The following is a 53,081-nucleotide window of genomic DNA, read 5'->3' on the forward strand; positions in this document are numbered from 1 at the left end:
CGCCACGGTCGACGGCACCGACAAACTGCTGCCATTCCACTTCTTCTTCATTCGCAAACTGTTCTTCGTCAAGGAGGCGGACGCGCTGGTGCTGTGCCCTGGCGGCTTCGGAACCTTGGACGAGGCCCTTGAAGTGCTGACCTTGATCCAGACTGGCAAAAGCCCGCTGGTGCCAGTGGTGCTGCTCGACTCGCCCGGTGGCAGCTTCTGGCAGGACGCCCTGGACTTCATCAGTCGCCAGCTCGAAGAGAATCGCTACATCCTTCCCAGCGATCTCAAGCTGGTGCGCCTGGTACATAGTGCCGACGAGGCGGTGGAGGAAATCAACCAGTTCTACAGCAACTACCACTCCAGCCGCTGGCTGAAGAACCAGTTCGTGATCCGCATGCATCACCCGCTAAGCGACGCGGCACTGCATGACGTGGAGGAAGGTTTCGCCGACTTGCGCCTGAGCGGCAGGTACCACCAGCAAGCCGACAGCGGCAACGAGCGCGAGGAAGGCAACTTCAGCCACCTGACACGCCTGACCTTCGCCTTCAATGGTCGCGATCAGGGTCGCTTGCGCGAGCTGGTGGACTTCATCAACTTGCCGGAGAACTGGGCCAAACCGCAGCCGATGCACACCACCCAGCGAGCACGGGAAGCCCTCAGGGTGAACTGAACGCAAAATGCCCTGCATGGCTGACACGCGTGCGTGCCAGCCATGCAGGGCATCAATAGTCGTCCAGATCGCGACCGCTGAGCAGCCGGCCGATCAGATCCATGGGGAAACCACGGTAGGCGAGAAAACGGGTTTGCTGGGCCCGGCTGCGCGGATCCTGAGGGCGTTGCCCGGCAAATTTGCGCTGCCAGACATCTCGCAATTGCGCCGTCCAGTCCACCCCGCTCTCGCGAAGGGCCTGGTCGATATCACCTCGATTCAAGCCACGCTGACCAAGCTCCTCGCGAATACGCGCAGGGCCATAGCCGGCACTGGATCGATAGCGAATGAAACTCTCGAGATAGCGGGCTTCACTGAGCAGCCCTTCTTCAGCCAGCTGATCGAGCGCGGGCTCGATCAGCTCATCTGGAGCACCGCGCTGGCGCAGTTTGCGCGTCAGCTCGACGCGACCGTGCTCGCGGCGGGCGAGCAGGTCCATGGCAGTCCGCCGAACAGCGACGGGGGTGTCGAGTACGACGGACATGGGGCAGATCAATAACCGGCGTCGGCGTCAGCCATGTCGTCGGCATCGGCCTCAGCGGCAGCGGCCTTGCCAGCGGTAGCTACGGCATTGGTGGTGAGCAGCTTCTCGCGGATCTGCTTCTCGATCTCTGCGCCGATGGCCGGGTTCTCTTGCAGGTACTTGGCAGCGTTAGCCTTGCCTTGGCCGATCTTGTTGCCCTGGTAGCTGTACCAGGCACCGGATTTTTCCACCAGGCCCTGGGAAACACCCAGGTCGATGATTTCACCGTTGCGGTAGATGCCCTTGCCGTAGAGGATCTGGAACTCGGCCTGGCGGAACGGTGGCGAAACCTTGTTCTTGACGATCTTGACGCGGGTTTCGCTGCCGACCACCTCGTCGCCTTCCTTGACCGCGCCGGTACGACGGATGTCCAGACGCACCGAGGCGTAGAACTTCAGGGCGTTACCACCGGTGGTGGTTTCCGGGCTGCCGAACATCACACCGATCTTCATGCGGATCTGGTTGATGAAGATGACCAGGCAGTTGGCATTCTTGATGTTACCGGTGATCTTACGCAGCGCCTGGGACATCAGGCGGGCCTGCAGGCCGACATGCATGTCGCCCATCTCGCCTTCGATTTCGGCCTTGGGCACCAGGGCCGCCACGGAGTCGACGATGATCACGTCCACGGCGTTGGAACGCACCAGCATATCGGTGATTTCCAGGGCCTGTTCACCGGTGTCGGGCTGCGAGACCAGCAGGTCGTCGACGTTGACGCCCAGCTTGCCGGCGTACTCGGGATCAAGGGCGTGTTCGGCGTCGACGAAGGCGCACGTGGCACCGTTTTTCTGGGCTTCGGCGATGACCGACAGGGTCAGCGTGGTCTTGCCCGAGGATTCCGGACCATAGATTTCGACGATACGGCCCTTCGGCAGGCCACCAATGCCCAGCGCGATGTCCAGGCCCAGGGAGCCGGTGGAGATGGCGGGGATGGCCTGACGCTCGTGGTCACCCATGCGCATGACTGCGCCCTTGCCGAATTGGCGTTCGATTTGACCCAGGGCCGCAGCCAAGGCGCGCTTCTTGTTGTCGTCCATTGAAATCCTCACGTGATCGACTTAGGCCCTGGGGCCGGAACAACTGTATAAGTAGCCAGTATTATTCCACAGGGATTCGTTTCCGCAAACCCCCGCTGGGCGATTTACTCGGCACCAAGCTGTAACAAGCCGTCTAGCGCGGCGATCACCGTCTGTCGACGGACCGCTTCACGGTCGCCATCGAAGTGGCGCCGCTCGCTGCTGACATGACTGCCGTCGGCCCACGCCAGCCAGACCGTGCCCACCGGTTTGGCCGGCGAGCCGCCGTCGGGGCCGGCCACGCCGCTCACCGCCACGGCGAAGCGCGCGCCGCTGGCCGCCTGGGCGCCACGGACCATCGCCTCGACCACTTCCTGGCTGACCGCGCCGACCTGGGCGAACAATGGCTCGGGGACACCCAGCTGGCGGGTCTTCTGGGCATTGGAATAGGTCACATATCCCGCCTCGAACCAGGCCGAGCTGCCGGGAACGCGGGTGATGGCCTCGGCAATGCCGCCGCCCGTGCAGGACTCGGCGGTGCTCACCTGGGCCTTGAAGCGCCGCAGGTGCTCGCCCAGGCGAGTGGAAAGAACGGTGATCGGGTCCATGGCAGGCTCCTGGTTGGGACTGCGCATACCCTAACACCCACCACGGCCACCAGCACGCCGCGCGAGCCACTGGCCCGGGTAATGCACGAACAGGGCGTAGCTGCCCATGACCACGAGCTCGATCACCCACATCGCCGCCGCGGCATAGAAGGGATACAGCACTGGATACCGACCGAAGACACGAAACTTGGAACGCTGCAGGGCAAAGTCCGTATAGCTGAAATAGTGCTGGTGGATGACCAGCGCCGTGAGCGCCAGCCAGCCAGCAAGGAACAGCAGCCAGCGGTGCAAGGCCAGGGCAGGCATCTGCTCGATCGGCCGCAGGTGCCGACGCCACACCACGATCAACCCCAGCGCGCCAGGCAGCGCGGCGATGGCGATGTAGTTGGCGACCGCCTTGGACATCAGGGGGAACTCCGATGACCAGGGGCCGACACGCCCCAGCAGATGGTCATCGAGAAACCGCTCCAGCGCGATAGCCGCGTCCCCCTCGGCGAACGCTGGCACCCAGAAGGCCAGCAGGAACACCGGCAATGCGCCGAGGGCGATGACCAGCCACTGCGCCAGACGAGAGGGCGAATGCTTCGCGGCCGATTTCATGCAGTCCTTGCTCCCGGCAATGTGTAAGGCACGCCATTATGCCGTGATCCCCATCAGCGGTCAGGTTGCGCAAGCGCACGCAGATGATCCTGGCAGGCGCGCAAGGCGATCAGTCCGCGATCGCCGTCGTCGGTGATGGCGATAATTCGTCGAGCATTCTGCGGGTCAAGTCGGGCGCGTACGGGGCCATGATCCAGGCCGCTGGTAGCGGTGGCGGCAGGCACTGTGGTGCAACTGGCGTCGCGCTCGACCAGGACCGACAGGCGCAGATCGGCAGTAGCAAGGCGATCACGCAGACGGGCTTGAGATTGTTGAGCATCGTTGAGCTCCTGGAAATGTTTCGCTTCACTATCCTGCAGACGCCGCTCGAGGCTCAGGCGCCGCTCACGCTCGGCCAGCATCAGGCGGTGCAGCGCCTCGGCCTGGTCGAGGCGTTGGCGCACCAATTCCTGTTCCTGTTCGGCCAACTGCTGCCCCAGGCGCCAGCTCTGGACCTGCCAGGCCACTGCCGCGCACAGCAGCATCAGCACCCCGCAGAGCCCAAGCCGCAGGCGGTTCAACACAACACCTCGCGCGCCCTTCCCCAGAGTTCGAGGCGATCCGACAGGCCATTCAACCCGCCATTGATATGCCGGGTGATCCGGTTGAACTCGCCCTGATCAGCCAGCGCGTTGAGGCCGCGCGAATGCCAGAACCAGGCCGCCGACTCGCAGGCCCAGCGCGGTTGCTCGAGGATCTGCGGCTGCGCCAGCAAGCGTTCGTCACCGAACAGTGCCCGGCTGCAGGCTTGGTAGTTGTTGCGCCCGGTCACCTGGATCAGGCCACGACCGCAATAGCGCTGGCCGTCGCCATCGGCCTCGGGGGTGTTGCCCAGGCGCAACGCCAGGCTGCCGATGTCGTAGCGCGCCAGGTAACGGTCGTTGCCCAGTTCCTTGACGTAACGCAACTGGCCGGACTCGTGACCGACCTGGGCCAGGAATGCGGCGATGCGCTTGGGGTGGTCGATTTCCCAATTGGCCATGGCCGTGTTGAGGGCGGGAAGGAAGGTCACGGCGCGCTGGCCGGCGAGCGGGTAGATCTGGCGAAGTTGTTGTTCAGTGAGCAGCATCGATGGCTTCTCCATTGCGGTCTGATCGAACGGCGGACGCGGCCGCCATGGGTTCGCTCATGGGCGATGGCTCGAAGCGCGTGGCTTTCACATGATTCAAGGTACGACACCGGCCGCACTTGATCTGGAGCTCGGAAACGGGGGTGATGCGGGCCAGCAGCTTGTTGCACTGGCCGCAGCGTAGATCGATGAACATGGGCTGGTCCTGACGGTTCGAAGGTCACCTCCGATCAAGAGGTAAGTCACTCATGTACTGCCCTTCCTGGTCGGCCCGCCGATTGAGCGACGACTATAGGAATTGCCCTCGGCCACAGGCACCGGGAAAGCCTCTCCTTGCCCATCAGGCCTTGAGCGCCCCACTGCGATACGGCGCCGCGCCCTTGGCCCGCGCCTTGCCCTGGCGCCCGCCGTTGCACTGCACGGTGGTACGCCAGCCAGTGCCGGTGAACATCTGCTCCACCGATTCGATCAGATACACGCCATCCAGCCCGGCGAGAAAACCGCTGGTCTCGATGCTGCGCTCGGCGAACAGGTCGGTGCGTCCCGGCATGTCCAGACGAACGCTGGCGCTATCGCGGTTGAAGCTGGCCAGTCGCGCCCGGACGGCTTGCTCGGCGGCAGCGCGGTTGGGGTAAAGGTGGCGGTCGGTATACACCGGCTGCACCCCCTGCGGCGCGTCGCCATTGACCAGTTCCACGGCCTGCAGACGACCGCTGGCGCTGTCCGGGTGCCGGGCCCTGACTGCTTTGTGGGTGTTCTTGTCCGCCAGCCTGAACTGCCACTGGCTGACATCGGCACGGGCAATGGTCACCACGCCCAAAGGCTTGCCACTGGCGCTCTGCCCGCCCTGGCGCGGCATCACCAGCAATTGCCCGTTGGCGAGCTTGGCGGTGCAGTCGTGCAGTCGGGCCAGGCGAGTGATGAAGTTGAAATCCGACTCGCTGTACTGATCGACCCGCGGCACCAACGCAGCCACCGGGCACACCGCCTGCCAGCCGTTGCGCGCGGCGATTTCGGCGACGATGCGCTGCAGCGTCACGTTTTCCCAGCTGCCGCTGCGGATGGTCTTGCCAGTGCCGCGCAGGTCGCTGGCCTTGCCGCGGATCACCAGGGTGTCGGGCGGGCCGGACAACTCGACCTCATCCACGGTATAGCGGCCCAGGCGGCTCAAGGGTCGCCCGGCATAACCCAGGTGAACCTCGAGCAACGCGCCCCTGGCCGGTAGCGCCACGGCGCCATCGCGGGCGTCGATGCGCAGTTCGAACTCATCCGACTCCATGCTAGGTTTATCGGTGGTGCGTAACGACAGCAAACGGTCATTGATCAACGTGGTGATGTCGTTGCCGTCGGCGATGATGCGAAATTGAGGTTGCATGGTTCAGGCTCCACGGTTGCTTTGAAACGCGTCACCGCGCTGCGCGTCGACGGCATGTCAGTCCCACAGCTGGACGGCGTCGCTCGCCGCCAGCGGCAGCTCCGGCAACAGAATCCTCACACCGGCACGAAACGGCTGCGCCTCGTCCGCCAACCCCGGGTTGGCGTCCAGCACGGCCTCCACCGTGCCGGTCAGGTGCCCGTAGTAGTGCTGACAGAGGGTGTCGAGCAGGTCGCCCTCAGACGTTTTGCAGGTCCTGGCCATAGCTGACGAACTCCAATGAAAAACCTTGTTTGCGCGCAATGCCGCCAGCCAGCAGCACGCTCTGCTCTTCCTCGATGCTGGCCAGGCACCAGGTGCCGAGCACCTCGCCGTAGCCGGTGGTCAACGACAACGGCAGCAACTGGCGACCAATGCCGCGCAGCGTCTGCAACTGACCGATTCCGCCCTTGAACCCGGGGAAGATCGCGCCACGGATGGTGATGCTTTCCTCGCCCAGGCTGACGGCCTGCTGGGCACTTGCACGGCTCAGTCGCTCCTGCCCGGCCCAGCGAAAGCGCGTCTGCCGGCGCAACTGGTCGAAGGCCGCGGTGTCGAGGTTGAAGTAGTAGGGCGTGGCCCCGACCTTCAAGGGTTGCAGCACCAGCAGGTGCGGGAACGGCTTGACCGCTTCGGCGGCCGGCGTGGTCATGGGCGCGAAGCCCAGCGTCGACAGCACGCCATCGACGGTCGAGCGCACCTCCCCCGCCACCCGGCGTATCGCCGTCCCGGCCTTGACCACATGCCCGGCGAAGGCATCGATGCGCTCACGCACCTGGCGTACCACGCCAAGCGCCTGGTCATATCTGGCCAGTACCTTGGACACTTGCGCCTGAGCCGTGGCAATCGCCCGCATCGTGCGCTGCAACCTGGCGCCGATGACCGGCCCGACCACCGGCAGCCCTTCCAGCTCGGCGACCGCACCCCGCACATGGTCGATCGCCTCGTTCACTGGATCGAGCATGGCGTCGGCACGCCGACGCCCTGCCTCTCCCGCCTTGACCAGGGCCTGCAGCGTGGCTTGCAGCTGCTCCAGATAGGTCATGGTTCCTCCTGTTCAGAATGCATTGGGGTGGTCGGCCAGCTGTGCGTTGTAGGCCTGCCTCTGCAGGTCCTGCATCACGCGCCGGACCGATTCCTCGAGTTGCTGGGCGAGCTGGTTGGGCGCATCCACGCTGCCCTGCACGGTGATGGGCATGTTCGCGGTGAAGGTGAACTGCTGGGTGGTCGGTTGCGCGGGCATGCCTCGATTCGCCGGAGGCTGCATGGCCTCCGGCAGCGTCACCGGCGCAGGCGGCACATTCGCCAGCGTAATCGCCCCGAACTCCGCGGCGCGCTCGGAGAAGTACTTGCTCACCGGTGTGGCGGCCGGCGTACCTGCCCCAAACACTGTCCGTGGCGCCGTGCCTCCAATGGCGGGCACTTCGACGGCTGCCCGCGGCGCCGGCACAAAGCTGGACACGGTTGACAAGCGCTGTCTGGCGATCCGTTCGCCAACCTGCTCATCGAGCACTTCACGTTTCGGCACGAGTGTCACCTCGCGTGGATCACGCAGGGAGACCGACGGGCCAAGCAGTCCATTTGCCCGCGAGAGCGGCTCAAACTCGGCGGCGCGCTCGACAAAGTATTTGCCTGCCGACGCCACAGGAGGCGTGCCCGGCGCAAGTGCCAGCGGCCCCGTGGCAATACCTCCAGCAGATGTATTGATGGGCTTTCCAGGCCCAGGCGAAGCATCCGACGATGTTGACGAAAGCGGCCTGATGCTCCGGCTGCCCTCCGACTCGTCGATGAGCCCGCGTGCCGGCATGCGGCCATCCTGATGCGTGTCACGCTGGGCGATCGATGCTCCAGGCTTGTCACTGAAGAGCGTCTTGCCGACCCATCCCCCAACCACACCACCCACCTTGTCACCGACCGCGTTGCCTATCAGCATCGCGACCGGCGGCCCGACGATGCCGCTGAGGAACAAGCCCCCCAACGCGGTGCCTACCGCGCCGCCTATCGCACCGCCATAGCCTGCCCCCTTTTCCTCGGGCGTCTTGGCGGTGGCATAGGTGTAGGCCGCCTTCACTCCAGCCTCTACCCACGGCAGCTTGCCGGGTGCCTTGAAGGCCTCCTTCAGCCTGGCCAGGCGCCCCGCAGAAGGATTGATGCCAGTGGGCGCCGGTCCGGCGTCCGCGCCCAGTGGAAAAGGCTCGTCCAGCGCCAGGCTGCCTTTGCCACGCCCCAGGCGACGCAGCCGGTCTCGGTGCCTGAAGGCGGCCGCCCCCGCGCCTATCCCCGCGGCACCAGCCAAGGTGCCCCACAAGGTGGTCGCCGGCGATGGCGAACTGGCCATCGTCGGTGCCGACTGCCCGCTGCCGGCATCAGGTTGTGGCGCGTTGCCAGACGTGGCCATCAGCCCCTTGCCCAACGCACCGCCGACCTTGTCGCCGGCAAAGCCCAGCATCATCGAGGCGGCAGGGGCTCCCACCTTGAGGCTCCTACCCAGCATGGCGCCCGTCACGGTACCGATGAAACCACCTGCGGCGCCCCCCACGCCCTCGCCTTTCTGCTCCGGGGTGGAGGCGGTGGTCGCCGTGAAGGCAAGCTTCATCAACGCATCCAGCCCTGCCATGCCACCCGCCGATTTGCCGGCCTGCAGCGCCTGCGCCCACCGCCCCGGCTCCGCAGGCCTTGGCACCGGCGCCGGTGTCGCATCCGCGCCGAGTGGATAATCGTCCCTACCCAGGGCGCGATCATCGTTACCAATGACCAGCGCCGGCAGGTACACGGTGCCAGGGCTGGCGGATGCGCTGATCCGGGCTCCGTCAGGATGCCCCTCGCTGTCAGTCGAACCGCCCGTGCCGCTTCGCGTTCTGCCGATCATCGCAGGTACCTGGGCGGCGCCCTTCGCCGCCAGGTAACCGCCGCCCGCGATCAGGATCGATGCCCCCGCATCGCGTACCGCCTGGCCGACCTCGGGTACCAATCCAGGTTCCGAGGGGGCCTTCCAGGCATTCAGGGCCCGAGCCAGAAGACCGTTTTGTTGCTCAAGCAGTCCGACCTGCCGTTGCTGCGCTTGCAAGGACTCGGGCTGCTCGTCCTTCTCCCGTACCGCCTCCGTTTCCTGCGCAGGCGCCCCCTCACTGTCTACCCCACCAGGGTCGGGCGACCGCTGGGTGATACCCAGCATCCTCGCGGGCACCGTGCTGCCACGCAGCCCCTCGAACGGGCCTGCGAGTGCTGGGACAGTGGCACCGGGAGCGCCAGGCGCCACCGTTGATCTGTTCGCCATCCGCGTCTCCCTTTCAATCCGTCAGCCACCAGACCATGTCGCTGAACGACATGGTCATGATCTCGCTGGCGGAGAAATTCAACTCCCTGGCCAGCCGCCTGGCGGCGGCCTTCTGCCGGGCTGGGTCAAAGCTCGTCGTCCTGCACCAGGCGAAAGTAGCCGGCTTGCAGGCGGCTGTAGTCCTTCAGGGCCAGCCCTTCAAGGTCCTTGACACCGACTTGGGCGAGGGAAGCGAACAGGTTCAGCTCGCGCTGCTCGTCATCGCTGGCGGCGCCGGCCTGGGCGTTGCGGATATCACGCACCGTGGGGGCGCGCAGCGACAGGCTGTCGACCTGTACGCCATTGGCTTCGCTGGGACGCGACAGGCGCACGGTCACGCGTTCGGCATCGACCGTCAGCCATTGCGGCATCATTTTCGCTTGAGCCATCGAGCATTCTCCTTAAAGGCCAAGGGCGGCGCGTTGCGCAGCCAGCTGGTCGACCCCATCGATCACCCGCTTCATGCCCAGGGCGTCGATCTCGTAGACCAGTCGGCCATCGACCTCGAGCTTGTAGTAGGTGACGGCGACGCTGTGCTTGATCTCGGCCTTGTCACCGGACTTCCAGTCGCCCATGTCGATCTCCTTCAGCGAGCCACGCAGGGTGACGATCACCGGCTTGATCTGGCCCTTGAGGCCTTTGAACGCGCCGCGGAAGGTACCGTTGAAGGCGGTGCCGTCGGCCAGGCCGAAGAACTTCAGCGCCTCGCGGCGCACGCCGCTGGTGGTGAAGGCGGCTTCCTGTTTCTCCATGCCCTGGTCCATCTCGACCGGCATGTCCATGCCGCCGGGACGGTGCTCCTCCATCTTCAGGGTGAGCTTGGGCAGGGTCAGGCTGGGCACGTCGCCCTGGAAGCTGACGCCATCGACGAACAGGTTCAGGTTGGCCAGTGTTTCGGGAATCATTGCCATGCAGGTGCGCTCCTTAAGCGGCGGAATCGAGGACTTCGGTCAGCCACTGGTTGGTGACTTCGACGCGGAAATTGGGGTTCTCGGCAGGCGGCACATCGGTGAAGCGGATGTTCCAGTACACCTTGCCCTGCTCGAGTTGGCTGGCGGTGTTCAGCTCCGGGTCGGCATAGACCTCGAAGTTGATGATCGCGCCCTGGTTCTTCAGGTCGCGCATGAAGGCCTGCAGGCCCTCGGTGACGTCCTTGACGTAGGTGGCGGTGATGGAGCGGTCCACGGCCCACTTGTGGCCATAGAGGATCGCGTCCATGACGATGTCCAGGGTCCGCACGCGGGTGACGAAGGCCCATTTCGGGTCGCTCGACAAGGTGCGGTTGCCCCACAAGCGGAAGCCGTCGTCGCGGATGATGGTGGCGATGTTGGCGTTGTTCAGCAGGTTGGCGCGGCAGCTGTCGTCGCCATCGAGGAACTCCACCGCCCGGGTGGTACCGGTGATGCCGACGAACTCCTTGTTCGAAGGCGACGCCCAGAAGCCGTACTCGCGGTCGGTCCAGGCGAACAGGCCAGCGACCCAGGCCGAGCCCGGCGCATCGACGGTGGCCTCTTCGCCGTTGTCCCAGTAACGCACGCCCGGGTCGACCAGGAACGCGCGCTTGGCGCCGAAGTGCTTGGCATAGGCGATGGCCGCTTCATCGGTGGTGTTGGGGCCGTCGATGATGGCGATGGCGCGCAGCTTGTCGGCCAGGGCCACCAGCGCGGTGCCGACCGCCTGGGTGGCGCTGTGCTTGGGGGTGACCAGCAGGCGTGGCTGGGCGTTGAAACGGCTCTTGCCGTCGAGCAGCGCCTGCAGGCCGGTGCGCTTGCCGTCGGCCAGCACGTTGCCGATGATCGCCGAGGTCTGCTCGGCGGCGTCCTCGAGCTTGGCCACGCCGCAGGCGACGATGACCGCCTTGGCGCGGCTGTAGATGGCACGGCAGGCCTTGGTGATCGCCGCGTCCTGGCCAAACGCCGCGACCGCTTCGCGCTCGCTGGTGATCAGCACCAGGTCGTTGGCCTTGGCGGTGACACCCGGGCCTTCGGTGAAGGTATCGACCAAGCCGATGATCGAGGACGACGGCAGCGCGATGCTGCGGGCGCCGGTGTCGACATTGGTCACGGTGACGCCGTGGAAAAATCCGCTCATGTAAATCTCCAGATACGAAAAGGCCCCGCAGAGCGAGGCCATTGATACAGCGGTTAAGAAAACGCCCCGTCAGTGCGAGGCGTCATGGAATGATGCTGGCCATCAAGGCTGGCGTCGGCGGCCGGTGCTCAGCCGACGGGAAGTCGCTACCCTGGGGCCAGTTCCGCAAAGCCCGACGATATGCCTGCAGTTCTATGTACTGATCGGTAGTCAGCGTGGTCACCACGCCTTCCTCCAACTCGTCACGGTGTCGCGATACAACACCATCCGTGGCGGCTAGCCGCTCATCACGCCACTGTCGTTCAATAGTGCCCAGCACTCCAAGATCTGGAGGGGGCGGATCAGTCAGAATAGGAAAGCCGTTCTTATCCGAAATAATCCGACGACCACCACTTTGTCCCGCCAGCAATGTCTGATGTATTTCGTCGCTCACTTTACGAGCGTCGGATGGAATGAAACTGTTGACGTGATCGTCATAGAAAAATCCAGTCGCCGGGCTGAATAACGTTGTCATACACGACCTCTCACTTTCCAAAAGAACGACGACGACCCTACAAATAAGTTACGCACCGTAATACTGCCCGGCGTACTGTTTCTGGCTTGAAGAACGGGGGCGACTCCGACGTTTTCCCCGCCGCTGAAGTTCGCAAATGTAAGTTCTATACAGGTTGGTACCGCCAGCATTGCTACGGGAAGCGTGATCACCGTATCCGAACCCGAGGGCGCTCCGACGTATACCCCCCACTGCTCAATTGCTCCGCTTGGAAGCTTCTGATACCCAACGGTACCATTGAGCGAGGCCCCAAAGCCGGAGCTTGAACCAAGCAAGGCGCTCCCACCAACCAACATCCAACCGCCGAGAGTGGCGATTACCTCAAGCGAATCAGTGATACCGATGGACACTGTGCCTATCAAGCCCGAACCCACTACCTGAATGGCACCCGTTCCAAAGTTCATAAACCTGATCTTGGAGCCAACAGCAAAGGATGAAATAGACGGTAGAGTAATCGTGTAGCCTCCGCCCGTGAGGCTGAGCACTTTTCCTGAATCAGTCGGGACCACTGTATAGGCGCCGCTGACGCCCTTCTGACCACTGTAATTTCCAATCTCCCGCTGCACAAACTCAGTCGTCGCCAGACACTGGGTGTTATCGAATTGCGGGCGAGTGGTAAAGCTGCCCTCTTTCATAACTTGCGAATAGCGCAACATGATGCTGCCGCCGACCAGACGCCACTGCCCAGCTAACTTGATGAACTCCGCCGAATCACCCAGCCCCAGTACAATCGGGCCGGCAAAACCGGTCGAGGTGTAGACGATATCGCCGCCCGCCGCCGCTGCGACCGTTACTGCACCAGTGCCGGCGCTGACGACCGCGATCGTGGCACCCTGGGCAACGCCCATCGTAGACGGCAGCGTTACTGTGATGGGCGCAATGCTTGAGGCACTGATCAGACCACCGATGTTGACGGCCGTCAGTGCTGTGCTGGTTGCTACCGACCCAAAGCTCGAATATTCGAGCCCCATACGCTTCGCGAAATCAGTAGTGACCAAACGTTTACCGCTGTCGAACTGGTCCGGAGTGGGAGCGGTCGGAGTGCCCGCGAAGGCCGGAGACAGCAGACGGGCAAAGCCGTCGGTAATGTCACGGAACATCAGCGCGGTTGAGCCCAAGATGATCGGGCCGTCAGTGATCAATTGCCAGATAGTGTCAGCCAGGGTCGCCCCCTGCTCCACGGCTACAACTATGCCCGGAGTAACCTTCGCACTGCTGTCTGCATCCGACGTACGCGACCAGGCGCCGATAGCAGCCGCATACAGCCCGTTATCCTTGGGCACCGCCTGGCTCTTCACAAGTACCCGATCACCTGATACCAGTTGTATACCGTCGATAGCCTGTAAACCTGCCAGAGCGATGTTGACCGAGGTTGCCACCCGGACAGACTGCTTGCTATCCAGCTTGTTGATTTCCTCGCTGATGCGGCTATCGACATAATCCCGAGTAGCAAGGACCACCGACGGATCGATCTTCAGCTGCACGTTGCTGGCGCTGCTGACGATCAGGTTCATGCGCACTACCTGGGTACGCCCCGAACCCTGGCTGAGCAATGGCTTGTAGGTCGGGGCGCAGTTGGCCACGGCGACCATGTCGCCATCGGCATCGTACAGCGCGATCTCGCGGATCCACTTGCCACCGACATCCGCCGGGATGACCTGCTCGGCGACGATGATCGCGCTGTTCTTGTCATCCACCTTCAGTTGGTTCAACGGCGCCCGGCGCCATTCGTTGATCAGGCTGGTCTGGGTGGCGTTGGGCATGGGATCGACGCCGTTGGCATCGCCCACCCCCATCTGGGTGATTTTCCACGGGATGCCCAAGGCATCCGCGTTGGCCTGTTTCGCCGCGCCCACGTTGGTGAGGATGGCGTAGAACTGGGAATTCTGGTCAACCATGTGCAATGTCCAAGGTATCGATTGTATGTTCCCGGCCGCCGCGACCGATTGCGCCGTTGACGACCACGTCAGCAGGCGCCGGTGGATAGACGTCGAGCTCGTCGCCGTCCTGCAGCGCACAGCCGAAATGAAGAGCGCCACGGCTTTCGAGGCTGATGGCAAGCCCCGTCATGTGGCGGCTGACCGGCCGGGCGTCGTCGATCAGCGACGACAGTTCGTTGTAGGTTTGCTCGCTGATGCCGGTATCGGTCACCCCCACTTTCAGGGCGAACGTCCCCGGCACCCCGGCGGGCTCGGTCTGCCACCACTCCTGCACCTCGATCAGGTAGCCGAACGGCTCGACCACCCGCCTGAGGGCGCCGAGGGTGCCCTTGTGGGCATGGACGAAGAACGCCGAGCGGATCACCGAGCGCTTGATCGCCTCGCCCCAGCTGTCGTCCCAGCGGTCCACCGACCAGGCCCAGGCCAGCTGGTAGAGCAGGTGCGTCGGGCAAGTGTCGGGGTTGTAGAGGGTGCGCAGGGTAGCCTTGAGGTCTTCGTCGGCGGCCACCTCGATGGCCCGCTCCAGCGGCGTGCGGTTGAGCGGCAGGAGGCTGTGCATGTCAGCCCCCCCGCCGCAGGTCGATGCCAGTGCACCAGGCCGCCTGCGCCTTGCTGGGACGGATGTCGCTCCAGCCGATCAACTCGACGCGGCTCACGCCGTCGATGTGCAACTGCGCGTCGATCCCCGAACGGGCGACCTCGACGCCCAGCCGTCGGCGCGGATTGATCCAGGCCTGAAGACGACGCCGGCACTCGGACAGGATCGCTTCGAACTCCGGGCCGTTGTCAGCCATGTGCAGTACCGCCTCGACCTGGTAGGGCAGCACTTGGGCGCTGCGCACGTTGACCCGGTCGGCGACCGGGCGGATGTCGTCGTCGTCGAGGTAGGCGCTGACCTGCGCCAGCAGTTCGGGACTGGCCACGCCATCGCCGTCCAGGCTCAGCACGGTGACGTCCACCACGGCCGGCGACGGGCTTTCGGCGGTCGCGTCGGCGACCCGTCCCGAAGCGTTGCGGGCATGGAGGATGTAGCTGTTGCGCGGGCCGGCGGTGGTCAGGCCTTCGTAGACCAGCTGCACTCGCTCGCGCAGCGCGTCGTCGGATTCGAGCACGGCCTCGGTCGGCGGCGTCGTGCCAGGGTCCGCGGCCTGGATCACCAGGCGTTGCAGGCTGACATTGGCCGCCAGCTGGTCGAGGTCGCTGCCCCGGGCATAGGCCAGCAGCAGCGCCTTGGCCGCGTCGTTGATCCGTGCCCGGTTGAGCAGCTTGCGGTAGGCACCGACCTCGATCAGCTTGGTGACCGGGTCGCTTTCGAGGTTGGCGCTCCAGTTGTCGCCAAGCTGGGCGCGGAAGCTGGCCAGGTCCTCCTGGTACAGCACCTCGAAATCGAGGTCTTCGAGCAGTTGCGGGGCAGGCAGTTTCGACAGGTCGACCTGGCTCATACGGTCACCTCCACCAGCGCGTCGTCGTCCAGGTAGCGGCCACTCAAGGCCAGGCTGACCTGGCCGTCGAGCACCGCCACGACCTTGACCCGTTCCAGTTTCAGCCGCGGCTCCCAGCGCCCGAGGGCGCGAGCCACCTCGGCCTGCACCGCGCTTTTCCAACCTTCGTTGACCGGCAGGTCGACGTAGCGGCGCAGTTGGCTGCCGTATTCCGGGCGCATGCGCCGGCTGCCCAGGGGGGTGGTGAGGATGTCCTCGATGGATTGACGCAGGTGGGCGACGCCCGACAAGGGCTGGCCGTTGCGGCGGTCCATGCCGATCATGGGGCACCTCCTGTTCCGGGCACATCCCTTGAATGGATAGGCATGACGTTCTCCTGATATGAAAAAGCCCGCAGGCGCGGGCTTGGGGCTCGATTCGACGCGTTCAGGACGGCAGTGCCGGCCAGTCGATCCCGGCGGGGTAGCCTGGCTGCTCGGGCACACGGTTCAGCGCCACGCGGTAGCGCTTCCACGCCTTCAGTCGAGCGGCCTCTGCCTCGCGGGCATCATCAAGGTCGACGGCATCCTGCAAGGGGGCGATGGCGGTATCGGCAAGACTGCGCAGGCGCAGAAGCTCGGCCTGGGCTGCCCTGAGAGGGTCGAGCGTCAATGTCCGCCGGTAGTAGTCCTCGACTTCGGCCTCGGTCATCGACACCCGTGACTCGCCGATGTAGTCATCCTGCGAGCCATCGGCCTTGAACGCATGGATCATGGCCAGGCCATCCCAGGGTTCGTCTCGGTAATACTTCATCTGTGGATCAAACATTTCGACCTCCTGTCATCGCATTTCCACCCAACTGTTGAGCGGACCGGGGTTGTTACCACCGAACAGTCCATACGACGCGCCCGCTGGCACGATGATGGCGCCACTGTCGATGTATTGCCCCGCCGCGCCACTGTAGGACCCGGTGAGCGTGACGCCATTGACGACCCATTGCAGGTACGAGTTGACCTGGGAGGCCGGGCCGACCAGGGCCTTGACCTGGATCGGTCGCCCGCTGTCGTTCAGATACGAGGTATTGAGGGCCCGGGCGGTCGCTTGCCAGCCCTGCCCCACGGTCCCCATCGGCGTGGTATTGACCCATGCCGTCCAGGCCCCACCAATCACCCGGCGCATGGCCGTCAGCTCATTGGTGACGGACCAGGCGATCTGCACGCACTCGCTGTTGGCATGTCGCCACAGAGTCCGTACGACACCGTAGGCGATGAAAGCGGGTCGGTTGACCGTGGTATCGACAAATTGACAATCACGGTTGTATTCAAAGTTCAGATTGCTCGAAACACTCAACCGAGTGGTCGGAGCACACTTCTCGTACCATCCCGTCCACGTGCCATTGATCAGCATGCGCTGGTAGATGCCGCTGTCGTTGTACGCGGTGAACGACTGCATGGCGTAACCGCCGGTCACCGAGCAGACGCGCAGATAACCATTGGTATTGAACGGCAAGACATTCAGGCTCTTGCCCTCGACGTAATAGTCGCCGGTGGAGCGCAGCGCATTGATGTCACCCTCCTGCACGCCTGGGGTGAAACCGCCGATGCCAAAGTCCCCGACCTTCAAGACCCGGCCAGTGGTGGAGTCGGCCGTGGATGTAGTCAGTGCGGCGAAGGCCGCAGTGCCAAGATCGGACGCCCCCGGATGTTCCCGCCAGTCGCTCCAGGTCTGGATGTTGGCATTGAACCCCCGGCTCGCCGACTTCCCCGTCATGGGGTCGAGCGCGGTCTGGACAATGAACCCGACGGCGGCCTGTGCGACACAGACCAACGGATAGCTGATCCCTGGCGGACGGTGACTCGCTGTGCCGCTCAGTGCGCTGTACCAACCGGGGCTGGTGGCCTGGTTGAGGTCGGCAATGTCTCGGGTGGGCGAAATGGGCGCTGTCAGCCCAATGTCGTCCATCATCTTGAAGTTGTTGTTGATCCGCATGAACGCGGTACGCGCAACGTCACCGTCCGCGCCAGTGGGAGGGGTTCCCAGTTTGACCAGATCGAGTGGCATATGACCTCCTAATATCCTGTAACGTCCAGAACCAAGCCGTTGTTGCAGGCCCCGACCGCGCCCTGATTGCTGGCCCTGCAAAGGCGGTGATGAGTGTGTTGCCGATCAGATAGCTGCCACGCTGCCACCGGCAGCGGGTATCAATGCTTGTGATTGGCGGTGTTGCCGGCGGTATCGATGATCCGCCCGCCGCCGTTGATGTCACCACTGACCAGCAGCGGGCCCTTGACCGTGACATTGCCGGTCAAGGTGATGGCGGCGGCATCGAGGGTGATGGCACCGTCGTTGATCGCCAGGGTGCTGGCGCCGACCTTGATGGTGGCGTTGCCCGTGGGCAGCTGGATGTCGTAGCGTCCGGCCTGCCAGTCGTAGCTCAGCGAGCCGCCATCATCGAAGCGCCAGACTTCGACGTGGTCGCGGTTGTCCGGCGCGCTGCCCGCGTTGCCATACAGGCCAGGCACGAAGGTGCCTTGAGCCGGCTCGCCGCTGGGACTGACCAGCACGCCCTGCTCGCCCAGGCTCGGCGCCCGCCAGTGCCGCGCCTTGCCGGCGGCCAGGCCGTGCCAGCGCACCCAGGCGCTGGTCCAGTCGCCGTCACCGACCCGCACCCGCGCCGCAACCAGGTCCACGGCGACCACCGAGCAGGGAATCACCAGGCAGGCCAGCATGCGGTCGTGCATCGCCGTGGCGTAGCTCATGCCAGGTCCTCCGGCGCCAGGTACTTGTGCTGATTGCCGGCGCCGGTGTCCGGATCGACGCCCAGCAGCAGGCTGCCGGGCGGCTGATCGGGCCAGGCCCACTGCGGCTCGCCGAACAAGATCGGCTGCTCCCAGCGCACCTTCCAGCCGGAACCTTCGTATTGCGCCTGCACGTTGCGGCTGGCTTCGACGAAATCCAATCCCCACAGCTGCTGGCGCAGCAAGTCCATCAGTTGCGCCGCCAGCTCGCTGCCCTGCAGGCGCGCCTCGGGCTGCGTGGTATCCAGGGTGATGTCGGCCTCGAAGGTAGCGATCAGCACCGAGCGACCATCGCGGGGCGCGCCGTCGGCAGTCATGCGCAGGATGCCGTGGCGCAGGGCCGGCAACGCGAGTGTGGTTTCGGCGCTGTCATGACTGTCGACCGAGGCCAGGGTCGGCAGCGCTTCGCGCACCCTGGCGGTCAGCGTCGCGCTGAGTGTGGAGAGTTCGCTCATCGGCGATTCCTCATGCAAGAGAGCAGCGATCATTGCGGGGCGGACGGCCACTCGATGGTTTCAGGGAAACCGTCCTGATCGGGCAGACGGTTGAGCGCCACGCGGTAGCGCTTCCAGGCCCTGAGGTTGTCCTGCTCCAGGTCGCTGGCCTCTTCGAGGTCGACGGCGTCCTGCAGCGGGGCAATGATCTGGTCGGCCTGGGCGCGCCGTCTGGCGATCTCGCGCAGGGCGGCGGCAAGCGGGTCGGGACGGGGCTCGGGCAGCGGCTCGGGCGGCAGCGGCTCGACGGCCACGTGCAAGGTCAGGCTGTGCTGCAGGTCGGTGGCGACACCGTCGCGGCTGACGCTGATCTCAAGCGTTGGTGCGACATGCCGGATGCGCACTTCGACTCCGGCGTCCAGCGGGTTGATGACATAGCCCCAGCCCTCCGGTGGCGGCGCCATGCCGAGGGTGCCCTGCACCCGGTACTCGCCGACGCCGGCCTTGTGGCTGCTGATCGTGTTGCGCCCCAGCGAGGTCACATCGATGACCTCGCCCGTCGGGCCATTGAGGTTGATTGCGGCTCGGGTCATGGTCAGATCGCCTTGAGGGTGCCGTCGGCGGCACGGGTGGTGTTGCCGGTGTGGTAGATGACGTTGAAGGTCGCCGTGGCGAAGCTGCCCGAGCGCAGCACCAGGCGCGCCTCCGGCGACTGTCCGAAGAACAGTTGCGCGCCACGGAACTCGCTCTCGCTGTACGGCACCGTCAGCACACACCCGTAGCCGATGCCCGTGGCCCCGACGTACTGGGTGTTGGGTGTGATCAGCGAAAAGCCACCTTCCATGCGGTTGATCGAATCACTGTAGGGGGATGACTTGCCGCCGAGGCCGAACGCCCCCACTTCGAGCAGGCTGCCTGCTGTCTGCCCGACGTTGCGGGTCGCCGCGCTGCCCAGCCCCAAGGCGGTACGGGCCTCGACCGCGCTTTTGCCGCCGGTCCCGCCCTGGGCCAGGGTGAGCGGCGTGACCAGCCCGGTCAGCGCCTTGATGTCAGCATTGGTGCCGGCAGCCGCCTTGGTGGTCTGCAAGGTGGCGTCGGCTTGATAGAGTTCGTCGAAATTGGCGACGGCCTTGACCCAGGCGGAACGCTGGGTGTCGCCGCCGGCACCACCAGGGGCGGTGCCGAGATTGATGGTCTGCTTGGCCATGTGTATTTCCATGCTGGGCCGTTCGCCAGCTTCGGGCTGGCGAACGGATTGGAGGGAGGTTGCCGCTGATGAGCGAACGCTATCGTCAGTAGCCGGAAACGCTCGCGATGATCAGCGGCGCCATTGGGCCGGGCTCGGGATCAGGCATGCTCGCATTGGGTTCCAGGAACATCTCGTCGGACCAGCTCTGATCCTCGATAACCGCCAGGCGGCGCCCCAGGCTGACCCTGCCGTGATCGACACGAATCATGTCGCGCTGGACAAATGTCGTGGTGTGAAATGGCGGAACCAGGTAGTAACGCCGGTAGTACGCCAGCCCGGCGGCATAGGTGTTGCCAGGCACCACCGGGAAATCCATCCCTGCCTTGCTCACCGGCCCGGCATAGGCAATGCGCAACGTCTTGTGGCTCGAGTCATACAGCAACTCACCGGTCGCCGAGTAACTCTGCAACCCCCACTTGCTAGGCATGATCGGTGCCTTGGCGAACACATAGATCGTGATGACGGTGGGATTGAAGCAGGCGAACCGAACCACATCTTTGTGTCCCAGCCCGTACTCCACCGAGACGTACTGGCCCTGGGTATCCCCTAGCAGCAGCACGCCGTGGGCGGGCAAGGTGACATCGGCGCCGGCCATCAGCGTACGGTTGAACGGATCGAACCCTTCGACCAGCGCGACCGTGCGCTTGTGCACCAGGCTGAGCACCGGGTTGTTACCCGTCAGTTGTATGTGATTGCCGTCGGCAAAGACTTCCAGCCCCATCAGAACACCCCATAGATGATTTCCACCGAAACGCTGTAGCCGAATTGCGCATAGGCGCCTGTGAAGCGAAACGCCGGGAAGCTCCAGCTGAGCGTTTGCCCCTGGAGCTTGACCACCGGATAGATCAGCTCGTAGGGCAGCTGAAAGCTCGGTGGCCGCGACGGCAACACGTCAGGGTGAAAAAAGTAGAACGGCTCGCCACGCGCCAGCTCCGGCACGATCAGGCTCCCCGCGCGGGTCCCGGTCACCACCGAGCCGAGCAGGGTGCCCAGCCGGTTGCTGGTGTCCAGGTTCGGGCTCGCGTCTTCATTCCAGGTTTGCAACCCCAGCTTCATCCATCACCCCCAGATCCCCATGCGCACGCGCAGGGTGTTGTTGGCGTCGAAGATCTGAATCAGCTGGTTGGTGATCACCAGGCGCCCCTGGCCATCCACCGAGCCGTTGATCTCGAACGCGCCGCTCTTGTCCAGGCGCCAGCCGGTTCGGCCGGGCACGTAGTTGTTCGACTGGATGACGTTGCCGATCTTGGCGCTGCTGATGGCGCCGTCCTGGATCAACGCGGAGTTCATGAACACCTGGCCGTTGTTCACCGAGAACGGCGTGAACAGCTGACCACCGGCCTGGGTGCCGACCACCGAGAAATTGTCGGCGCGCACCAGGAAGCGGCTCTGCTTGTCCTCGATGCCAAGAGACACGCCCGCCGCCACGTACTGGCCGTCGTTGGTCACCTCCATTTTCACCGACCACATCGTCGACAGTTTCTTGTCGATCCCGACCTGCGCCTGGCTGATCTGCTGCACCGAGGCGTTGGTCTGGCCCTGCTGCACCTGCACGGTATCGAGCTTGCGCGCCATGGCCAGGCCTTCCTCGATGCGCGCCGACTGCTCGGACCACACGCCGACGAACGTCTGGCTGGCACCCGCCAGGTCGGTACCGCTACCCGCCAGCGGCGGGTTGACCTGGGCATAGATGCCATCCAGGCGGGTGCCCTGGGCGGTGACCTTGCCGTCCAGCTGGGTCGCCTGGGTCTGCAGGGTGCTGATGGCCTTGGCCTGGCCGGCCGCCTGGCCCGCCACATCGCCGACGCGACTGGTCAGGTCGGTGATGGACGAACCCTGGGCGACCAGGGTCTGGCCCTGCTGGCTGACCGTTGCGCCCAGCTCGCTGATGGCACTGGCGTTGGCATTGTCGGCCTGGGTGACACGCCGGGCGACGATGTTGCACCACAGCGAACGGCCCGTGCCGTTGGCCGGCTCGGTACGGGTGAGGATGCGTCCCTTGACCGCGCCGACCGGGGCCTTGACCCGCCCGGCGAGCTTGCGAAAGCCCTGGGCGCTGGCCGCCGGGAAGCTGAAGGCGACCGGATAGCCGAGGTTCTTGTTGTCCTTGTCGTAGAACTGCATCTGCAACTGCGCGGTCTGGCCGGCCGCCATCTCATCGGCACTGACCTCGGCGGCCAAATCGAACTGCTCGTCCGAGGCGCAGAGGATGTTGTTGCCGGTGCCACAGAAACTGTTGCCGTAGAAGGCGATGGCCTTGCCATAGCGGGTGCCCGCCAGGTTCGTCGGGACCACGACCACGGGCGCCGGATAGAGCTTGGCGTCGAAGGTCCAGGGTTGAGCGTCGCCATCCTCGAAGTCGCCCTTGATCACCAGGTTGTCCGGCTGCTGACCCAGCGCGGCCTTGAGACCGGTGATCGCGGTGGCCTGGCTGTCGAGCTTGCCCTGGGCCTCGCTGACCTTGTTGCTCAACGTGGTCACAGCCGCGGCGTCGGCCTTGCCCGACAGGGCGCTCTGCAACCCGGTAAGCTGGGTGTTCTGTACCGTGTTGACGCCCTCGGCAGCGGTAATCTGGCTTTCCGCCTTGCTCATCCGCGCCGCCAGGCCGTTGCTGTCCTTGACCACCTGGCCGATATCCAGCCAATAGGCGGTGCTGGGCGGCGGTGTCTTGAGCGGTACCGCCTTGAGCGCCTGGTACAGACCCTGGGCCTGGCGCACGATATCGCCGGTGGCATAGGCCTTGGCCGGATCGTAGCTCAGCGCGTTGGCGGCGCGGGCCACATCGTCCAGGCGCGACTGCACGTCGCTGTTCAGGCTTTGCAGGCGCTGGTTCACCGAGCCATTGCCCGTCCCGTCGATCAGCTCGATGCGGTCGAACAGGTGCTTGCCCAGGGCCGACTCGCTGATCTTGCCGGAGAAGTAGCGGTCATAATCGCTCTGCTCGGCACTGGACTGGCCGCGCACGCCGACGGCATCCGGGTACCACTTGCCAACGTTGCCGCTGCGATCCACCAGGCGCGCCCAGAAGAACAGCTGCACGCCAGCGGCCAGGCCCTGCAGTTCATGCTCGGCCTGCGGGTAGGCGAAGTCGCCGAGCTTTTTCGCCTCGGCGCGATTGGCGCCGGTGCCATACCAGATTTCCGTGCGCTGGGTATCGCCGGCACCCTCCGGGAAACGCCAGTTCAGGCCGATGGCGAACACCTTGCTGGTGGCCAGCAGCTGCGCCACCGCCGGTGGCGTGCCGACCTTGCCCTGAAGCGTGGTCAGCGCGGACAGCTTCCAGATCGAGGTGATCTCGCCCACGCTGATCGAGCGTACCCGCGCCAGGTAGTCACCGGCATAGATGCCAACCACATCGACGCTGGTGGCGCCGCTGCGCGGCAGGCTGATCCAGTTGCCATCGTCCTTGCGCCACTCCACTTCGTAGGCCACCGCGCCGGCCACGGCAGGCCAGGAAATGGTCAGGGTGCTGACCGCCAGGCCCTGGCTGACCGCGTGGTTGCTACTGAGGCTGACACTGGCCGGTGGCGGCACCAGGTTGATCGGCGTGACGCTGATCGGTCGCTCCTCAAGCCGCGCGCCACTGTCGATGTGGGCGAACTTGCTCGGCTCGTACTGCACCGCGCTGATCTCGTAGACCCCCGGCTCCGGACGCGAGACGCTGGTCACCCGGTACAGCGGCACGCTCAGGTCCGGTGCATCCAGCGCCCAGACCAGCTCTGCCTGGGGGGCGACGCTGTAGGCGGTGGTCAGCGTCAGGCGACGCCCGTCGACCGCCTCCACCGTGCGTGCCTCGCAGGTGCCGTCGGGCAGGTTGAGGATCAGCCGGTCACCCGGCTTGGCCTGGGTATCGCGGTCGAGGGTGACCTGGCGGCCACTGGCGGCGGCGATCCGACCACCGATGGCGCGCCCGGCCAACAACTCGTCGGCCACCGGAATGACGAAGCCCGGCAACGGGATGCGCCCGTCCATGCCGACCCGGAAGCTGATGCCACGGTCGCGGGAGTTGGTCGCCAACGCCCACTTGCCACGGCGCTGCGCCTCGGATTCGCGGGTGCAGCCGATGGCGCTGATCTCCAGCGGGTTATCGCCGTAGCGACGCTGCAGCTTCTCGTCGGTGACCACCGTGACATCGGTGTCGTAGCTGTTCAGCGGATTGTCGTAGCTGATCAGCGCCCGGCTGTAGCGGCTGCGTTCCGAGCCGCTGGAATAGTTGAACTTGCCACCGATGACATTGGCGCGGGTGTAGGCAAAATCGAAGTCGGTGGCCCGGGGCATGTCGGCCAGGCTGTACAGCTGGCCCTGGGCCCAGTAGGTCATGCCGCGGTAGATGCCGGCGATGTCGCGCAGCAGCGACCAGGCCTCGGCCTTGCTCTGCAGGTTGAGGTTGCAGATGAAGCGTGGCTCCTGGCCGCCCTTGCCGTCCGGCACCAGCTGGTCGCAGTACTGGGCGATGCGGTACAGCTCCCACTTGTCGACCATCCATGGCTTGATCCGGCGCCCCAGGCCGAAGCGGTCGTTGGTGCAGATGCCATAGGTGACCCAGGCCGGGTTGTCGGTCCAGGCCTCCTTGAAGGTGCCATCCCACACACCGATGTAGGCGCGCGAGTCCGGGTCGTAGTTGCTCGGCACCGGCCACTTGCGGCCGCGGCATTCCACGGTCACCGCCGGGATGTTGCGAAACTGCTCGGCGGAGAACTCGATGTACAAGAGCGCGGTGTTGGGATAGCGCAGCTTGGCGTCGATCACCTCGGTCAGGCCGGCGAGCTGCATGGTGTCGGCGACCTTGTTGTTGTTCTGGTTCGGCGTCAGCCTGCGCACGCGCAGGGTCCAACCCGTCGAGGCCTTGGGCAGGTCGATGCGCCGGGTACGCTCGTAGGTGCTGGTGGTCTTGCCGTGCACCGCGTCCTTGAGCACTTCCTGGTAGGCACCACCGTCGGTGGCTACCTCGACGACATATTCGATGCGATGACCGTTGATGTTACCGGCACCGTCCATGGCCTGCAGCGCCGGCCAGGCGAAGCGCAGGCGCACTGCCGACAGGCGGGTGTCATTGATGGCATGGACCCAGGGCTTGTCATTGCGCAGCTCGATGCCCTGGCTGATCTCGTTGTCCACCGACGGGATGCCGGGAATGTGGGGTTGTTCCACCGAACCGGTGCGCCACTCCCATTTGACGCCAGGGAAGTTGTAGTTGCCCTGCTCGTCCATCAATGGCGTGCCGTCGAGGTAGATGTCGCGGGCGGTCGGCGTGCCGGCGAACTCGCCCTCGCCGATGGCCAGGAGCATCTTGGCGACCGCGACGGAGCGCAGGCTGTCCGGTGCCTCGACCGGCGTCTTGGGCTTCTTCTGACCACCTTTGCGACCGGTGATCACGGGTCTGTTGGTTTCGCCCATGTATTCCTCCAGGCGTAAAAAAACCGCCTCCGAGGCGGTTGGCTGAATAGGTTGGATCGCCTGCGAACCGGAGATCGCGGCGAACGGCTCTTGCGCGAAGGTTGCTCAGTAGGCGGTGACGTCGATGACCATCAAGGTAGGCGCCGGCATTTTCGGTGATGGTGCGATCATCTCCCCTGCCGTCGGTCCGGTGCTCAGCCAGGCCTCCGCCACACCGGTCTGCGGCCCCAGCACCACGCCCGTGGCGCGCAGGATCATCCAGGGCACACCACCCAGGGATGCCGGCGTGGCTTGCTTGGGGAAGTACCCTATGCCAGCCGCGTACCGGCGCTCGCCTGATGGCCACGCCCGTCGCGTGCCGATCGCCGCGTTGGGCACCACGTCGACGATCCTGAGCAACTGGCTGTCCGAATCGAACGACAGGGTGCCCTGGGCATTGAACAGCTGGAAGCCGGAGCGCGAGGCCGCCACCACCTGCTCGCTGAAACCATAGATGTCGACGACCCCCGTTGTCGTCAGGCGAAAGCGCCAGACATTCCCCGTCCTGGACTGCAGGGCAATGAGCATCGAGGTGTCCGAGCGGAAGAAGACCGAACGGGTTGGCTCGGGAATGACAATATCGAAGTAGTAGGACGTACCGGCGAGCGGGCTCGTGGTCGCGGTGAACGGCCCCGCGTAGGTCGCTCGGAACGAGAGGATCGACGTACGGACCTCGGAGGTCAGCTGCCATCCGCCATCATCACGGAATACCGACAATCCGACAGTCATCAGAACACCCCTGCTGAAATGCGCATGCTTCGCCGTGGCAAGGTATAGCGTCTGATCTGGTAGTCGACAAAGGTCCAGCTGACGACACCATTGGCGTAACTGACCTGCGGCAACGTGTAGAGCGTCATCATGTCCAGGTCGAAGGAAGTCTCCTCCTGAAACAGGAAAACATTGCCCAACTCGGCGTTGGGAATCACCCTTGAACCATTTGCCATACCCGTCTCGAACACATCGATGATCTTGCCCACCCTCGTCGACCCATCCAGCATCAGAACGCCACTGGCATTCCACGTCTGCAAGCCCTGTTGCATGGGCATTTACCTCCGGTTTCGGGTGTTCGTCACAGGCGGTCCTCGGCATAGATCGCCGCGCTGATGATGGCTCCGCCCCAGCGCCGCTTGCCCACGCACAGCGGTACCGGGTTGCCGGACGCCGTGGTGTTGCGCGCCGCGCCGAAGGCATAGCCTGGGGTGTTCTCCGGCGCCTGGCTCATGCTCAGCCCCTTGGGCTGCGGACTGAGCAGCTGCATGACGCCACCCAGCGCCATCGCCGCGCCCATGTGGGCGACGAAACCGGCCGTCCCCTCCGAGGCGAACGCCGCACCGACGCCACCGCTGTAGATGGCGGCAGCGGCGATCATGACGATGCCGACGATGGTTTGCAGGGTCCCTGCCCGTTTGCTGCCGGCGACCACCGGAACGATGCGAATCTCTTCCCTGGCCTGGAAACCGAGCTCCGCTTCGCCGACATTGCGGCGGTCGTTGAACACGGCGAACTCCAGGCCGCGCGAGCGCGCATTGGCGAGAAACCGTTCGAAACCAGGCACCAGCACGCACAAGGCCTTGATCGCCTCGCGCGGGGTGTTGACGGCCAGTTCGAAGGTCTTGCCGAACTGGCGCAATTGACCGCCAAGCCTGACACGGGTCAGCGGCGAATGAATGGTGGCTGCTGACATTGCAACTCCTTCTGCGAAAGGCGGCTGCCAGAGGCTGCCGCATTGACCGAGTGATGCCTTGCCCTCACAGGCGGTCCTCGGCGTAGATGGCCGCGCTGACGATCGCCCCGCCCCAGCGGCGCCTGCCGATGCACAGTGGCACCGGCAGGCCGGTGGTGACGGTGTTGCGGGCGTTGCCGAAGGCATAGCCCGGAGTGTTCGAAGGGCTGGCGCTGAGCTTGAGCCCCTTGGGCTGCGGGCTGAGCATCTGCATCACGCCGCCGGCCATGAGACCGGCGCCCATCTGCACGGCCCAGGTCTGCCCGAAGTACAGCCCGCCGACGATCATCACCGCACCGACGATGGTCTGCAGGATGCCGCCACGCTTGCTGCCGGCCAGCACCGGGACGATACGCAACTCGCTGGTGCCGCCCAGGGCGAAGGCGTTGCTGTCGACGTTGCGGCGATTGCGAAAGATCGCGAAGCGCATGCCCAGGCGGTCGAGCCGCCGGATCTCCTCTTCGAAACCTTCCAGGGTGTTGCGCAGGGCGCGGAACACCTCCCACGCCTGGCCACTGTCCAGGCGGCGTCGGTGTTCGCGGCCAAACTTGCGCGCCAGCACACCGGACAACTTGATGGTGGTCGTGGCTGGCGCATTGATCACGGATGCAGCCATCAATGGCCTCCTCTGAGAATCTGCTTGAAACGAAAGCCGCTCAGCCACTGGCGGCGGCATCGCGGTGACGCAACACCAGCCGTGTGCGATCCAGCCACGGGCCGCCGAAGACGATCACCTCGCTAGGGCGTCCGTACAGATGGTGCAGCAGGAACGGGCCGGCGCCGGTCGGCGTCCATTGCTCGCCGGGCAGGCGGGGGTCGCTGCCCAGGTAGATGCCGGCATGGTTGGGATGGGCGGTGCGCCCGATGGCCATGACCAGCATGTCGCCACGCCGCGGAGTGTCCACCGCGACGAAGCCGGCGTTGGCATAGGCCTGCTCGTAGAGGCTCGGACCCTGGGCGTTCTCCCACCAGCCGTCCTCGCGGGCATAGTGGGGGAACGTCAGGCCCCATTCGCGCTGGTACCAATCGGCGCACACCTGCCAGCAGTCCCACAGGCCATGCACGAAGGGACGCCCCAGCAACGGGGTGTCGCCCTTGGGCAGGATGGTGCGCAGGTCGCCTTCCGGCCAGGACAGGATATGCCAGGGCAGGCCCGTGGCCTCGCACATGGCCAGGTCGCGGGTGGACGGCAGGCTGCTGGCATCGGGGTGCGAGTGCACCACCGCGACGATGTCTCCCAGGTCTTCCGCCGCCGCGTAGTCGTGCGGATCGATGCGGAACTCTTCGCCGGGTTCGCTGGCGGTGTTGCGGCAACGCTGGTACTCGAGCCGCCCTGCCCGTTCGATGACCAGCCCACAGGCTTCGCGGGGGTAGTCCTCGGCGGCGTGGTCGCGGATCGCATCGAGCAGGTCCGGTGCCATGGTCAGCTCCGGGCGATCAGCGAGACGGCCGGAAAACCACCATGGGGCAGCTCGGCAGCCTCGCCGAAGCGTAGCTTGCACGAGCTCAGGCCACCCTTGCAGCGATCCTTGGCCGGGTCATCGGTGGGGCGATCCTCGTCGTCGAAACGCAAGCTGCCGGTGTAGCCGCAGTTCGGGCCGCGATAGCCATTGGTCATCGCCCAATGGCAGTAGGCGGTCATCTGCCGGCCCGGCAGGCCGTGGTTGTCGATCTCGCCGGGGGACGACAACTCCCACTGCACTTGCTCATCGTCCTCCTGGGTCTTCTGGTCGAGGAACCAGATTTCCAGGGCCTCCTGGGTCGGATCGGCCTGAGCGTTGCCGGCGGCGAAGTTGCGCGCATCCAGGTACTGGCCGAGGGTCTGGCGCACGGTCAGCTTGAACTTGAGCAGGTCCTCGAAGGCCAGGCACAGGGCAGTGACGCGGCCATCGACGTTGCCGGCGGTGAACTTCGGCCGGGTCGCCCGACCGTTGCTGTTGGCGCCGATACCATCGACCTGCACCGGCCAGGCCGCGTACTCGTTGCCCTGCCACCAGATCGAACGGGCCGGCAGGTCGGCGGCGGCATTGCCGGCCGCGGCGACGGCATCGGGTTCATGGGTGATGGCATGACCGTGGAAACGCAGGGTATCTGCACCGAACTCGCTGCCGTCGATTTCGAACAACACGATTTCCGCGCCCGGCTCGAGTTTCTGGATGTCATTGATCAGAGCCACGTCTGCTCTCCTCGGTCATGGGTGGAAGGCCTGCTCGAATGTCGCACTGATGCTGTACAGGCCGCCGCCCTTGGCGGTCGGCTGATAGCCCTTGCAGCGGTACAGGCCCGGCTTGCCCAACGGCGCGGTCCAGCGAAACGCCCGGCTGCCGCCATGACGGTCGAGAAAATCGGCAATCGCGCGGATCTTCGTCTCGTCACCGATGAACACCAGCGGCCAGGACTGGCTGCGGTTGTTGATGCCATCGGCCACCGCCTGTTGGTAACCGTCGCCGAACTGCACGGTGCGCACGCGGTATTCCACGGTCCCGGTCGGTTCGGTCTTCGGGCTCCAGGTAAAGGTTTCCATGTGATGTTCTCCTTGATCAGCGGCCATGGATGGCCGACCAGATCTGCCCGCCCGGCATCAGCTCGCGGGAAATCTGCTCGCTGGCGCCCTGGCGAGCGGCACCGGCATAGGCGTTGGCCAGCCGCTGGGCATTGCCCTCGCCCGCCGTGGCGTTGCCGTCGCCGGCGGCCACGTTGATGGTCTGCTGGATCACCACTTCGCTGCTGTGGCTGGCCCCCGAACCGCCACCCAGGGCGCGAACGCCCAATGCGCCGTCGGCACCGCGGGTCAGAGGCATGATCGCTTCGGGGCCGGCTTCGCCGAACAGCGCCATCGGCGCCAGGGTCGGACCAGTGGCGACACTGTTGGTGAAGGCGCCACCCTTGGCGAACTTCAGGCTGCTGACGTCGAGTTGCGGGGTGAAGGTGGTGGTGGTGCCGCCCACTGACATGCTGGTTGGGGCTGGCGTGGAGCCGCTGCCGAACCACGAACCGACGAGGTTCATGCCAAACCCGAGCAGGCTGCTCAGCGCCTTGGAGGCTGCGGTCTTGGCCGCCAGCGCGGCCATGTCGGCGATCACCGACTTGGCGAAGTCGGAGAACGACAGCTTGCCGGTGGTGGCGAAGGTCTGCACGGCGGTGCCCATGCGGTCGAAGACGCTGGCAAAGACGGCTTGCGACTGCGCCGCGACGTTACTGGAAGTATCGAGGTACTCCTGCCAGGCGGCGGATGCGCCGACCATCCAGTCGCCGCGCGCCTGGCTCATCATGTCGTAGTCGTTGAGCACCTGGTTGGTCATGTCGGTATGCCGCGCGCGCATGTCCTCCAGTTGCTGCTGGTAGTTCGCGCCATCGGGGCCTGCGGCTCCCAACGGGTTGGCCTGCTCGAACTGGTCCCGTTCGGCGTAGTAGCCTTCGTCCACCTTGAACAGCTGGTCGGCCAGGCCGGCGCGTCGCTTGCTCATGCCCATCTTCGCCACTTCGAGCTCGGCGGCGGCGTGCTGCTTGCGCAGCGCTTCGCTGTAAGGCCTGACAGGATCGTCCTGCACGGCCTGATCCCAGCTCGGCGGCGTATAGGCGGACTGGAAGCGATCCAGCGCCTTCTTCGAGATATCCAGGCTCGAATCGGCGACAGCGCCCACACTCTTGAGGTACTTCTTGTTGAAAGCCTCGACGTTCTTCTGCATCTCGCGCAGGGTGCGGTCACTGAGGGCCGACGCCCTGGACAGTGCCCGTTCGAGGCTGGAGAGGTCGATCGTCGGGCTGAAACTGGCAAGGTTGGTTGCCATGGGCCTACTCCCTGATCATGGTGAAACCCGCCGGGGCGGGTTTCGTGAAGAAGGTGGTGCCGGTCTTCAGCACCACTGCTGCATGGCACTCTCGAGCGACACCCCCTGGCGCCGCTCATGAGGCATGAAATCGATCAACTCGGCGGTGCCGCCGGCTTGATGGTTGGCCTGCAACGCCAGCATGGCGATGCTGGCCTCCAACCGGCGACCGCCGTGCAATGAGCCATGGCGCTGGATGTACTGCGCCCAGTCCCTGGCTTCTGCGTAGCTCAGCCGTTCCTTGGCCTCGCTGATCGTGCGGCCGCCGATGCCGTTGAGCACCAGTTCGTGCCAGAACTCATCGGCGGCCGTCAGTTCTTTGCCGGGGTGTTTCCGGTGCCGTTGACTTCATTGATGGCGTTGAGCAGCACGAAGCCCAGAGAAGGCTCGAGGTTGAAGGCATCCTCGACGCTCAGTGGCTCCTCGCCCTCCTCGCCGAAGCTGATGGACGCTGCCAGATAATGGGCGTTGCGGCTGTGGGACGATTCCTGCTCGGCGAACAGGCGCTCGATCACCCCGAACGAATGACGGCGCACATGCACCACCAGGGTCTGGGCGAGCATCTCGCCGGTCTGTGCATCAGGCCGGTTCCAGACGACGTCCTTGCGCACGCGCTGGCTGTCGACGATGCCACCCAGGGCCTTGAGTTGATTGATGTTCATTCAGTCCTCCGGGTTCAGGCCTTTTTCGCCCAGGTCGAGCCGCCGGTGCGCTGGATGCTCACCGAGGTGGTGACCACCGCGTTGAGGGCAAAGTTGAACGGGAAATCGGCCACGTAGCCGTCGAAGGCGAACCAGGTACGGGTAGCCGGCAGCTCGAAACCGTCGCCCTTGCTATTGACGGTCGGCGCCACGCCCTTGCCGTCGGACCAGCCCACCACCCACTTGACGGTGGTGCTGCCTTTGGCTTCGGACAGCTGGTGCAGGCGGATGTGGCTGGCGTTGGTCGGGTCGGCGTTGAGGCCGAGGGTCGCGGTGCCGGGGGTGCGCAGGCCCTTCTTGTAGGTGCGCTCCGCAGCGTCCAGGGTGGTGTCCTCGATCTGCTCGGCCGGCGCACCGCCCGGTTCGAACGAGGTCACGTGCTCGACTTCCAGCACGCTGAGCGGGCCGGTGCCGGAGACCGGTGGAACCAGTGCGTAGATCTGGGTGCCTTGGGTAAGAATCGACATAGGGGTGTTCTCCTTGAACATGATGAAAGCCGTCGCGGGGAATCCCGGACGGTCGGGTGCTACAGATGAAGGGGAAAGGAATCAGGCTGGCTTGGAGCCATCGAGATAAGGCGGGGCATCCGGGTCCGGTTCACGGCTCTTCAGATAGGCCACCAGTTGTTCGTTGCTCAGCGCCAGCCGTTCGATCGACTGGCCCAGGGCGGTCTGCACCGATGCCTGGTTACGCAAGGCGCTCAGCAGTTCTTCCATTTGGGTTTCCGTCATGCGGCGCTCCTTGCTCAGTGTTCGCGGTCAGCGGTATTCACACCGGCCGCGGGTTGTTCGATGCCCAGGCGGCGAGCCGCCCAGCGTTCATAGAGGCCGATGGCGACATCGGCGCCGGCCATGGCGGTGAGGCAGCCGAAGGCGCTGGCGCTCCAGATCGACATACCGCTGGCGTACAGCAGCATCACCGTCGATACCCCACAGACCATGCAGGCCCCGGAACGCAATGCCAGGCGGCGCAGGAGCGCCCAGCCACGGGCGCCCGCCTTGTCGGCACGCCACATCTCGCCAGACAGACCGCCCAGCAACGCCAGGACGATCACCAGCCAGATCGGCATCTCGAGCAATGCCTGTTGTTCGTTTGTCAAAGTCCTGTCTCCTTGAAAAATGGCCACCTCATCCCTCCATCGACTGGATGATCGGCACCCCGGGCAGGTCTTCGGCCAGGACATGCAGCATCAGCGTGCTGATCAGCCGGTAGGGCTGGCCGTCGCGGGTGACGGTCACCAGCAGGTCGCCCGAGGCAGGGTCGTGCTCGATGGCGACGTCAGCCTTGTTGTCCATGTGGCTGAGCGAGTAGCCCCAGCCGACACCGGCCGGCGGAAAAGGCACCAGGCCCTGGCTGCCGGTGATTCTGAACTGGCCTTCACCGAGTGCCTGCGAGGCCAGTCGCGCCTCTGGCGGGGTGATGTCGTAGGTGCTGCCGTCGTTGAGCAGCGTGATGATTGCGCGCATTCAGGCCACCTTGATCGTGCCGTCGTTGCCGACCTTGCAGTTGGCTGTGTTGAGGGTGGTGACGATGGTGAACGGCACCTGCTGCAAGGCTGCGGCCGGTGGCGGGCCGTCGACCACGATGCCCCAGTCGGACTCCTGCCCTCCGGGCATGGCCAGCGCGCCGGTGTTCAGGCAACTGACCGCGAAGCGCGGGTAGTAGGCCCGGGCCGGGAATTTCAGGTACAGGTTGGCCAGGCCGTTTTCCTCGTAGAGGATGATCTGCAGGCCATTGTTGGCGGCCAGGGTGCCCATCTCCCGCGAGGACGTGTTGACCAGCGCCGTGGCCGCCACGATCTTGCCGTCGTAGAAGTACCAGCTCAGGTCGATGGTGATCGGCGACGTGTAAGTGGCCAGGCAACCATGCAGGCGCACCATCGGCGCAATGCCGCCAGCACTGGGCACCTTGGTCTTGAGCGTGAACGCGTTCACGTAGTTGGACACTGCCATCACGCCGACCTCGCGGTACAGCTGGCCGGACAGCGTCGAGTAGTCGGGCTGCAGGGCGCGGTCCTTGAGCTGCGCCAGGTTGCGGTTGACCTTGTCGAAGCCGGTGCGCACCGTGTCGCCGCCGACACCAGTGGGCGCCGCGCCCATGTTGATGATTTCGAAACCCATTTCACCTCCGTTGCGATGAATTCCGTAGGTATGAAGCTGGCGATGGCTCATGCCCTCGCATTGCCTCGGCATTCCAAAAAGCCCGCCACGCAGGCTTTTCAGTAATGCGTTGTCGAACCGCCGGCCACGACTGGTGACGCCGGGCGATTCCGCTTCAAATTGGTGACTCCGACCGCGGCCGCCTGCCCGCCGGATAACTGATCGTGGTGCTTTACGCTGCACACCCGGGCCAGTTGCCAACCCTCTGAACAGTCGAGGCCTGTTCATCGCTGCCTGTGTAACAACCGGTTGCTGACCGGCTTGAGACACAGGTTATGCATCAATGCATATGCAGTCAATGCAATTTTGAAAATATTTATGCACATGCAAATGCTGAAATGCATGGAGGCCTTGTCGGACACGGGGTGTAGGGATTTTCTGAAGGCGAAAAAAAACCCGCCAAAGCGGGTTTTCCTTGCGAGGGGGAGTCAGCGGGCGTACATGCCCCACCAGAACACATGGCCAAGCAGGCTGATCTGCTCATCCTGCATCTGCTGGAAGCTGTAATCCTCGTCGGGGTGTTCATCGCGGTTGAAGCTGCGCAACCGAATGCCGGTAGGCAGACGGTAGACCTGCTTCACCCGCAGTTGACCATTGTGGTTGATGGCATAGAGGTCGCCATCGATGATGTCGCCGATAGCGCATCGACCGGTATTGACCCCGACCGTCGCACCATCGCGCAGTACCGGCAGCATGCTGTTGCCGCGTACCGTCACGCACTTGGCGTGATCGAACTGCACGCCATTGTGGCGCAGGCTGCGCTTGCCGAAACGCAAGCGGGCGTTCTCGCTCTCTTCGATGACGAATCTTCCTGATCCTGCTGCCAACTCGACCTCACGAAGAAAAGGAACGGACACCTCGTCGTCCTCGACGGGGGTTTCATCGTCCCACAGACTGATATCGCTCAGGGCCGAGTGGCCCTGGGTAAAGGGCCCCGCATCACGCGACTCGCCCAGTTCGGCACGGCCCCGCAGCTGGTCGGTGCTCACGCCGAAGTACTCGGCGATCCTCGACACGTGCTTGTCCGACGGATCGACGATCTTCTCGCTGAGGATCCGCGACAGGGTGGATTGCGGTACGCCCGTACGCCGATGCAGCTCCGTCGGTGACAGGCCGTGGCGATCGAGCAGTTCTCTGAGTACGGTGGCTACGTTGCGCTTTTGCATAAAATGCATATTGACGCCAGCGCGACGAAATTGCAATCACGCCTCGCCAGAACCGCGTCGATCTGGATAAGGTAGCCTCACGTCAGGCAATCCCCACGACACAAGAGGGACCACGATGATCGGCTTCACCTTTCGCCAGCTCGAATACTTCGTCGCCACCGCCGAACAAGGCAGCGTCAGCGCCGCGGCGCGGGTCAAGCACATCTCCCAGCCCTCGGTTTCACTGGCGATTTCCCAGTTGGAGGCGCTGCTTTGCGAGAAGCTGTTTCTGCGCCAGGCCAGCCGCGGCCTGGAGCTGACGCCTGCAGGCCGCCAGCTGCTCGAGCAGGCACGCGAGATCCTGGCCATGGCCGCCGCCATCCGTGGCAGCGGCGAAGAACCACAGGCGCTGCGCGGCAACCTGAGCCTGATCTGTTTCCAGGACCTTGGCCCCTGGTACGCGCCACGCCTGCTCAGTGGCTTTCGCGAGCGCCATCCCGACGTCGCCATCACTCTGTTCGAGGCCGACCTGAGCGAAGTCAACCGGCGCCTGAACGACGGCAAGGCAGAGTTGGCGCTCACCTACGACGTCGGCCTGGACCCCGGCATCGAGCGGCGAGTGCTGGCGCAACTGGCCCCCTATGCCCTGCTGCCCATCGACCATCCGCTGGCCGGCCAGGAGCAGGTCTCGCTGGTGGATCTGGCTCGGGAATGCCTGATCCTCGAAGACATCGCCCGCAGCCGTGAATACTTCCTGTCCCTGTTCTGGGCCCACGACCTGCAACCCCAGGCGCTGCAACTCACCCAGACCTTCGAGATGCAGCGCGGGCTGGTCGCCCACGGCTACGGCGTGGCGCTGTCGTGCACCCGCCCGGCCGGCGACCAGAGCTACGATGGCAAGCCATTGGCCTGCCGCCCGCTGGCCGAGGCGGTCAGCCCGCAGTCGGTGGTGCTGGCGCAGTCCAGTGCCATGCGCCCCTCACCCGCGGCCCAGGCCATGCTGCGCTGGGCCAGCGAGCTGTTCGCCGTCTAACTCAGGCGCCGGCAGCCAGCGGGCGCGGCTGGCGGGCGATCCACAGCCAGTAGCCGAGCGACAGCAAGGCCAGCCAGCCGAGGCCGACATAGAGCGCCATGCGGGTGTCGGGGAACCAGGCCAGCACGACGAAGATGAACAGCATGAAAACGATGGCGCAGGCCGGCCCCAGCGGCCACCAGGGCACCGGAAACTCCAGCGCGGCCACCTCGTCGCGGCTCATGCCGCGGCGCATCGCCACCTGCGACAGGAGAATCATCAGCCACACCCAGACGATCGAGAAGGTCACCACCGCGGCGAGCACCAGGAACAGATCTTGCGGTACCAGGTAGTTGAGCAGCACGCCCAGCAGCAACGCCACGCCCATCACCAGCACGGTCATCCACGGCACGCCGAAACGCGACAGCCGCGCGAAGCCGGACGGCGCCTGACCGTTCTGGGCCATGCCGTACATCATCCGCCCGGCACTGAAGATGTCGCTGTTGATCGCCGACACCGCCGCCGAGATCACCACCAGGTTGAGCACCGTGGCCGCCGAACCGATGCCCAGCCCGCTGAAGATCTGCACGAACGGGCTACCCTGGCTGCCGATCTTCGGCCATGGGTAGAGGGCCATCAGCACCAGCAGGGTCAGCACGTAGAACAGCAGGATGCGCAGCGGCACCGAGTTGATCGCCTTGGGCAGCGCACGCTTGGGATCACGCGCCTCGCCTGCGGTGATGCCGATCATCTCGACCCCGCCGAAGGCGAACATCACCACGCTGAACGAGGCGATCATGCCGCCCAGGCCATTGGGGAAGAACCCACCGTGGCTCCACAGATTGGCCAGCCCGGCGACCGGGTCGGCCTCGTCGCCCAGGCGAATGCCGAACAGCAGCACCGTACCACCGGCGACGATCATCGCGACGATCGCCGTGACCTTGACCAACGACAGCCAGAACTCCATCTCGCCGAACACCTTGACGCTGCACAGGTTCAGCGCACCGATGAAGCAGACGATGCCCAGCACCCAGATCCAGCGCGGTGTGTCAGGAAACCACAGGCCCATGTAGACCCCGAAGGCCGTCACGTCGGCCAGGCACACCACCAGCATCGAGAACGCGTAGCTCCAGCCGGTGAGAAAGCCGGGAAAGCGCCCCAGGTACTGGCTGGTGTACTGCCCGAACGAGCCCGAGACCGGATTGCGCACCGCCATCTCGCCCAAGGCGCGCATCATCATGTAGATCGCCGCACCGCCGATCAGGTAGGCCAGCAGCACCGACGGCCCGGCCAGCTTGATCGCCGACGCCGAACCATAGAACAGCCCGGTGCCGATCGCCGAGCCCAGCGCCATGAAGCGGATATGGCGGGTGGTAAGCCCCCGCCGCAGGTTGTTGTCATCGTTCATCCCAGGGACTCCTCGTTGTTCTTGTTCTGGTGCCCGGGCGCTATCGCCCGGGAGGTGTCACGACGCCCGGGAAGCACTGGGCGCCCGGTCATTAACCGGGCAATCGCGGAGCAAGACAACAAGGTGGGGCATACAGAATAGCTATAGTGGCGCATAGGCAATCTGTGATTTACCCGCCCTGCTCCTGCGCCGATGCTGGCGCCACTACAACAAGAGAGGGCTGTCCATGAATTCCCATTTCGAAGCGTTCCAGCGAGACGGCGCGGTGATCCTGCGCGGCGTGTTCAAGGACTGGATCGAGCGGTTGCGCGAAGGATTCGAACAGAACCTGGCCGACCCCAGCGCCTTCGCCATCGAGAATGTCGGCGCCGGCGAAGGCGGCAGGTTCTTCGAGGACTACTGCAACTGGCAGCGCATTCCCGCCTTCACCGACTTCGTGCGCCATTCGCCCGCTGCGGGCCTGGCCGGCGAGCTGATGGGCGCGCAGCAGGTGCAGGTGTTCCACGACCACATCCTGGTCAAGGAGCCCGGCACCAACAAACCGACCCCCTGGCACCAGGACCTGCCCTATTACTGCGTCGACGGGCTGCAGACCGCCAGCTACTGGATCCCCCTGGACCCGGTCAGCACCAGCAACACCCTCAGCGTGGTGCTCGGTTCGCATCGCTGGCCCAAGCCGGTGCGCCCCAAGCGCTGGGCCAGCAACCAGGACTTCTATGCTGCCACCGACGCGCAGGGCCAGAGCCTGTTCATGGACATGCCGGATGTGGAGAACGGCGAGTACCAGATCCTCGCGCCGGCGATGGAGCCGGGCGATGCCGTGGTGTTCGACTTCCGTACCGTGCATGGTGCCGCCGGCAATGCCGGGACCGGCCGCCGCCGGGCGTTCTCGACACGATTCATGGGCGACGATGTGCGCTATGTGCAGCGGCCGGGGCGCACATCTCCGCCCTTCCCGGGGATCGACCTGCGCGACGGCGATCGCATGCGCGAAGACTGGTTCCCGGTGGTCTGGCGCCGCGGCCAGGCCTGAACCGGCGCCAGGTCTCGCTCCCGGGTGGGCGAGACCTGGTATTCGCGGCACAAGCCCCTTTCCGGCCTGTGCCCGACGGTCAAGAACCTGTAGACTTGGGCGTTTCGCATTTTGTCTGAGACGCTCAGCTCCAAGGCCTTGAATGTCCGATCTTTCCGCACACACCCCAATGATGCAGCAGTAGTGTTGAAAATCAACCCAAGGCCGCGCTGTTAGCGGCCTATGCGTCGATTCTGTCTAATACGGTTTGGCGAGTTGCAGCGACTTTTGCCCAGTAAAACCGGGAAGCATTCGATCAGATTTAGACAGCCCCCCTCCGGCGTTCTGCCAACCCAAATTCCAACCTCAATTTATTCCTTGCCTGCCTGTTAGGACATCGTACTCCCGCTCGCAGAGCTGCCCGGCTATTCTGGCTCGGTCATAAGCTTGCGCCAGCTCTCCCGCTCGTTCATCAGCCCGTGTGAGCAAGTCGGAGAGCACCATCGCGGCGCGGGTGGCTGCCTGGCCTCGGGCGATAGCGGCGGAATCCGTGCTGGGGCAACGGACGGTGGCGGCGAAATTGGCTGCGTCGTGCTGCAGCCGCTGGCCAGCAGCATCGGCGTCAGTAGCGCCAGCATCAGCAGTCGTTCGTTGTTCCTGTGCATTGGCTCTCGCCTCCTCCTGCGCCTTGGCGCGCCGTTGTTCTTCCTCGCGGGCGCCCCGCTCGCCCAGCACCTCGGCCAGGCGATCGCCGCTGTCTCGCTGCGCTGATGCCGCTGCAGCCTCGGTGCGCTCCACAGATCGCCCGTGCTGGTAGACGAGCCAGTGCGACCCGACCACGGCCAGCAGCGCGATCACGCGCACACCCCAGCCGTTCACGCCAACACCCGCACGGCCAGGTCGTACAGTGCTTTCCGTTCGTTCGCGCCGTGCGGCACCCTGCCCGGCTGGCCGGTGTTGATGATGCTGCCGATATCGCTGAAGCGGCCGGCGTCGGCCAGTTCGTTCAGGCCATGGGTGGCCCACCACCAGGCGGCGGACTGGGCCGCGTGCTCTGGCTGCTCGATCAGTTCAGGTTGCTCGAGCAGAGGCAGGCCCAGGGCTTGGGCAGCAGCGCGGTAGTTGTCGCGGCCAGTCAGCTGGATCAGGCCGCGCCCCCGGTACCGCCAGCCGTCGCCCTGCTGGGAGTTGCCGTTGCGGCCAGCATAGGCGTCGTTCGCGATCGCTTCAGGCTTCCGCGCCAGTGCAACGGCCTTTGCGTTGGGCTTGCCATCCGAACTGCGGTACCGGCTCTTCCACGTGGCGGCCAGCCCCTCGGCACTGTAGTTCAGGTTCTCCACCAGGCGGCGCAGCTGTCCAGACTCATGGCCGACCTGTGCAAGGAAGGCCGCCTGCCGCACTGGGCTATCGATCTTCCAGCGCGCCATGGCGCGATTCAATGTGGGTACAAAAATGCCCGCTACAGGGCGGGCATTTGGAAGGATCTGCAGCAGCTGCTGCTCCGTGATCGGCATGCAGTTTTCTCCAGGCAAAAAATACCGCCTCTCGGGCGGTCGGTGGGTTCGGTGCGGGTCAGGCCGGCGGCGCGGGCCAGTCGATCGTCGCGGGGTAGCCGGGCTGGTCCGGCAGGCGGTTCAGCGCCACGCGGTAGCGCTTCCAGTCTTTAAGGCGCAGGGCCTCGGCCTGGGTGGCTTCATCCAGGTCTGCAGCATCTTGCAGCGGGGCGATGGCTTCATCTGCTGCACGCCGGCGCCTGCCAGTTTCAGCGATTACGCCAGCGAGCAGCTCAGCAGCAGCGGCCTGGGCCTTCGCCTCTGCAGTAACCACCGCTGACCAGTCGATCGCACCCGGAGATGTTGCGCCTGGCTGCCCGAGGGGAAGCCCAGGGAGCACGACCGCTCCGTCTGGCGGGTCGATGACGGGAGCAGGAAACCTCGCTTCTGCCGGTGCATCACCAGCGTGCGGCAACAGCAATGTGATCCGCAGTTCTCCGAACGATCGTTCAACATCGCCGAACACCCAATGTGAGCTAACGCTGCCAGCAGGAAGCGTCGCGCCGTCAGGCAGATCGGCGAAGTCGAACTTCACAGAATTGATCGACAGCGTTTCGCCGTCGCGGAACACAATGAGGCTGTCATCCCGGCGCTGCGGGCTAAGTGAAATGCGCATCACTGCCACCTCCCTTTTGCGGTGTAACAGATGTCGATGACTGCCGACGACGACCTCAGGATCTGACTAGCGACATACACCCCCGGCCAATTTGCCTGGTTTGTGAGTCCTGCGGGCACAGTGAAACACTCGAACTCGCCTGACGCCGTGATACTGATCGTGGGAATTTCAGAGAACGGCGTCGGATAAGCGAACGAAGGCTCAAGCGCGCTGAAAAACAGCGAGCCGGAGGCGTTGTTCATCGTCTTCGGCAAGCGAAGCGTTCGCCAGCACTCAAGCGTCCCATCGAGGAACTTTGTGTAGCTTCCATTCGAGTTGCTTCCGCGCTCAATGATTGCACCGGCCGACGCCAGGCCAATCACGTCAGCAATGGCTGCACTTTTCAGCCCGAGGCCGCTCCTCGCTGCGGCGGCAGTTCCCCCGCCCGTGCCGCCCTGGGCCAGGCTCAAGGGCGTTGTGATCCCCGACAGCGACGTGATGTCGCTGTTCGCGCCACTTTTCGCCGCACCGATGTTGGCCCGAAGCGTAGCGATGTCAGTTGCATTCCCGAACAGTGCCAGCGTGCCGCCGAACTGCTCAACAAGCTGCCGCAGCCGATCAGCAGCCTCTTTCACATAGCCTTGCATCGGCGCCACGCCGTATACGCCGTTACCGACAGTGGCCCCCTGATACGCTGGGAGAATGCTGATAACTGTCGGGCTCGCAACGTTCGCCAGCTCATACACGTTGCCGTCGGGACCAATGAAAGCATCCCCGATTCTGCTGTTGGCGGCGAAGTTCGTACCGGTGCCAACAATAGTTGTCTGGCCCGTAGTGATTGCCACCGTGCCTTCTCTATACCACGACATATGAGGTACTCAGTTGAATGGGAATGGGTATCCGCTGGTTTTAATTGCCAGGGCAACCGGATAGCGGTCTGTTGGAACGTCGAAATAGAGTGCGCCGAGTCGAACCGGAGCGCGCTGGGCTGGCAAGTTGGTAGTCCTGGCAGCAAAGCAAAACATGAACTCTACACCGCCAGCCACGCCGTATGCCCCTTCCTGTAGAGCGACTAGGTATTGGTAGTAGCCTTGGGTTGGTCCCTTACCTGCGGTTCGAGTGAAGTTGACATAGGCTGCGTATTCTTCAGAACCACTGATCGGCACGAATACACGATTGATTATGTTGTGGGGGCCATCTGGAGAGATTGGCCCCCAAGATCCCACGCCGCCAACATAGGGTGTTCCTCGATAGTTTGTATCACTAACTACAATCGGCCCAGGCTCCGGTGCCGTTGCCACCCCCGCGATGTTCAGCGGCCTCTGGTTCGAGTTGAACGTGAGTACGCCATCTTCACGCCAGACCTTGAACCCGGTTATCGGGCCACTGTCGCGCATCGTGTCGAAACAATAGAACTTCGTTGAGGGCGTGGCAGAGATGTAGTAAAAGGTCGTCACATCACCGACTTTCGATGAGCCACATTGCGAGCCACTTCCGGCAATGAACACGATAGGCGCAACTGCACCGGAAACTGAAAACCCGTAGACAGGCTCTGCTGTTCCCTCGTACCAACTTGCTGGATCATTTGGATCAAGCTGCATGGATCTAAAAAACAGTCTTGGCCAGGCTGTAACGAGAGACAAGTAGCCACTCTTAAGAAGCCCATACGACACTTTGCTTGTGTCGTACAGAACACTCCCATCTTGCCGGTATGAGCTGAAACCTGCGCTCACGTTGCCCCCTTTAGTAGTATCCGTAGTGGATACGGCAATTCAGCGAGTAGAAGCCCCACCCTCCCGCATACGAATAAGCCCAGCTCAGGGTGGTGCCGACCAGCGTGATGCCTGGTCGTTTCCCCAGCCCGCGATCCTGTTCGCTGAGCTCAGCGACGGCATAGAAGAGCGTCCGCCCTGGCGGCGGTGACGGGAGGACTGCAGATCCATCCACCGCCCCCGTATCGACGTACCCGAGCATCTGGCTGATTGACGTTGTCATGTCGATAAGCAGCGTGCCGTCGGGCGCGTAGGCAAGAAACCCAGTGGCCATCAGATGTTGATCCCCATCTTCGTGGCCACTTGGCCGTTCGGGTAGTACGTGTTCACCGAGCTGTTCGTGATCGTCAGCCGTTCGCCGCTTGTGCCGGTTCCGTTGATCTCGATCGCCCCGCTCTTCTGAATCCGCCAACCGCGCTGGCCTGAGATGAAGTCATTCGACTGGATCGTGTCGCCGATCATCGCGTTTGTGATCCAGCCCGTGCCGATCAGGGCTTGGCTGATGAACACCTGGCCACCCTGCACAACGAATGGCGAGGTGAGCGTGCCGTTGATGTTGTTCACCACACCGAACCGATCAGCGTTCACCAGGAAGGTGCTCTGCAGGCCGGCGGGGCCGTTCTCGATACCAAGGCCGATGCCCGCTGCGACGTACTGTCCCTGCGCGTTCAACTGCAGCTTGACCGACCACATTGCGCTTGCCTTACCCTCGAGGTCTGCCTGCGCCTCACTGACCGTTTGCACTGCAGCATCGGTCTCGCCGATCTTCGCCTCGAGGGTTTCCGAGCTGCGAGCGAGCGCGTCGGTCTCTGTGGTCCGAACAAGCTGCTCACGGGCGATCGCAGCAGTCGAGGTCCACAGCTTCATGGCGCCCGCAAGATCTCCCTCGGCATCATCCTCGCGCGAGGAGGCCCGGAGAACTTGCACGCTTTCTGCTGTCGCGGTGACCCTGCCGTCGACTTCCTCAATCTTTGTCGTGTTGGTCGCCACCTGCTGGGCCAGGCCACCGACCGATTCGACGGATTGGCCGACATCGAGCCACAGCGCGGCATTTGGCGGGGCATTCGCGCCAGAGGCATCGGCCGGTACCGGCCCCTTGGCTTGATAGATCCGGCCATCGACAACAACCATCTGATCTTTTTCGTAGGCCTGGTCCTTGTCGTACGCCTTCAGCCCGTCCAGGGCATCGATCTGGTCCTGCAGGCCGTCGATCTTGTTCTTCAGCTCATCGCCGAGCATCGACTCGTCGATCTCGCCGGAGATCATGTCGAGGATCGGGCCAGGATCGGTCTGGGCGATACCCTGCACGGCGGTCGGCGGTACTGGGAAGAACGGACCGATATTGCCGGTGCGATCCACCAGGCGCGCCCAGAAGAAGAACGATGCGCCGGCGGCCAGGCCGGACATCACGTGCTCAGACTGCGGGTAGGCCAGGTCTGCCAGCTTTGCGGCGCTGGCCAGGTCGTTGATCGGGTTGCTCCAGATCTCTGTGCGCTGGGTGTCCTCCGCGCCAGGTGGCAGCCCCCACTTCAGGCGAATCGCGAAGATCTCGCTGGTCGCAGTGAGGAACGTCACCGCCGGCGGCGCGCCTTCCTTGCCCTTCAGGTCGGTCAGTATCGAACTGCGCCAGGTCGACGTGATGTCAAATGCACTGACAGCGCGAACCCGTGCGAGATACTGGCCGGCGTAAATGCCGACCACATCAACCGACGCTGTGCCGGTGCGCTGCAGGCGAATCCAGTTGCCGCTGTCCTTGCGCCACTCGATGTCATAGGCCACGGCCCCCTCAACTGCCGGCCAAGCGATGGTCATGGTGCTGACCGCAAGACCCTGGCTGATCGCGTAGTCAGACGACAGGGTCACGCTCGCCGGCGGCGGCACCGTCGTCACCGGGATGACGCTGATCGGACGCTCCTCGAGCTTTGCCCCGGTATCGATCGCGGCGAACTTACTCGGGTTGAACTCCAGCGCGGTGATCTCGTACTCGCCTTCTGCAGTGCGCGAGGTCTTGAGCACCCGAAACAGTTGGGCCGCCAGGTCGTCAGCATCAATCGCCCACTGCAATTCAGGCTCCGGCTGAACGCTGTATGCCGTGGTTACGGTCACTGCGCGGCCGGCGACCGACTCAACGGTACGGCCCTGAGCGCTGCCGTTCGGCAGGTTGATGATCAGCCGGTCGCCAGCCTTGATCTGCGTGTCACGGTCAAGGGTCACGACCTTCCCAGCTGCGGCGGCGATCCGGCCACCATTCGGGCGCCCGGACAGCAGCTCATCCGCCACCGGGATGACGTGACCAGGCAGCGGAATGCGGCCCTCCATACCGGTGCGGAAGGTAACGGTGCGGTCCTGGTTGTTGCTCAGCAGCGCCCACTTGCCGCGGCGCTGAGCCTCCGACGCGCGCGTGCAGCCGATGGCAGAGATCTCGATGGGCCGATCCTGGTACCGGCGCTGCAAAGCCAGGTCGGTGACAGGAATAACGTCTGTGTCGTAGTTGTTGCCTGGGTTGTCGTAGCTGACCAGGGCGCGGCTGTAGTGCGTGCTGCGCTCTGCCCCGCCGTATGTAAACTCGCCGTCGATGACGTTGGCGCGAGTGAACACGTAGTCAAAGTCCTGCGCCCGGGGCATGTCGGCCTGCATGAACAGCGCGCCCTGTGCCCAGTACACCATGCCCCGGTAGATCGCCGACAGGTCGCGCAGCAGCGTCCAGGCCTCGGCCTTGCCCTGAAGGTTCATGTCGCACAGGAAGCGCGGCTCCTGCCCCCCCACCCCATCCGGCACCAACTGGTCGCAGTACTGCGCGATGCGGTACATCTCCCACTTGTCGACCATCCACGACTTAATGCGCTTGCCCAGGCCGAAGCGATCTTCGACGCACAGCCCGTATGTGACGAACGCCGGGTTGTTTGTCCAAGCCTGTTTGAAAGTGCCGTCCCACGTGCCGCTGTAGGTGCGGGTGATCGGGTCGTAGTTGGTCGGCACCGGCCAGCGCCGCGCCTTGCACTTCACGGTAACCGACGGGATGTTCTGGAACTGCTCGGCGTCGAACTCGATGTAGAGCAACGCGGTGTTGGGGTAGCGCAGCTTCTGGTCGATGATCTCGGTATAGCCCGCGATCGTCATCGTGTCGGCGATGGTGCCAGTGTTGGCATTCGGCGTGAGGCGCCGCGCGCGGATCACCCAGCCCGAGGTGGCAACCGGCAGATCAACGCGCACGGACCGCTGATAACCGCTGCTGGTCTTGCCGCTGACTGCGTTCCGGTGCGCTTCGACGAAGGCGCCGCCGTCGGTTGCGATGTCGATGGCATACTCGATGGTGTAGCCGTTGGTATCGCCGGTGGTCGGGCTCTGCTGGAGCAGGCGCGGCCAGGAGAAACGCAGGCGCACCGCCGACAGCTTGGTGTTGCTGAGCGCGCGGGTCCACGGTTGGTCGCTGCGCAGCTCCACCCCTACCGATGTCTCACTCTCGATCGCCGGGATGCCCTGGATGTAGTCCTGCTCAACCGAGCCAGATCGCCAATCCCACTTCACGCCCGGGAAGTTCACGTTGCCGCTGCCGTCTTCGATTGGGGTGTTGTCGAGGTAGATGTCGCGGGCCGTCGGCGTGCCGTCGAACTCGCCTTCGCCCACGGCAAGCAGGAGCTTGGCAATGTTGGTGGATCGCAGGCTATCGGGGGCCTCGTACGGGGCCTTCGGTTTCTTCTCGCCGCCCTTGGCGCCGCTGACTACGGGTTGAAGTTCTGCGCCCATGCTTTCCTCCGGGCAAGAAAAAGCCGCCCGAAGGCGGCATGGTGACGTTTCAGTTGCTACGCCTTGTCTTCGGCGTAGACAGATGCGGAGATAATCGCCCCGCCCCACCGGCGCTCACCGATGCAGATCGGCACAGGGTTGCCGCTGGCGGTTGTGTTCTTGGCGCTGCCGAAGGCGTAGGACGGCAGGTTCTCTGGGGCTGCGCTCTGTGACAGGCCTTTGGCCTGCGGGCTGAGCATCTGGATGACGCCGCCGATGGCCAGGGCCGCACCGGCCTGATACAAAAACGGTGATGCCCCGGCGAAGGGCGTGAAGGACAGAACGAAGCCAACCGCAATGAGGACGGCACCAAGAACTGTTTGGAAGACCCCGCCACGCTTACTTCCCTCGAGAACTGGAACGATCCTAAGCTCTCTTACCCCACCCCGCTCGAACTCATCTTGGCCAACGTTCCGGCCATTGCGGAAAATGGCAAAGCGTATGCCGAGCTGAGAAAGACGCCTGATTTCTGCCTCAAAGCCAGGAACGGTTGCATTGAGCGCTCTGAACACTTCAACAGTACTTCCGCCGTCCAGGGCTCTCCGATGAAGACGCCCGAATTTTAGGGCCAGAGAGCAGGAGAGCTTGATATCTGTCATCGGCTCATAATGCGCAACGGTCATTGCCATGAGTTTCTCCAGGTATAAAAAAACCTCCCGAAGGAGGCTTGGTATTTGGCTTAGGTCAGATACAGCTGCGCGCCACCTGCACCCATTCCGACCAGGTGCTGTTCCTGGTGTAGACGCGAACCTTGGCGCCGCCCGTTCGGCTCTCAACAATCGCCATCACAGGCGTCCCAACCATGTCGATATCCAAGCGAATCCTGTAACCGATTTCGGTCTCGGTAGATGCTACTCGGCTATTGAGGTCCTGCCATTTCGGCGTCAGGCACCTGGAAAAATCCCTAGGTGACTTGCTGGTGAGCGCCTCAAGGGTAGGCCCCTTTCCCTCCAGATCCGCAGGAGACACGCACCCCGCCAGTAACGCCAGCCCCAGAGCAGCAATCAGAATTCGCATGTGATCCCTCCCTTGAAAGGGCCGAATGTATCACTTGACGGCGCGATGACGCAGCACCAGGCGCGCACGGTCCTGCCAAGGTCCGCCGTAAATGATCACTTCACTGGGGCGCCCGTACAGGTGGTGCAGCAAGAATGGGCCGGGGCCGTACAGCTCGGCCTGCTCGCCTGGCAGCGTGGGGTCGCCTCCCAGGTAGATGCCGGCGTGGTTCGGGTGCGCGGTGCGCCCCACGGCCATGACGATCATGTCGCCGCGCTGCGGCTGGCTGACCTGGTAGAACCCGGCCGCCTCGTAGGCTTGCTCGTACAAACTTGGCCCGGCCGCCTGCTCCCACCAACCGTCCTCACGGGCGTAGCGGGGAAAGGTCAGGCCCCATTCACGCTGGTACCAGTCGGCACATACCTGCCAGCAGTCCCAGGCGCCATGCACGAAAGGCCGGCCCAACAGCGGTGTTTCGCCGGTCGGCGTGATCGTCCGCAGGTCGCCCTCCGGCCACGAAAGGATGTGCCAGGGCAGGCCCGTGGCCTCGCACATGGCCAGGTCTCGCGGCGAAGGCCTGCTGGTGGCGTCCGGGTGCGAATGCACGATACCGATCACCTGGCCTTGGTCCTCGGCCTCGGCGTACTGCTCCGGTGCGATGCGAAACTCCTCGGTTGGCTCGGTGGCCACGTTTGCGCAGGGAAAGTAGATCTGCTTTCGGCCCACAGCCAGGATCAGCCCGCAACACTCGCGCGGGTACTCCGCCGCAGCGTGCTGCTGCACGGCGGCAAGTATGTGTTTCAACATGATCAGCTCCTGGCGATCAGGGAGACGGCTGGATAGCCACCGAAGGGCAGCTGGTTGCCCTGGCCGTGGCGCACCCCGCACCCGGTGTCCAAGCAGCCATTGCACTGGTCCTTGGCCGGGTCGTCCGTGGGGTTGCCGTCGAGGTCGAAGTAAGGCCCATTAAAGCCGCAGTTCGGCCCGCGGTAGCCGTTGGTCATGGCCCAGTGGCACAGCTGGGTCATCTGCCGGCCAATTGTCTCACCACCGACATCTCCGGGACTGGCCAACTCCCAGGACACGACCGACCCGCTCTCGGCGATTTTCTGGTCGATGTACCAGACTTCGAGGCTTTCCTCAGTCGGGTCGGCTTCGGGGTTTCCGTCCGGGAAATTCGCGGCATCCAGGTACTGCGCCAGGGTGTGGCGAACAGTGAGTTTGAACTCCAGCAGGTTGTCGAAGGCCAGGCACAGCGCGGTGATCCTGCCGTTGACGTTGCCCACGCTCAGCGTCGGGCGCACCTCGGTTCCGTCCGAGTTCGCCTCGATGCCCTCCAGTTGCATGGGCCAGGCGCCGTACTCGTTGCCCTGCCACCAGATGGACTTTGCTGGCAGCTGGTCGGCATCGGCGCCGGCCGCTGCCAGCTCCGCAGCCGTGTGCGGGATGGCATGCCCGTGGAAGCGCAGCATGTCGGCGCCAAAGTCGGAGCCGTCCAGCTCGAACAGCATGATCTCGGAGCCGGCCTCCAGCTTCTGGATCTGCGATATCAGGCTCATGGGTGATAGGCCCTCTCAAAAGTTGCGGTGACTGCAAGGATTCCACCAGGCCGGCGCTGGGTGCCGAACGTCTCGCAGCGATACAGCCCAAGCTCGCCATTCGGCGGGGTCCACAGAAACGACTTGAAACCTTTGTGCCGTCGAATGAACGTCAGGATGGGTTGCGTTTCATCGGCGACGCCGCCGAAGGTCAGCGACCAGCTGTCGGTTTCCCCGTTCAGCCCGTCGCCGGCAACCTGAACGTAGCCGTCCCCGAACTGCGACTTCCTGACCTTGAGCGTGTTGTCCGAGGTCGCCTCGTCATCGGGCGGCCATGTGAATGTTTCGATCGCCATTAACGCCTCCCTGGGCTGTTGGTGTGACTGACGCCGCCGGGGCGCCAGGAGGCTGCAACCACACGCTCGGCGACACTCTGCATCTGCTGCTGCATGGCCTGCCCGAGCGCATTGGTATCCAGCTGCATGCCCTCCGAACTGCGGTCCTGCATGGTGAATTGCATCGGTGCGTTCACCTGCACCACGGTACCGCCACCCTGATTGCCGCCGACCATCTGGACACCCAGAGAACCATCGGGGCCGCGGGCCAGCGGCATGATTGCCTCCGGCCCGGCTTCACCTGCGATGCCGACCCCGCCATTTCCCGTACCGAACACCGTCGGCGTGTTGAGGATGGTGTTGGAAGCAAAGCCAGCGCCTTTGGCGTACAGCTGCACTCCGCCGCTCCAGGCTCCGCCCTTGGCCTGGGTGACACCTGGCCAGTTGTTCATGTACTCCGGCCCGTAACCCGCCGAGGTCGAACCCAGCGACGACGAGCCACCACCGAAGTAGTTGCCCGCGGCGGAAATCCCCATGCCTACCAGGCCGCTGAGCAGAGAGCTCGCGGCTTGCTGGCTGGCAATCCTGGCCATGTCGCTGATGATGCTTGTAGCGAAGTCCCTGAACTTCAGCTTCCCGGTCATGGCGAAGTTAGACAGGGCCGTGGCAGCCGAGTCGAAGCCGGTAGATAAGGTTCGATCTGTCGCGCCCGCGATATCGGCTGCGTCCGCCTGGATGTTGGCCCAGGCGCGCCGGGCGCCATTGCGATAGTCGCGCTGTGCCTGCAGGCGGGCTTCGTGACCGTCCACCTCCATCTGCAGCTCGCGGGCCTGGTAGTCAGCCAGGTCAGCCAGGCGCTGCTCGTAGGCCGACTGGCTCAGGCGACGCGACACGTCTTCCTGCTGCTCCTCAAGTTGACGGCGGGCGTCGGCGTACTTCTGCCGCACGGTGTTCAGGCGGTCGGCTTGCTCGCGCTGATCGTCACCCATACCCACTCCCGCAACGTCCGCGTTGATCGCGTCCTGGCGGGTCTGCAGCACCACCTCCATCGCCTTGCGGTAGGCCTCGGCGCTATTGCGGCGCTGCTCGGCCAGCTTGCGTTCCTCCTCGGCGCGCTTCTGGATGATCGGATCGGCGTAGGCCTGGTTGAGGTTCTTGATGCCGAGTTCCATTTCGGCAGCGGTGATCTTTCCTGCGTCCTGGGCTTTGCGCAGCCCCTTCACCCCTTCCGCCAGATCCTCGAGGCGTTTCTTCTCCGGCAGCGCCCTGTCGATGATCGCGTCCAGCGCCTTGATCTCGTCCTTCAGCGCCTTGGTGCGCTCCTGGCTGCCGCTGGTGGCGTCCTTGTTGGCCTTCTTCTGCGACTCGATCGCGCTCGCGGCGGACAGAATCGCCTGCCGATCGGTCTCGGTGAGGTCGGCGTTCTCCGCGATGTGGCGATTGGCGATCTTGATAGCGTTGCCATTGTCCTGCAGGCCGGCCAGCTGCTTCTGCAGCGTGTCCAAGTAGGACTGGCCCGCCGTGGTCATGCCGGCCTTCGCGGCGTTGTTCGCCTGGGTCGAGGCAGTGTTCTCGTTGGTGACCCCGGTCAGCACCCGCAGGGTTTCAGCGATCAGCGCCGAACGCTGGTCGGCATCGCTGACGGCGCCGGCCTGGGTGATCCACTGCTGCACGGTGGCGGTCGGCAGGTTCAGGCGATCGCCAACCTCCCGCAGCACAGGCGACAGTTCGGTACCGGCGGCCCTGGCTTCCTTCAGCCGGTCGACCACCTCCTGGTAGGCCCGCAGTTGCTGGCCATATTGTCCGCCAGAGTCACGGGCCGGCGCGGTGACAACGGCCTGGCGGATCGACTGGGCCAGGTCGCCATAGGCATTCGTCACCTTGTCGGTGGCGTTGATCTGCTCCTGTTGCCACTTCACCAGCGAGGCTTCGCGCTGGTCCCGGTTGAGTTGGGCGAATTCTTCCCGCAGCTGCGAAACCGGCTTCTTCAGTTCCTCGATGCTGACGCTGGCCTTGTCGGCGTTGGTGCCCAGCAGCAGGAAGCTGGCCGCTGCGGTGCCGGCCAGGAGCGCGAGCCCCATGGGGCCGCCCATCATGGCGAGCACGCCGGCCGACGCTGCACGCAAACCGGTCTGTGCCGTTGCAACAGCCGCAGTGGCCGCCGCTTCCCGTGTTCTGGCCTGGGCCAGCTGGAGCGACATCTCTGTTTGCACGGCGGTACCGCGTGCCGCTGCAGCCTCGCGGGCCGCCAAGATAGTTGCGGTCTGCGCCTTGCGCTGATCGGCAATGGCTGCCTGCAGCACGGCCTGAGCCTGGGCAATGCGTGCTGCACGGTCGGCCAGCGCGGCCTGGAGCGCGAGGCCAGCCTTCGCGACGTAGTTCGTCAGCGCGGCAACACCGGCGCCGCCCATGGCGACAGCAACCAGGTTGACGTTATCCGCCAGGGCGAGCAGGACTTTCGACAGCCCGCCCACAATACCGGTGCGCTCCTCCATGCCGCCAAGGAAGGTGCCGATGGCGTTGCTGATGTTGACCATGGCGTCTTGGACGCTGGTGGACATGTCGGCCGCAGCCTTGCGGTTGACTTCGACGGTCCGCAGCAGGCCGTTGTTGAGGTCGTCCAGCGACAGCTTGCCCTCAACACCTAGCTTGCGAATGGCATCGGCGCTTTTGCCGGTACCCGCCGCGATGGCTTCAACGATGGTTGGCATCGCAGTCTGAATCGAAACCCACCCGTCCGCCTCGATCTTGCCGGTTTGGAGGGCCTTGGAGTAGGCATCCAGCGCCGAGCCGGCCTTGTCGGCCGCGGCGGCGTTGGTCACCAGCAGGAAGCTGAAGCTGTCGGTGATATCGAGCGTTTGCTGAGTGTTGAAACCCAGGCTGCTCATCACGTCGGCGGTACGGATGTAGAGTTCCTGCGCCTCAGCCAGGGGCCGGTAGGTCTCCTGCGCAGTGCGCAGCAGGTGCTCCTGCACCACCTGATACTCGGCGGCGCTTCCCGCAGCTGCTTCCATTCGGTCGGCCATCTGCCCGTAGGCATCGACCTGCTTGATGATGCCGCCGATCAGGCCGGCGCCGGCAACCGCAGCCAGGGCACCGCGGATCAGCGTTCCCGCACCCTGAGCCGCCGCGCCCGCCTTGTCGAAGGCCGAATCCACCGTCGCCAGGTTGCGATCGATGGCTTGGCTGCTGCGCGCCACCACCTGGTCGGCGCTGGCCAGTTCGCGGCGCAACTGGGCGGTTGTCGCCTCGATCTGAACCAACATCCCCTGGACCTGTTGATCGGCCATGTATATCTCCAAGCACAAAAAAGCCGCCCGGAGGCGGCGATCTACTATTCCTGCCGCCCCCTGAAGAAGGCCTTCAGCTTGTCGGCAACGCTAACAGGCCGGCGCGGCGCGGCGTTCTGCCCAGAGGCTTGCCCCTGGGCCTGGCCACGCCCTGTCCAGTCGAGGCGCGCATCGAGCGCGAGCATGATCTGCGGTACCGGCGTTCGCCATGCAGTTTCAGGCGGCCAGCCAAGCCAGCCGGTTGCCACGCCGAACAGGTAGTCGACGTAGCTGCCGTTCTTCACTGCGCTGTGCTGTCCGCCTCGGGCTTTCCCCGGGCAGCCACGCTCGGCGGGACGGGGTTGAGCAGCACCGTGAGGTACGCGGTCAGCTCGGCGGAGACCTTCGCCACGCCAGTCTGGAACACGCCATTGGCGACCTCGGTGTGCTGCTCCGGCTTGAGGCCGGCGCCGGCCACGATGATGTCAGCGCTCGCGCCGATGCTCATCAAACGCATGGCTTCCAGCGCCGCACGCAGGCCGCCAAACCGTGATTCGATCAGCAGCGCCGCTTCCAGGGTGGGCTGCAGGGTGTAGGTTCGCGCACCGACCACCAGGGTGGTGGTGCCATACAGGGCTTCGCTCATGAGGTTCTCTCAGCGGAAGACGGGGCCGAAGCCCCATCGATCACGGGGTGGCCGGGCCGGCCACGATTTCGAGGATGTCGGTGTTGATGCCGAGTGTGATGTTGCGGCGCACGACGTTGTCGGCGGAGCCGGCGGCCACGGTGTTGTTCATGACCTTGACCGCGAAGTAGAACGTGGTCGGCAGAATCGCCGGGGTCGCGCCAGGGTCACCGTCGTTGAGCGTGACCTTGATGTTGTAGTTGCCCTTGGTGCGGTCCTTGTGCGCGACGGCGACCGCTTTCTGGCCAAGGTCGCCGTTGTCCAGGCCCACGGTCAGGGTCATGTTGCCGGCGTCGGCAGTGCCCTTGTACTTGCGCACCCGGCCATCAGCCAAGGAGGTGAAGTTCACCGGGTT

Annotated in this window: 64 protein-coding genes (2 of these 64 only partly in view); 3 read left to right on the forward strand and 61 right to left on the reverse strand. The window is 64.5% G+C overall.

Annotated elements, in window-relative coordinates; genetic code table 11:
- Window positions 1-661, forward strand: partial view of an LOG family protein gene (locus tag N7422_RS02110; RefSeq protein ID WP_279804908.1) — the 3' portion only. 458 nt of this gene lie to the left of the window's left edge; 661 of the gene's 1,119 nt are visible here — the last part of the coding sequence; its start codon lies off the left edge, out of view; its stop codon occupies window positions 659-661.
- 52 nt (window positions 662-713) lie between these two features.
- On the opposite strand, the gene recX is transcribed toward N7422_RS02110, so the two are convergent.
- The 44 genes from recX to N7422_RS02330 form a co-directional block, all read right to left on the reverse strand.
- Window positions 714-1,184 carry a recombination regulator RecX gene (gene recX / locus N7422_RS02115; RefSeq protein ID WP_279804909.1) on the reverse strand — a complete coding sequence of 157 codons (471 nt, stop codon included), beginning with the start codon at window positions 1,182-1,184 and terminating at the stop codon, window positions 714-716.
- A gap of 8 nt (window positions 1,185-1,192) precedes the next feature.
- A complete protein-coding gene (gene recA / locus N7422_RS02120) occupies window positions 1,193-2,260 on the reverse strand; it encodes a recombinase RecA (RefSeq protein ID WP_279804910.1) in 1,068 nt (355 codons plus the stop codon).
- A gap of 104 nt (window positions 2,261-2,364) precedes the next feature.
- Window positions 2,365-2,847, reverse strand: a complete 483-nt coding sequence (locus tag N7422_RS02125) for a nicotinamide-nucleotide amidohydrolase family protein (protein ID WP_279804911.1) — start codon at window positions 2,845-2,847, stop codon at window positions 2,365-2,367.
- Between the two features lie 30 nt (window positions 2,848-2,877).
- A complete protein-coding gene (locus tag N7422_RS02130; RefSeq protein WP_279804912.1) occupies window positions 2,878-3,447 on the reverse strand; it encodes a hypothetical protein in 570 nt (189 codons plus the stop codon).
- Window positions 3,448-3,500: 53 nt separating this feature from the next.
- On the reverse strand, window positions 3,501-4,007 hold the full coding sequence (locus N7422_RS02135; RefSeq protein WP_279804913.1) for a lysis system i-spanin subunit Rz: 507 nt from the start codon (window positions 4,005-4,007) through the stop codon (window positions 3,501-3,503).
- On the reverse strand, window positions 4,004-4,555 hold the full coding sequence (locus N7422_RS02140; RefSeq protein WP_279804914.1) for a glycoside hydrolase family 19 protein: 552 nt from the start codon (window positions 4,553-4,555) through the stop codon (window positions 4,004-4,006). Before N7422_RS02140 ends, N7422_RS02135 begins: the two co-directional genes overlap by 4 nt.
- Window positions 4,542-4,751, reverse strand: coding sequence for a Com family DNA-binding transcriptional regulator (locus N7422_RS02145; protein ID WP_279804915.1), 210 nt, complete (start codon window positions 4,749-4,751; stop codon window positions 4,542-4,544). Before N7422_RS02145 ends, N7422_RS02140 begins: the two co-directional genes overlap by 14 nt.
- A gap of 144 nt (window positions 4,752-4,895) precedes the next feature.
- Window positions 4,896-5,930, reverse strand: a complete 1,035-nt coding sequence (locus N7422_RS02150; protein ID WP_279804916.1) for a contractile injection system protein, VgrG/Pvc8 family — start codon at window positions 5,928-5,930, stop codon at window positions 4,896-4,898.
- Between the two features lie 57 nt (window positions 5,931-5,987).
- Entirely contained in the window at window positions 5,988-6,194 is a 207-nt protein-coding gene (locus tag N7422_RS02155; RefSeq protein ID WP_279804917.1) for a tail protein X, read from the reverse strand.
- Entirely contained in the window at window positions 6,169-7,014 is an 846-nt protein-coding gene (locus tag N7422_RS02160) for a phage tail protein (RefSeq protein WP_279804918.1), read from the reverse strand. Before N7422_RS02160 ends, N7422_RS02155 begins: the two co-directional genes overlap by 26 nt.
- 12 nt (window positions 7,015-7,026) lie before the next feature.
- The gene (locus N7422_RS02165; RefSeq protein WP_279804919.1) at window positions 7,027-9,144 is read right to left on the reverse strand and encodes a hypothetical protein; all 2,118 of its coding nucleotides are present in this window, start codon (window positions 9,142-9,144) and stop codon (window positions 7,027-7,029) included.
- 227 nt (window positions 9,145-9,371) lie between these two features.
- The gene (locus N7422_RS02170) at window positions 9,372-9,674 is read right to left on the reverse strand and encodes a phage tail assembly protein (RefSeq protein WP_279804920.1); all 303 of its coding nucleotides are present in this window, start codon (window positions 9,672-9,674) and stop codon (window positions 9,372-9,374) included.
- 12 nt (window positions 9,675-9,686) lie between these two features.
- Window positions 9,687-10,196 carry a phage major tail tube protein gene (locus N7422_RS02175; protein WP_279804921.1) on the reverse strand — a complete coding sequence of 170 codons (510 nt, stop codon included), beginning with the start codon at window positions 10,194-10,196 and terminating at the stop codon, window positions 9,687-9,689.
- A 13-nt stretch (window positions 10,197-10,209) separates the two neighbouring features.
- Complete coding sequence (locus N7422_RS02180; RefSeq protein WP_279804922.1) at window positions 10,210-11,376, reverse strand: phage tail sheath family protein; 1,167 nt, start codon at window positions 11,374-11,376, stop codon at window positions 10,210-10,212.
- Window positions 11,377-11,458: 82 nt separating this feature from the next.
- On the reverse strand, window positions 11,459-11,890 hold the full coding sequence (locus tag N7422_RS02185; protein ID WP_279804923.1) for a phage tail assembly chaperone: 432 nt from the start codon (window positions 11,888-11,890) through the stop codon (window positions 11,459-11,461).
- Window positions 11,887-13,827 carry a phage tail protein gene (locus N7422_RS02190; RefSeq protein ID WP_279804924.1) on the reverse strand — a complete coding sequence of 647 codons (1,941 nt, stop codon included), beginning with the start codon at window positions 13,825-13,827 and terminating at the stop codon, window positions 11,887-11,889. The genes N7422_RS02185 and N7422_RS02190 overlap by 4 nt, the downstream gene beginning before the upstream one ends.
- Entirely contained in the window at window positions 13,820-14,428 is a 609-nt protein-coding gene (locus tag N7422_RS02195; RefSeq protein ID WP_279804925.1) for a phage tail protein I, read from the reverse strand. Before N7422_RS02195 ends, N7422_RS02190 begins: the two co-directional genes overlap by 8 nt.
- 1 nt (window position 14,429) lies before the next feature.
- A complete protein-coding gene (locus N7422_RS02200; protein WP_279804926.1) occupies window positions 14,430-15,311 on the reverse strand; it encodes a baseplate J/gp47 family protein in 882 nt (293 codons plus the stop codon).
- Window positions 15,308-15,634: a GPW/gp25 family protein gene (locus N7422_RS02205; RefSeq protein WP_279804927.1), complete on the reverse strand. Its 327-nt coding sequence runs from the start codon at window positions 15,632-15,634 to the stop codon at window positions 15,308-15,310. Before N7422_RS02205 ends, N7422_RS02200 begins: the two co-directional genes overlap by 4 nt.
- 103 nt (window positions 15,635-15,737) lie before the next feature.
- Window positions 15,738-16,118: a tail fiber assembly protein gene (locus N7422_RS02210; RefSeq protein WP_279804928.1), complete on the reverse strand. Its 381-nt coding sequence runs from the start codon at window positions 16,116-16,118 to the stop codon at window positions 15,738-15,740.
- Window positions 16,119-16,130: 12 nt separating this feature from the next.
- On the reverse strand, window positions 16,131-17,351 hold the full coding sequence (locus N7422_RS02215; RefSeq protein WP_279804929.1) for a pyocin knob domain-containing protein: 1,221 nt from the start codon (window positions 17,349-17,351) through the stop codon (window positions 16,131-16,133).
- A 140-nt stretch (window positions 17,352-17,491) separates the two neighbouring features.
- Window positions 17,492-18,049: a phage baseplate assembly protein V gene (locus N7422_RS02220; protein WP_279804930.1), complete on the reverse strand. Its 558-nt coding sequence runs from the start codon at window positions 18,047-18,049 to the stop codon at window positions 17,492-17,494.
- Entirely contained in the window at window positions 18,046-18,543 is a 498-nt protein-coding gene (locus N7422_RS02225) for a hypothetical protein (RefSeq protein WP_279804931.1), read from the reverse strand. The genes N7422_RS02220 and N7422_RS02225 overlap by 4 nt, the downstream gene beginning before the upstream one ends.
- 29 nt (window positions 18,544-18,572) lie before the next feature.
- Window positions 18,573-19,115, reverse strand: coding sequence for a tail fiber assembly protein (locus N7422_RS02230; protein ID WP_279804932.1), 543 nt, complete (start codon window positions 19,113-19,115; stop codon window positions 18,573-18,575).
- 2 nt (window positions 19,116-19,117) lie between these two features.
- Complete coding sequence (locus tag N7422_RS02235; protein ID WP_279804933.1) at window positions 19,118-19,729, reverse strand: hypothetical protein; 612 nt, start codon at window positions 19,727-19,729, stop codon at window positions 19,118-19,120.
- A gap of 85 nt (window positions 19,730-19,814) precedes the next feature.
- A complete protein-coding gene (locus N7422_RS02240; RefSeq protein ID WP_279804934.1) occupies window positions 19,815-20,492 on the reverse strand; it encodes a hypothetical protein in 678 nt (225 codons plus the stop codon).
- On the reverse strand, window positions 20,492-20,815 hold the full coding sequence (locus N7422_RS02245; RefSeq protein ID WP_279804935.1) for a hypothetical protein: 324 nt from the start codon (window positions 20,813-20,815) through the stop codon (window positions 20,492-20,494). Before N7422_RS02245 ends, N7422_RS02240 begins: the two co-directional genes overlap by 1 nt.
- Window positions 20,816-20,830: 15 nt before the next feature.
- On the reverse strand, window positions 20,831-25,168 hold the full coding sequence (locus N7422_RS02250) for a phage tail protein (protein WP_279804936.1): 4,338 nt from the start codon (window positions 25,166-25,168) through the stop codon (window positions 20,831-20,833).
- Window positions 25,169-25,273: 105 nt separating this feature from the next.
- The gene (locus N7422_RS02255) at window positions 25,274-25,936 is read right to left on the reverse strand and encodes a hypothetical protein (RefSeq protein WP_279804937.1); all 663 of its coding nucleotides are present in this window, start codon (window positions 25,934-25,936) and stop codon (window positions 25,274-25,276) included.
- Window positions 25,936-26,253: a hypothetical protein gene (locus N7422_RS02260; protein WP_279804938.1), complete on the reverse strand. Its 318-nt coding sequence runs from the start codon at window positions 26,251-26,253 to the stop codon at window positions 25,936-25,938. The genes N7422_RS02255 and N7422_RS02260 overlap by 1 nt, the downstream gene beginning before the upstream one ends.
- 23 nt (window positions 26,254-26,276) lie before the next feature.
- Window positions 26,277-26,891 (reverse strand): tail assembly protein, encoded by a 615-nt coding sequence (locus N7422_RS02265; protein WP_279804939.1) that lies wholly within the window; start codon window positions 26,889-26,891, stop codon window positions 26,277-26,279.
- Window positions 26,892-26,955: 64 nt separating this feature from the next.
- Window positions 26,956-27,546 (reverse strand): tail assembly protein, encoded by a 591-nt coding sequence (locus tag N7422_RS02270; protein WP_279804940.1) that lies wholly within the window; start codon window positions 27,544-27,546, stop codon window positions 26,956-26,958.
- Between the two features lie 40 nt (window positions 27,547-27,586).
- Window positions 27,587-28,351, reverse strand: a complete 765-nt coding sequence (locus tag N7422_RS02275) for a C40 family peptidase (protein WP_279804941.1) — start codon at window positions 28,349-28,351, stop codon at window positions 27,587-27,589.
- Between the two features lie 2 nt (window positions 28,352-28,353).
- Complete coding sequence (locus tag N7422_RS02280) at window positions 28,354-29,106, reverse strand: phage minor tail protein L (RefSeq protein ID WP_279804942.1); 753 nt, start codon at window positions 29,104-29,106, stop codon at window positions 28,354-28,356.
- Window positions 29,107-29,121: 15 nt separating this feature from the next.
- Complete coding sequence (locus tag N7422_RS02285) at window positions 29,122-29,454, reverse strand: phage tail protein (protein ID WP_279804943.1); 333 nt, start codon at window positions 29,452-29,454, stop codon at window positions 29,122-29,124.
- Window positions 29,455-29,470: 16 nt separating this feature from the next.
- Window positions 29,471-30,721, reverse strand: coding sequence for a phage tail tape measure protein (locus N7422_RS02290; protein WP_279804944.1), 1,251 nt, complete (start codon window positions 30,719-30,721; stop codon window positions 29,471-29,473).
- Between the two features lie 66 nt (window positions 30,722-30,787).
- Complete coding sequence (locus N7422_RS02295; protein WP_277503080.1) at window positions 30,788-31,042, reverse strand: hypothetical protein; 255 nt, start codon at window positions 31,040-31,042, stop codon at window positions 30,788-30,790.
- 29 nt (window positions 31,043-31,071) lie between these two features.
- On the reverse strand, window positions 31,072-31,422 hold the full coding sequence (locus N7422_RS02300) for a phage tail assembly chaperone family protein, TAC (protein WP_279804946.1): 351 nt from the start codon (window positions 31,420-31,422) through the stop codon (window positions 31,072-31,074).
- 14 nt (window positions 31,423-31,436) lie between these two features.
- Entirely contained in the window at window positions 31,437-31,928 is a 492-nt protein-coding gene (locus tag N7422_RS02305; RefSeq protein ID WP_279804947.1) for a phage tail tube protein, read from the reverse strand.
- Between the two features lie 81 nt (window positions 31,929-32,009).
- A complete protein-coding gene (locus N7422_RS02310; protein WP_279804948.1) occupies window positions 32,010-32,192 on the reverse strand; it encodes a hypothetical protein in 183 nt (60 codons plus the stop codon).
- Between the two features lie 14 nt (window positions 32,193-32,206).
- Entirely contained in the window at window positions 32,207-32,560 is a 354-nt protein-coding gene (locus N7422_RS02315) for a phage holin family protein (RefSeq protein WP_279804950.1), read from the reverse strand.
- A gap of 28 nt (window positions 32,561-32,588) precedes the next feature.
- Window positions 32,589-32,927 carry a hypothetical protein gene (locus N7422_RS02320; protein WP_279804951.1) on the reverse strand — a complete coding sequence of 113 codons (339 nt, stop codon included), beginning with the start codon at window positions 32,925-32,927 and terminating at the stop codon, window positions 32,589-32,591.
- A complete protein-coding gene (locus tag N7422_RS02325) occupies window positions 32,928-33,581 on the reverse strand; it encodes a hypothetical protein (RefSeq protein ID WP_279804952.1) in 654 nt (217 codons plus the stop codon). It abuts the gene before it with no gap.
- A 467-nt stretch (window positions 33,582-34,048) separates the two neighbouring features.
- Window positions 34,049-34,786 carry an XRE family transcriptional regulator gene (locus tag N7422_RS02330; protein WP_279805097.1) on the reverse strand — a complete coding sequence of 246 codons (738 nt, stop codon included), beginning with the start codon at window positions 34,784-34,786 and terminating at the stop codon, window positions 34,049-34,051.
- A 115-nt stretch (window positions 34,787-34,901) separates the two neighbouring features.
- On the opposite strand from N7422_RS02330, the gene N7422_RS02335 reads away from it, so the two are divergent.
- On the forward strand, window positions 34,902-35,798 hold the full coding sequence (locus tag N7422_RS02335; protein WP_279804953.1) for a LysR family transcriptional regulator: 897 nt from the start codon (window positions 34,902-34,904) through the stop codon (window positions 35,796-35,798).
- Window position 35,799: 1 nt separating this feature from the next.
- Here the strand turns inward: N7422_RS02335 and N7422_RS02340 are convergent, their stop codons facing one another.
- On the reverse strand, window positions 35,800-37,185 hold the full coding sequence (locus tag N7422_RS02340; protein WP_279804954.1) for an amino acid permease: 1,386 nt from the start codon (window positions 37,183-37,185) through the stop codon (window positions 35,800-35,802).
- A 226-nt stretch (window positions 37,186-37,411) separates the two neighbouring features.
- Here N7422_RS02340 and N7422_RS02345 point away from each other — a divergent pair, with 226 nt between their 5' ends.
- A complete protein-coding gene (locus N7422_RS02345) occupies window positions 37,412-38,218 on the forward strand; it encodes a phytanoyl-CoA dioxygenase family protein (protein ID WP_279804955.1) in 807 nt (268 codons plus the stop codon).
- 345 nt (window positions 38,219-38,563) lie between these two features.
- On the opposite strand, the gene N7422_RS02350 is transcribed toward N7422_RS02345, so the two are convergent.
- The 16 genes from N7422_RS02350 to N7422_RS02425 form a co-directional block, all read right to left on the reverse strand.
- Window positions 38,564-39,076, reverse strand: a complete 513-nt coding sequence (locus N7422_RS02350; protein WP_279804956.1) for a DUF2514 domain-containing protein — start codon at window positions 39,074-39,076, stop codon at window positions 38,564-38,566.
- The gene (locus tag N7422_RS02355) at window positions 39,073-39,711 is read right to left on the reverse strand and encodes a glycoside hydrolase family 19 protein (RefSeq protein WP_279804957.1); all 639 of its coding nucleotides are present in this window, start codon (window positions 39,709-39,711) and stop codon (window positions 39,073-39,075) included. Before N7422_RS02355 ends, N7422_RS02350 begins: the two co-directional genes overlap by 4 nt.
- A 58-nt stretch (window positions 39,712-39,769) precedes the next feature.
- Window positions 39,770-40,366, reverse strand: coding sequence for a tail fiber assembly protein (locus N7422_RS02360; RefSeq protein ID WP_279804958.1), 597 nt, complete (start codon window positions 40,364-40,366; stop codon window positions 39,770-39,772).
- Window positions 40,366-41,214, reverse strand: a complete 849-nt coding sequence (locus N7422_RS02365) for a phage tail protein (RefSeq protein ID WP_279804959.1) — start codon at window positions 41,212-41,214, stop codon at window positions 40,366-40,368. The genes N7422_RS02360 and N7422_RS02365 overlap by 1 nt, the downstream gene beginning before the upstream one ends.
- A gap of 9 nt (window positions 41,215-41,223) precedes the next feature.
- Complete coding sequence (locus N7422_RS02370; protein WP_279804960.1) at window positions 41,224-42,078, reverse strand: hypothetical protein; 855 nt, start codon at window positions 42,076-42,078, stop codon at window positions 41,224-41,226.
- A gap of 10 nt (window positions 42,079-42,088) precedes the next feature.
- The gene (locus N7422_RS02375) at window positions 42,089-42,391 is read right to left on the reverse strand and encodes a hypothetical protein (RefSeq protein WP_279804961.1); all 303 of its coding nucleotides are present in this window, start codon (window positions 42,389-42,391) and stop codon (window positions 42,089-42,091) included.
- Window positions 42,391-45,864 carry a phage tail protein gene (locus tag N7422_RS02380; RefSeq protein ID WP_279804963.1) on the reverse strand — a complete coding sequence of 1,158 codons (3,474 nt, stop codon included), beginning with the start codon at window positions 45,862-45,864 and terminating at the stop codon, window positions 42,391-42,393. Before N7422_RS02380 ends, N7422_RS02375 begins: the two co-directional genes overlap by 1 nt.
- 56 nt (window positions 45,865-45,920) lie before the next feature.
- Window positions 45,921-46,526 (reverse strand): tail assembly protein, encoded by a 606-nt coding sequence (locus tag N7422_RS02385; RefSeq protein WP_279805098.1) that lies wholly within the window; start codon window positions 46,524-46,526, stop codon window positions 45,921-45,923.
- Window positions 46,527-46,587: 61 nt separating this feature from the next.
- Window positions 46,588-46,920: a hypothetical protein gene (locus N7422_RS02390; RefSeq protein WP_279804964.1), complete on the reverse strand. Its 333-nt coding sequence runs from the start codon at window positions 46,918-46,920 to the stop codon at window positions 46,588-46,590.
- A gap of 30 nt (window positions 46,921-46,950) precedes the next feature.
- Window positions 46,951-47,706 (reverse strand): C40 family peptidase, encoded by a 756-nt coding sequence (locus tag N7422_RS02395; RefSeq protein WP_279804965.1) that lies wholly within the window; start codon window positions 47,704-47,706, stop codon window positions 46,951-46,953.
- Window positions 47,707-47,708: 2 nt separating this feature from the next.
- A complete protein-coding gene (locus tag N7422_RS02400) occupies window positions 47,709-48,458 on the reverse strand; it encodes a phage minor tail protein L (RefSeq protein WP_279804966.1) in 750 nt (249 codons plus the stop codon).
- Entirely contained in the window at window positions 48,455-48,793 is a 339-nt protein-coding gene (locus N7422_RS02405; RefSeq protein ID WP_279804967.1) for a phage tail protein, read from the reverse strand. The genes N7422_RS02400 and N7422_RS02405 overlap by 4 nt, the downstream gene beginning before the upstream one ends.
- On the reverse strand, window positions 48,793-52,062 hold the full coding sequence (locus N7422_RS02410) for a phage tail tape measure protein (protein ID WP_279804968.1): 3,270 nt from the start codon (window positions 52,060-52,062) through the stop codon (window positions 48,793-48,795). Before N7422_RS02410 ends, N7422_RS02405 begins: the two co-directional genes overlap by 1 nt.
- Before the next feature lie 44 nt (window positions 52,063-52,106).
- Complete coding sequence (locus N7422_RS02415) at window positions 52,107-52,346, reverse strand: hypothetical protein (protein ID WP_279804969.1); 240 nt, start codon at window positions 52,344-52,346, stop codon at window positions 52,107-52,109.
- Entirely contained in the window at window positions 52,343-52,687 is a 345-nt protein-coding gene (locus tag N7422_RS02420; RefSeq protein ID WP_279804970.1) for a hypothetical protein, read from the reverse strand. Before N7422_RS02420 ends, N7422_RS02415 begins: the two co-directional genes overlap by 4 nt.
- A 40-nt stretch (window positions 52,688-52,727) precedes the next feature.
- Window positions 52,728-53,081 carry the 3' portion of a hypothetical protein gene (locus N7422_RS02425; protein ID WP_279804972.1) on the reverse strand. Its footprint extends 147 nt past the window's final position, so the window shows 354 of its 501 coding nt (coding positions 148-501); the start codon falls outside the window, past its right edge; it ends in the stop codon at window positions 52,728-52,730.

The sequence above is a fragment of the Pseudomonas sp. GD04091 genome (assembly GCF_029836165.1).
Taxonomy (GTDB): domain Bacteria; phylum Pseudomonadota; class Gammaproteobacteria; order Pseudomonadales; family Pseudomonadaceae; genus Aquipseudomonas.

What these genes read in the sequence shown, in the direction of transcription:
- N7422_RS02375 (WP_279804961.1), bottom strand. Translation starts at nt 42,391, where the DNA reads ATGGCCACTGGGTTTCTTGCCTACGCGCCCGACGGCACGCTGCTTATC.
- N7422_RS02180 (WP_279804922.1), bottom strand. Translation starts at nt 11,376, where the DNA reads ATGAGCGGATTTTTCCACGGCGTCACCGTGACCAATGTCGACACCGGC.
- N7422_RS02300 (WP_279804946.1), bottom strand. Translation starts at nt 31,422, where the DNA reads ATGAACATCAATCAACTCAAGGCCCTGGGTGGCATCGTCGACAGCCAG.
- N7422_RS02205 (WP_279804927.1), bottom strand. Translation starts at nt 15,634, where the DNA reads ATGATCGGCATGGACCGCCGCAACGGCCAGCCCTTGTCGGGCGTCGCC.
- N7422_RS02325 (WP_279804952.1), bottom strand. Translation starts at nt 33,581, where the DNA reads ATGGGTTTCGAAATCATCAACATGGGCGCGGCGCCCACTGGTGTCGGC.
- N7422_RS02255 (WP_279804937.1), bottom strand. Translation starts at nt 25,936, where the DNA reads ATGACTGTCGGATTGTCGGTATTCCGTGATGATGGCGGATGGCAGCTG.
- N7422_RS02170 (WP_279804920.1), bottom strand. Translation starts at nt 9,674, where the DNA reads ATGGCTCAAGCGAAAATGATGCCGCAATGGCTGACGGTCGATGCCGAA.
- N7422_RS02395 (WP_279804965.1), bottom strand. Translation starts at nt 47,706, where the DNA reads ATGTTGAAACACATACTTGCCGCCGTGCAGCAGCACGCTGCGGCGGAG.
- N7422_RS02290 (WP_279804944.1), bottom strand. Translation starts at nt 30,721, where the DNA reads ATGGCAACCAACCTTGCCAGTTTCAGCCCGACGATCGACCTCTCCAGC.
- N7422_RS02340 (WP_279804954.1), bottom strand. Translation starts at nt 37,185, where the DNA reads ATGAACGATGACAACAACCTGCGGCGGGGGCTTACCACCCGCCATATC.
- N7422_RS02125 (WP_279804911.1), bottom strand. Translation starts at nt 2,847, where the DNA reads ATGGACCCGATCACCGTTCTTTCCACTCGCCTGGGCGAGCACCTGCGG.
- N7422_RS02215 (WP_279804929.1), bottom strand. Translation starts at nt 17,351, where the DNA reads ATGCCACTCGATCTGGTCAAACTGGGAACCCCTCCCACTGGCGCGGAC.
- N7422_RS02200 (WP_279804926.1), bottom strand. Translation starts at nt 15,311, where the DNA reads ATGAGCCAGGTCGACCTGTCGAAACTGCCTGCCCCGCAACTGCTCGAA.
- N7422_RS02130 (WP_279804912.1), bottom strand. Translation starts at nt 3,447, where the DNA reads ATGAAATCGGCCGCGAAGCATTCGCCCTCTCGTCTGGCGCAGTGGCTG.
- N7422_RS02265 (WP_279804939.1), bottom strand. Translation starts at nt 26,891, where the DNA reads ATGTCAGCAGCCACCATTCATTCGCCGCTGACCCGTGTCAGGCTTGGC.
- N7422_RS02310 (WP_279804948.1), bottom strand. Translation starts at nt 32,192, where the DNA reads ATGACGGAAACCCAAATGGAAGAACTGCTGAGCGCCTTGCGTAACCAG.
- N7422_RS02270 (WP_279804940.1), bottom strand. Translation starts at nt 27,546, where the DNA reads ATGGCTGCATCCGTGATCAATGCGCCAGCCACGACCACCATCAAGTTG.
- N7422_RS02285 (WP_279804943.1), bottom strand. Translation starts at nt 29,454, where the DNA reads ATGGAAACCTTTACCTGGAGCCCGAAGACCGAACCGACCGGGACCGTG.
- N7422_RS02225 (WP_279804931.1), bottom strand. Translation starts at nt 18,543, where the DNA reads ATGAGCGAACTCTCCACACTCAGCGCGACGCTGACCGCCAGGGTGCGC.
- N7422_RS02185 (WP_279804923.1), bottom strand. Translation starts at nt 11,890, where the DNA reads ATGACAACGTTATTCAGCCCGGCGACTGGATTTTTCTATGACGATCAC.
- N7422_RS02360 (WP_279804958.1), bottom strand. Translation starts at nt 40,366, where the DNA reads ATGCGCATTTCACTTAGCCCGCAGCGCCGGGATGACAGCCTCATTGTG.
- N7422_RS02140 (WP_279804914.1), bottom strand. Translation starts at nt 4,555, where the DNA reads ATGCTGCTCACTGAACAACAACTTCGCCAGATCTACCCGCTCGCCGGC.
- recA (WP_279804910.1), bottom strand. Translation starts at nt 2,260, where the DNA reads ATGGACGACAACAAGAAGCGCGCCTTGGCTGCGGCCCTGGGTCAAATC.
- N7422_RS02210 (WP_279804928.1), bottom strand. Translation starts at nt 16,118, where the DNA reads ATGTTTGATCCACAGATGAAGTATTACCGAGACGAACCCTGGGATGGC.
- recX (WP_279804909.1), bottom strand. Translation starts at nt 1,184, where the DNA reads ATGTCCGTCGTACTCGACACCCCCGTCGCTGTTCGGCGGACTGCCATG.
- N7422_RS02165 (WP_279804919.1), bottom strand. Translation starts at nt 9,144, where the DNA reads ATGCTGGGTATCACCCAGCGGTCGCCCGACCCTGGTGGGGTAGACAGT.
- N7422_RS02390 (WP_279804964.1), bottom strand. Translation starts at nt 46,920, where the DNA reads ATGCGAATTCTGATTGCTGCTCTGGGGCTGGCGTTACTGGCGGGGTGC.
- N7422_RS02410 (WP_279804968.1), bottom strand. Translation starts at nt 52,062, where the DNA reads ATGGCCGATCAACAGGTCCAGGGGATGTTGGTTCAGATCGAGGCGACA.
- N7422_RS02400 (WP_279804966.1), bottom strand. Translation starts at nt 48,458, where the DNA reads ATGAGCCTGATATCGCAGATCCAGAAGCTGGAGGCCGGCTCCGAGATC.
- N7422_RS02260 (WP_279804938.1), bottom strand. Translation starts at nt 26,253, where the DNA reads ATGCCCATGCAACAGGGCTTGCAGACGTGGAATGCCAGTGGCGTTCTG.
- N7422_RS02190 (WP_279804924.1), bottom strand. Translation starts at nt 13,827, where the DNA reads ATGGTTGACCAGAATTCCCAGTTCTACGCCATCCTCACCAACGTGGGC.
- N7422_RS02145 (WP_279804915.1), bottom strand. Translation starts at nt 4,751, where the DNA reads ATGTTCATCGATCTACGCTGCGGCCAGTGCAACAAGCTGCTGGCCCGC.
- N7422_RS02320 (WP_279804951.1), bottom strand. Translation starts at nt 32,927, where the DNA reads ATGCGCGCAATCATCACGCTGCTCAACGACGGCAGCACCTACGACATC.
- N7422_RS02155 (WP_279804917.1), bottom strand. Translation starts at nt 6,194, where the DNA reads ATGGCCAGGACCTGCAAAACGTCTGAGGGCGACCTGCTCGACACCCTC.
- N7422_RS02345 (WP_279804955.1), top strand. Translation starts at nt 37,412, where the DNA reads ATGAATTCCCATTTCGAAGCGTTCCAGCGAGACGGCGCGGTGATCCTG.
- N7422_RS02365 (WP_279804959.1), bottom strand. Translation starts at nt 41,214, where the DNA reads ATGTCGTGGTATAGAGAAGGCACGGTGGCAATCACTACGGGCCAGACA.
- N7422_RS02235 (WP_279804933.1), bottom strand. Translation starts at nt 19,729, where the DNA reads ATGGCCAAGCAGACCATCAATCTCGGCACCGCCCCTGGTGGTGCCGGC.
- N7422_RS02250 (WP_279804936.1), bottom strand. Translation starts at nt 25,168, where the DNA reads ATGGGCGAAACCAACAGACCCGTGATCACCGGTCGCAAAGGTGGTCAG.
- N7422_RS02420 (WP_279804970.1), bottom strand. Translation starts at nt 52,687, where the DNA reads ATGAGCGAAGCCCTGTATGGCACCACCACCCTGGTGGTCGGTGCGCGA.
- N7422_RS02355 (WP_279804957.1), bottom strand. Translation starts at nt 39,711, where the DNA reads ATGCCGATCACGGAGCAGCAGCTGCTGCAGATCCTTCCAAATGCCCGC.
- N7422_RS02385 (WP_279805098.1), bottom strand. Translation starts at nt 46,526, where the DNA reads ATGACCGTTGCGCATTATGAGCCGATGACAGATATCAAGCTCTCCTGC.
- N7422_RS02335 (WP_279804953.1), top strand. Translation starts at nt 34,902, where the DNA reads ATGATCGGCTTCACCTTTCGCCAGCTCGAATACTTCGTCGCCACCGCC.
- N7422_RS02330 (WP_279805097.1), bottom strand. Translation starts at nt 34,786, where the DNA reads ATGCAAAAGCGCAACGTAGCCACCGTACTCAGAGAACTGCTCGATCGC.
- N7422_RS02160 (WP_279804918.1), bottom strand. Translation starts at nt 7,014, where the DNA reads ATGACCTATCTGGAGCAGCTGCAAGCCACGCTGCAGGCCCTGGTCAAG.
- N7422_RS02275 (WP_279804941.1), bottom strand. Translation starts at nt 28,351, where the DNA reads ATGGCACCGGACCTGCTCGATGCGATCCGCGACCACGCCGCCGAGGAC.
- N7422_RS02150 (WP_279804916.1), bottom strand. Translation starts at nt 5,930, where the DNA reads ATGCAACCTCAATTTCGCATCATCGCCGACGGCAACGACATCACCACG.
- N7422_RS02405 (WP_279804967.1), bottom strand. Translation starts at nt 48,793, where the DNA reads ATGGCGATCGAAACATTCACATGGCCGCCCGATGACGAGGCGACCTCG.
- N7422_RS02195 (WP_279804925.1), bottom strand. Translation starts at nt 14,428, where the DNA reads ATGCACAGCCTCCTGCCGCTCAACCGCACGCCGCTGGAGCGGGCCATC.
- N7422_RS02230 (WP_279804932.1), bottom strand. Translation starts at nt 19,115, where the DNA reads ATGACCCGAGCCGCAATCAACCTCAATGGCCCGACGGGCGAGGTCATC.
- N7422_RS02240 (WP_279804934.1), bottom strand. Translation starts at nt 20,492, where the DNA reads ATGGGGCTGGAAGTCTTTGCCGACGGCAATCACATACAACTGACGGGT.
- N7422_RS02380 (WP_279804963.1), bottom strand. Translation starts at nt 45,864, where the DNA reads ATGGGCGCAGAACTTCAACCCGTAGTCAGCGGCGCCAAGGGCGGCGAG.
- N7422_RS02305 (WP_279804947.1), bottom strand. Translation starts at nt 31,928, where the DNA reads ATGTCGATTCTTACCCAAGGCACCCAGATCTACGCACTGGTTCCACCG.
- N7422_RS02220 (WP_279804930.1), bottom strand. Translation starts at nt 18,049, where the DNA reads ATGAGCTACGCCACGGCGATGCACGACCGCATGCTGGCCTGCCTGGTG.
- N7422_RS02175 (WP_279804921.1), bottom strand. Translation starts at nt 10,196, where the DNA reads ATGGCAATGATTCCCGAAACACTGGCCAACCTGAACCTGTTCGTCGAT.